Here is a 56,235-nt window from a genome sequence, read left to right as displayed (position 1 = left end):
CCTCGGTATCGGAGCGGTGGTACGGGACGGGGACCGTGGTCCAGCGCTGCACATCAGGGTCCTGACAGCACTCGACGATGCGGTCGATATCGGCCCCGGTCGGGCGGGTGAGCCAGACGGTTCCGTCGGTGAGCGTGTGCTCGTACATCCGGCCATCCTGACAGTCGACGCCGAAATTCTCGCCGGATTTTCACGGCCTGCCCGCACCGGGCGCGGGCGCGGGAAAGACGACGACCTGTCCGGTGGGGCCGGTCGCTTCGGCATCACCCCAGCTCTGCCCGACGACGTACAACCGAGGATCCACGTCCCGGCTCAGCGTGCACGAGAACGCACCACGGTCGAGCCGGACCCGCGCCGACACCTCGCCACCTTCCCGAACCCGCACGCAGTGCTGGTTGCCCACATCCGCGTACCAGATCTGCCCCTCGGTATCGAGGCAGATCCCGTCGGGGTGGTCACCCGGAGTCGCCGCCCACACCCGGCGATCGCTCAGCCCACCGTCGGCCGCGATGGCGTAAGCGGTGAGCTGATTCGCGTACGACTCGGCCACGATCAGCGTCGCGCCGTCCGGGGTGATCGCCATGCCGTTGGGAAAGGCGAGCCCGTCGGCGACCCGCCGCACCTCACCGGCAGGCGTGACGCGCGCGATGAAGCCGGGCACGAACTCCCCGCCGGGGAAGTCGAAGCCGATGTTGTCGACGTAGGCGTTGCCCCGATCGTCGATGACGATGTCGTTCCACGGCTTGTCCGACACCGGTGAGAGATCGGCGTAGGCCACCAGCGATCCGCCGGGGTCGCGGCGCAGAAGTCTGCGGGCCGCGGAGTCGACGATCACCAATCGCCCGTCGGGGAGAAAATCGATGCACATCGGAAACGACGGGATCTGGGCGACGACCTCGGGTCGGCGATTCTCGTCGAGGACGATCACCTGGTTCGCGCCCCAGTCCGAGAACCACAGTCGACCGTCGTGCCAGCGCGGTGACTCGCCGAACACGATTCCCTCCAGCACAACCTCGGGTGTAGTCACGCAGCGCCGTCCTTCGCGTAGGCAGTAGTAGTTGTACAGACGAGATGACGTGTGCGAAATCACCGGTGCCGACCCGTGGGGCGGAGCGCGAGTGGGTACTCCGTAGGATCTGACCCGATGGTTTCCCCGTTTCTCGCCGACCTGTTCGAATCGCATCGAACGCACTTGCTTTCGGTCGCCTACCGGCTCACCGGAAGCGTCGGCGACGCCGAGGACGCGGTGCAGGAGAGCTGGCTGCGGATGGCGGGGGTGCACCAGTCCGAGATCGACGATCTGCGTGCCTGGCTGACGACCGTGGTCAGCCGAATCTGCCTCGACCACTTGCGAAGCGCCGCCGTGCGCCGCGAAACCTATGTGGGGCAGTGGCTTCCGGAACCGATCGTCTCGGCGGCCTCGTCTTCGCGCACACCCGATCCCCTGGACGTGGTGGTGCGCGATCAGGACAGCCGGATGGCGGCGATGGTGGTGCTCGACGCGTTGACGCCGCAGCAGCGGGTGGCGCTGGTGCTCCACGAGGGATTGGGTGTGCCCTTCGGCGAGATCGCCGAGGTCCTCGGCGTCTCCGCCGATGCCGCAAGACAATTGGCGGTCCGCGCGCGCCGGGCGGTGGCCAAGGCGCCGGAACCGGTCGCCGACGACGTGCACGATCGGGCGGTGCAGCGGTTCCTCGCCGCACTGGCCACCGGTGATGTCGCCGCGGTAGCCGCGACGCTGCATCCGGACACGACATTCACCGCCGACGCGGGCGGCACCACCAAGACCGCACTGAATATTGTTGCCGGACAGGAGAAGGTCGCCCGATTGGCGCTCGACCTCTGGCGCAAGCATCAGGAAGAACCCGGCCTGGAATTGGGCGCGGCCACGGTGAACGGGCAATCAGGGCTGGTGCTCACCGATCCCAACTCCCCGTTCGGGCGACCGGTGCGGGTGCTCGCCTTCTCGGTTCGAGACGGAAAGATCTGGGCGGCTTACGATTTCGCCAACGTGACGAAACTTTCCGGCGCCCGCCTCCGCTGACCCCGCAGCACCGTCGAGGCGTGCGAGGTCAGCGGTTCACTTCACAGCGCTGAGCTGATCGGCGTAGCGATGCGGACCAGCGTGCATCGCGGACTTTCTACGGGTAAGTGGAGCCCCAGTTGTGATCGCCGGTCGACGACCCGAGGTCGAAGTCCCCCGTCGAGGAACCCATGTTGTTGTCCGGCGTCGCCGAACCGGTGAACCAGTCGACGATCGGACTGGCGACGTGATCGTGGATGAATCGCAGGGCCGAACCGGCTACCTCCGACGCAGCCGGTTGCAGGATGAAGTCGAGCAGAGGTGAGGCCATGTGAGCCCCTTTCGATATACCACCACGCAGTGGTGTGTGAGGTAGAACACGGCGAGGCTAGCTGAGGTTGGGGAAACGCACAATAGCGCAGGTCAAAGCAGGAAAACGTTTGTGAAACATGCGTGTTCGCTATCGCTGGGCAACGTCGGCGAATAGTGGGATACGCTGCGGAGATGCCGCCTGTGCCGCCCACCGTCGCCCGCCTGCGCCCCTTCGGATCGACCATCTTCGCCGAGATGACCGAACTGGCCGTCCGCCACGACGCGGTGAATCTGGGCCAGGGCTTTCCCGATACCGACGGACCCGCGCGCATGCTCGAGGTGGCCCGCGCGGCCATCGCCGACGGGCTCAACCAGTACCCGCCCGGCCGCGGGATGCCGGTGCTGCGTCGAGCGATCGCCGATGACCGCGCCCGCCGCTACGGCACCGCCTACGACCCGGCCACCGAAATTCTGGTGACCGTCGGCGCGACCGAGGCGATCAGCGCCGCCGTACTCGGTCTGGTGGAGCCCGACCAGGAAGTGGTGCTGATCGAGCCGTATTACGACTCCTACGCCGCCGCGATCGCCCTCGCCGGGGCGCGGCGACGAACGGCTCGCCTGGTGCCCGACGGCGACCGGTTCGTGCTCGACCTGGACAGTTTGCGTGCCGCGATCACACCGAAAACCCGCATGCTGATGGTCAATTCGCCGCACAATCCCACCGGAGCCGTACTCGACCGCGCCGACCTCACCGCGATCGCCGAGCTGGCTGTCGAACATGATCTGCTCGTGCTGACCGACGAGGTGTACGAGCATCTCGTCTACGACGGCGCCGAGCACATCAGCATCTCCACGCTGCCCGGGATGCGTGAGCGCACTGTCGTGGTGTCCAGCGCGGCGAAGACGTTCAATGTCACCGGGTGGAAGATCGGGTGGGCCTGTGCGCCCGCGCCGCTGCTCGACGGTGTGCTCGCGGCCAAGCAGTTCCTCACGTTTGTCGGCGGCGGGCCGTTCCAGCCTGCTGTCGCCCAGGCGATCGATGAGGAACTGGACTGGGTGCATGCCCAGCGGGACGGTCTGGCGGACAAGCGAACACGGCTCTCGGCGGCGTTGCGCGACACCGGTTTCACGGTCTCGGCCAGCGATGGCGGCTACTTCGTCTGCGCCGACATCCGGCCGCTCGGCGCGCAGGACGGGCTGACGTTCTGCCGTGAACTACCGGCGCGACTCGGCGTTGCCGCGGTACCGGTCAGCGTCTTCGCCGATCACCCCGCTGACTGGAAACACCTGGTGCGCTTCACCTTCAGCAAGCGCGACGAGACGATCGACGAAGGGGTACGGCGGCTTCGGGCCGGAATGATGGTGCGCTGACAGCTGGCGCTGGGGCGCCGGTGCCGGTCAGCCGCGGGCGTGGCGGGCCAGCGGCGCGTGCCACTGGTAATGGCGGGCGAGCAGGCGAAAACCCACCGCGCCCGCGGCGGCGAGAAGTCCCGTCCAGGCCTGGTACAGGTCGAACGAGAGCAGTGCGGCGGTCGCGGCCGCGCCGAACAGGGCCGGGATCGCGTAGAGGTCCTGGTCCGGGCGCAGGACGGTGGGCACCTCGCCACTGAGCACATCGCGGATGACGCCGCCACCGATGGCGGTCGTCATGCCGAGCAGGGCGGCCGTGGGTGCGCCGAGCCCGGCCGAGTCGGCGATCACGGTCCCGGTGACGCAGAACAGTCCGAGCCCGATCGCGTCGGCGATTTCGAGCGGTCCCTTGGTGAGCCGGCGCGAAGGCGCGATGAAGTACAGGACCAGTGCGGTGACTATCGACGCGGACAGGTAGGTCAGGTCGGTGAACGCGGCCGGGGGAGTTCGCCCGATCAGCAGGTCACGCACGATGCCGCCGCCGAGCGCGGTCGCACACGCCAGCACCACCATCCCGAACAGATCGAGCCGCTTGCGCACCGCGACCAGCGCACCCGACGCGGCGAAGGAGATGACCCCCATCATCTCGCCGCCCCGATGCACCGCGTTCACGGCCGAGTCCAGCTCGCTGACCGAAGGCCCGGCCAACGCCGCCACCAGCACACCAACGCTCACTGCGCAATCCTTCCGCCTCGCTACTCCGAAGCAGCGTGACACGCAGGCGCGCGGCGACGGCGACCGGCCCACACGCTGGTGGCGATCCGATTCCGCGGGCGACCGCGACGGCGGCACGTTTCTCAGGCGGGGGTGGGGCGGGCCTTGTCGGTGGCGAGCAGGACGGCGATGGTGCCGAGAGCGGTGCCCATGAGGTAGCGCTGGGTGCGCAGCCACAGGGGGCGGGCGGTGAGGAAGGTGGCCAGGCCCGCGGCGCCGAGGACGATCATGGCGTTGACGGTGAGCGCGACCGTGATCTGGATGGCGCCCAGCGACAGGCTCTGCAACCAGAGGGCGCCGCGAGCGGGGTCGACGAACTGGGGGATCAACGCCATGTACATGATCGCGATCTTCGGATTGAGCAGGTTGGTGGCCAACCCCATCGTGAACAGGCGCCGCGCGGGGTCGTGCGGCAGGTCGGCGGGCGCGAACACCGACACCCCACCCGGCCGGATCGCCTGCCAGGCCAGCCACAGCAGATACGCCGCACCCGCCAGCTTCACCGTCAGATACAACCCGGGAACAACAGCGAACACCGCCGTGATCCCCGCCGCGGCCGCCATCAGGTACACACCGAAGCCCGCGGCGACCCCCATCAGCGAGATCATCCCCGCCCGGCGGCCCTGCGCGACGGTGCGCGAGACCAGATACATCATGTTCGGTCCCGGCGTCAGCACCATGCCGAGCGCCGCCGCCGCGACCCCGAGAACCGCCGTTGTCTGAAGCATGCACCGAGTTTGCCCCGGTCAGGAACGCCTTGTCGCGGTCCAGTCGACACCTGCTGGACCGGCCGACCATCGCTGTCGCTGTTTGTCCGCCCAGGTCATGTCGGTCCTGGTCCGTACAATCGACAAAAGCCACGTTTCCTCACCCGGGATCCGGGGTTCCCGCACGAGTGAAACGCCGCACCCGACGAGCCCACCTACGGACTCCCAACTCGCCCACCACGTTTTCGGCCGCCCCGGATCCGCGGGGGCGAGACGTAACGGCGAAGCCGGAGTATCGCCCCTCGGATCCTGGGTTACGAGGCCGAAAACCCGCGGCGCCCGCCGCCGACAATCACAGGAGCAACGTGTGACCGACGGTCCGCTGATCGTGCAAAGTGACAAGACTCTGCTGCTCGAGGTCGACCACGAGCTGGCAGGTAACGCCCGGCAGGCCATTGCCCCGTTCGCGGAGCTGGAACGCGCCCCCGAGCATGTGCACACCTATCGGATCACGCCGCTGGCGCTCTGGAATGCCCGCGCGGCGGGCCACGATGCCGAGCAGGTCGTCGACGCGCTGGTGAACTTCTCGCGGTACGCCGTACCGCAGCCGCTGCTGGTCGACATCGTCGACACGATGGGCCGCTACGGCCGGTTGCAGCTGGTCAAACATCCCGCGCACGGGTTGTGCCTGGTGAGCCTGGATCGCGCGGTCCTCGCGGAAGTGCTGCGGCACAAGAAGATCGCGCCCATGCTCGGCGCCCGCATCGACGACGACACCGTGATCGTGCACCCGTCCGAGCGCGGCCACATCAAGCAGATGCTGTTGAAGATCGGCTGGCCCGCGGAGGACCTGGCCGGTTATGTCGACGGCGAGGCGCACGACATCGGCCTCGACTACACCGAGGGCAAGTGGCACCTGCGCGACTACCAGGAGATGGCCGCCGATTCGTTCTGGGCGGGCGGTTCCGGTGTGGTCGTGCTGCCGTGTGGCGCGGGCAAGACGATGGTCGGCGCGGCCGCGATGGCCAAGGCCAAGGCGACGACGTTGATCCTGGTCACCAATACCGTGGCGGGCAGGCAGTGGCGGCGCGAGCTGCTGGCGCGGACCACCCTCACCGAGGAGGAGATCGGTGAGTACTCCGGCGAGCGCAAGGAGATCCGCCCGGTCACCATCGCCACCTATCAGGTCATCACGCGCAAGTCGAAGGGCGAGTACAAGCACCTCGAGCTGTTCGACAGCCGCGACTGGGGCCTGGTGATCTACGACGAGGTGCACCTGCTGCCCGCGCCGGTCTTCCGGATGACCGCCGACCTCCAGTCGCGCCGCAGGCTCGGTCTCACCGCCACGCTCGTGCGTGAGGACGGTCGCGAGGGCGATGTGTTCTCGCTGATCGGCCCGAAGCGCTACGACGCGCCGTGGAAGGACATCGAGGCGCAGGGCTGGATCGCGCCTGCCGACTGCGTCGAGGTGCGGGTGACGCTCACCGACGCGGAGCGGATGGCCTACGCCACCGCCGAGCCGGAGGAACGCTACAAGCTGTGTTCCACCGCGCGCACCAAGATCCCGGTGGTCGAGTCCATCCTGGCCCGGCACCCGGGTGCGCCGACCCTGGTGATCGGGGCCTACCTGGATCAGCTCGACGAGCTCGGTGTCGACCTGAACGCCCCGGTCATCACCGGCGCCACCAAGAACCGGGAACGCGAGGCGCTGTTCGACGCCTTCCGCTCCGGTGAGATCCCCGTGCTGGTGGTGAGCAAGGTCGCCAACTTCTCCATCGATCTGCCGGAAGCCTCGGTGGCGGTGCAGGTTTCGGGCACCTTCGGTTCCCGGCAGGAAGAGGCCCAGCGCCTCGGCCGGCTGTTGCGGCCGAAACAGGATGGGGGACAGGCGCATTTCTATTCGGTGGTCGCGCGCGACACGCTCGACGCCGAATACGCCGCGCACCGGCAGCGCTTCCTGGCCGAGCAGGGCTATGCCTACCGCATCGTCGATGCCGACGACCTGCTCGGTCCGCCGATCGGGGACGGCGTGTAGCACTGTTCGCCAGGTCAAAGGGGGGTAGCGTGCGGTGTGTGAACCCCTCGGCAGATAAGTGGAGGCAATTCCTCCGCAACTTGTGCTAGGAAGGAAGGCGTGCGCCGCTTCGAATTCGTGGTCGACCGTGAACACGCTCATGCGGTGAACGAGACGTTCACCGGATTACGCAGGTTGCGCCTGGTGGCCCTGCTGGTCGCCGGTCTCGCCATCGCGGCCACGGTGGCGCTGGTGTGGAGCGGGCAGGCGTGGGGATTTCTGCTCGCGGTGGTGTGCGTGCTCATCGCGGGCATCGCGCTGTGGGTGGCGTTGTGGACGCCGCATCGCTCCAGCATCGAAAAGCTCTACCACGACGGGGTGCTCGTCCCCGCCGTCGTCAGCGATGCCGAGCCGGGCGCGATCGTCTTGCTAGCCCTGGTCGATATCGCCGAACCCGCTGCGCCGGAGCGCAGTTGGGCTCTGATCACCCGCAAGGTGCGCACGCTGCCCGGACACACGCCGCAGCGCGGTGAGCGGGTGCCCGCCGTCGCGGTGCGCACCGACCGTGCTCCGCGTCAGGTCGGCGAACGCTGGCAGCTGGTCACCGCGATGCCGATCGCCTGGGGCACGCGCGACGACGCGGTGATCGAGCGCGCGTGCGACGCCATCAACGAGGTCGAATGGCGGCTGCTCGCACAGAACCTGGCGCTGGCATCGCGGGTGAAACGCACCGCGACCAAGCGCCTGCTGCTCGACCCACAGCACCTGCCCTCCGACCTGGGCTAGGGGCGCACCTGCGACGATGGTTCGGTTCGTGCGATCCGGTCGACGAAAGGTGTCCTCGACATGCGCTGGTCGGCCGGGTTGTGCGTGGTGTTCGCGCTGGTGGCGCTGGGAGTTCCTCCGGTAGCGGCGGATTCGGCCTTGATCGGGGCTCCGGGGCTGGGTGATCCGTACTATCCGCTGGACGGGAACGGCGGCTACGACGTCACCCACTACGACGTGTCGATCGACTACGAACCCGGTGCTCACCACCTGCGCGGCACGGCCCGCATCGACGGCCGCGTCACCCAGCCGCTGGCACAGTTCAACCTCGACTACAGCGGACCCGAGGTGCTGATGGTGACCGTCAACGGTCAGCCCGCGGGGTTCGCCCACGACGGTGAGCACGAGCTCGTGGTCACGCCACTGCTACCGCTGCCGCCGGGGCTGTCGATGCGGGTCATCGTCGACTACGCCGGCGCGGCCGCCGACACCGAGGGCGAAGGCTGGACGCACGCGCCCAACGGTGGTGCGTTCGCCGTCGGCGAGCCGCACAGCGCGAGCACCTGGTACCCGCTCAACGACACCCCCTTGGACAAGGCGACTTTCACGCTGCACGCCACGGTGCCCGCCGACTGGGAGATCATGTCGATCGGCGACCGCACCGAGCACGTGGTGCGCGACGGCCGGTTGCACACCACGTGGGAGACCCGACAGCCCACGATCGGCTATCTGACCACGGTCGCGGTGGACCACTTCACCTTCCTCGAACAGCGGCGCGCGAACGGCACCGCGGTGCTGAGCGCATTCGCGCCGGAATCCGGCGACAATCGCGAAGACGAGCAGCGGCTGCCCGAGATCCTCGACTTCCTCGAAAGTCTGTACGGTCCTTACCCGTTCGATGTGGCCGGTGGGATCTATGTGGATACCGAGCTGCCGTTCTCGCTGGAGACCCAGACCCGGCCGACCTACGCGCCGTGGACCGATCTGAACACCGTGGTGCACGAGCTGGCCCATCAATGGTGGGGCGACACCATGTCGGTGCGGCAATGGTCCGACATCTGTCTCAACGAATGCTTCGCCAGCTATACCGCCGATTACCTGTGGCCGGAGCGGATCGACCAGGCCGACGTGGACACCGAGTATCGCGAGACCATCGCGAAATACCTGGACGATCCCAAGTTCTGGAAGATCGCGCTGGCCGCGCCGGGCGCGGGCGACGAGTTCACGTCCGTCTACTATCGCGGGCCGCTGTTCCTGCACGCCCTTCGCAAGTTGCTCGGTGAGGACGTGTTCTTCGCCGCGGTCAAGGATTTCGTGAACGCGCATCGCGACGGTCACGCCTCGATGCCGGAGTTCCGGGAATTCCTGCAGAGCAGGACCTCGATGCCGCTGGGCGAGTTCCTGGCCGAATGGCTGGACGGGACGAGACCACCGCGCGACGCGTTCCTCTACCCGGGCACCCTGCATCCCTAGTCGTCGGTGAGCCGAGCGCGGGCGCGCTCGACCCAGCGCTGCATGCGATCGAATTGACTGCGCGCAGCCGTGAATTCGCCGCGCGCTCGATGTTCGGCGGTGTGGGCGAAGTGGCGTTGCTGCTCCGCGTGCTCGAGTTCGGCGCGGAGGTCGGCGATGCGGGTTTCGACCTCGTCGAGGTCGGACTTCGCCCGCGCGGCAGCGGCTTCGGCCTCATCGCGATCGGTGCGGGCGGCTGCCAGACCGGATTCGGCGTCGTCGAGTTCCTGCTGGGCCTGCGCGCGACGCTCGGCTTCGGTGTCCTTCGGTGCGGTGCGGGGTGTGCTCGCGCGCTTGGGGGTGGCCTTGTCACCGGTGATCGCGACCAGACCGGCCGGGCCGAAGCCGTCGTAGGTGACCGTGGTGGGCAGCACTCCGGCGCGAACCAGATCGGCGACATCGGGGTCGGCCAGCGCCGCGGTGAGGGTTTGACCGACCTCGCGCAGCACCTGCTCACTCGCCGGGCGATCGTGCTCGGCGGCCAGTTCGGCGGCGCGCTTGGTCATCGTGTTCACGACCTGTTGACGCTGGGTGCCCAGCGCGCGCAGCTTGTCGCCGGAGAGCTGACGCTGGGCCGACCGCAGGGCGTCGCCCAGATCGAGCAGGGCGGCGATCTCCTGCGGTGCGTGCCGGGCCAGCAGGTTGACCGTCCAGGCCGCGACCGTGGGTTTGCGCAGGGCGGTGATGGCCTTGGCCAGGTCGCGGTCACCGTCGGCGCGGGCCTGGGCGGCGCGTTCGGCGCGGGTGGACACGAAGTCGCCGGGGTCGAGGGTGTACAGCTCGCCTGCGACGTCGTCGAGGGTCATCTTTGTGATGGTAGACAGGTTGCGCTAGGGGGGAGCGCGGGCGCGGGGCACTTGGGTATCGTCACCGGCGGTTGTGTTCACCCTGAACCGTTCGGTGAGTGAGGTTTTCAGTGATTTTCCCGGAGAAGCGGCTGTTGGCGCGGATCGTGCTCGGGCCGGTGGCCGCGATGGCCCTGGTCGGAGCGGTGGTTTCGTGCTCCTCCGATGATTCGTCGTCGGCCGGTGCTGTCGCGGTGGGGTCGTGCGTGGAGGTCAGTGACAACGCTGCCGACGCGATGAAGGCGACGGTCGGTGACTGCTCGTCGGCGAAGTCGAACTACCGGATCGTGAAGGTCGGGGCGGACTGCGCCGCCGACAACGCCGCGTTCAACGGCACGGTCGGGGACGCGAAGAGCACGCTGTGCTTGGCGCCGAATTTCGCCGAGGGCAGCTGCTACGCGGAGGCGGGGAAGCGCCCTGCGGAGTCGGTCGACTGTACGGCGGCCGAGGCTTCGTTCAAGGTGGTCAAGCGGATCGACGGGCAGACCGACGAACTGCTGTGTGGCGCGGACGCCACGCAGTTCCGGACGGTTCCCGACCCGAAGACGACCTTCTGCATGGCCAAGCCCTAATCGAGCAGGGCCACCGACGCGATGCGGTGGAGGGTGAAATGGCGGGTTGCCCCGCTCACCGGGTCCACCGCGTCCAGTTGGCCGTTGCCTACCCGCAGCGGCTCGACCACCCGCTGGGTGGCCACGCCCTGGGCGTCCACGTAGCCGATGTTCACCGGGCGGCCGACTCTCGCCGCCAGCTGGAGCAGCGCGAGGGTGGCCGCGGTGCCGGTGCGGGTGCCGTCGGTGCGCACCGAGCGACCGGTGCGGGCACCCGCGGCGCGTTCGCCCGCGCGGAGCTCGGTGACCAGCTGGGAGAGCTGGTCGTCGTTCGGCGGGGTGGGGCGGTAGGGCCTGCGGGCCAGCGGGCGGACCGAAATCCGCGCGCCGCGAGGACGCAGGTCGACGATGGCGCCGCCGGAATCCTCGCCCGCGGGGGCGAAGCCCGCTTTGCGGAGCTGGTCGAGCATCTCGGCCAGGGGCGCCAGCGCAATCGCCACGGTGGGGGCGATTGCGCGCAGCGCCAGGGTTTCGGCCACGGGAGCGGCGAGGACCTGGGCCAGCAGCGCCGGGTCGTCGCTGCGCAGGAACGACTGGGCCATGCCGACCCGGAGCTGGCCGTGGCGGCGGGCCACGTCGTCGATGAGGTAGGTCAGCGACTGTGGCACGGGGGTGCGGGAGTGGGTGGCGAACAACGCGTGCAGTTCGGCGGCGGTGAGGCCGGCGTCGAGCGCGCGGCGGACCGTGGCGTCGCTGACCCGGTACACCGTTGCCGCGCCCGCTGATTCGACATCGGCGACCAGGCCGATCTTGGCGCGCAGTTCCGGTACCAGCGGGCCGGGGGCGATCACCGTGAGATCGGCTTGGACCAGGACGTGGTCGACCGGTTTCGGCAGCGCCGCGGCCATTTCCGATTCGGCGTCGGCGACAGAACCGTGCAGCAGGGCCCGGCCCGCCGAGTCGAGGGCACCACGGCCGAGCAGGCCGACGACCGCCGCCTCGGCGAGGGTCGCGGTGACGGCATCGAGGCGGAAGTGCCTGCGCCGGCGCGGCATTCGCCAAGCCAGCAGTTTGCCGATATCGGCGGGAGTCACCGCGGTGCCGGTCGGATACTCGGCGAGCAGGCCGAGGATCGCCGCACGATCGCGCACCGCATGGGGCACGCGCAGCTCCGCGGACAAGGCCGCGATCGGCTTGTCCGCGGCGTCGCGCAGGCCGATCATCCACGGCATCCGATCCAGCTCCAGCCACGCCTGTGCGAGTGTCACCCAGCGGGTCGCGGGCGGGGCGTCGAGCCAGGAATCCGCGGCGGGCGTCGGGGCCCAGAAGTCGTCGGTGGAGTCGAGGTCGGGGGTCGGTTCTGGCAGGCCCTTCTCGACCAGTTTCGCGGCGGCCAGCAATTCGAGGAGCAGGCCGGTGCGTTGTTCGTCGATGCCGGTCTGCTTGGCCAGCCTGCGCAGTTCGCGCACGCCGAGTCCGCCCGCGCGCAGGGCCGGGGCGGGCAGCGCGCCGAGCGCGTCGATCAGGTCGCCCGCGTCGCGCAGCAGTTCGCCGACCTCACCCGCGCCGACGGCGTTCACCTCGGTGGCGGCGTTCTTGCCGAGGGCGGGTTTGGGTGGGGCGAGCGCGTGCGGGTCGGTGACGGGTTCGCCGCGCAGGATCTGGCCCACGGTGACGGGCAACTCCACGGTCTCGTCGTCGATCCGGTGCAGCAGCCGGGCGGCGAGCAGGCGCGGCACGGGCCGGTCGGGATCGGTGCCGGGGGCGGCGTCCCTGGTACGGCCTCGGGGCCCGGTGGTGGCGAGTTTGTCCAGCAGCGCGCGTTCGGGCGGGCTCACCCTGGCCAGCGCGGCCGATACCTCGGGCTCGGTGAGCGCGTCGGGGAGCGCTGTCGTCGCGCCCAGCGGCCAGGGCAGGGCTTCGGCGGCGCTGGGTGTCAGGTCGAGGTGGTCGCCGACCTGCCACACGAGGGCGCGGTCGAGCAGGCGGGTCAGCGCGGCGGTGAACGCGGTCTTGGTGACGCGATCCTTGAGCTGCGCGTGCAGGGTGGTGCGAGTCAGCGGCGTGAGTTCGGCGCCGATCGTGCGGGCGTCCTCATTGGCCGTCAGCGCCTCGATGATCGCGAACTCGAGGGTGTCCAGATCGTCGGCGGCACGCAACACCGATGCGCGCTGCTGAGCGCGCACGGCGAGCACCGACATCGACGCGGGCAGCGGTACCGCCAGGTCCGGCCGCAACTGCAGCAATTTCACCAGCTGGGCATCGGTGCGCGCACCGAGCCAATCGGCGAGAGAGTCTGTCGCGATCACCGATCGAGCCTACGTGGTTGGGTATGCCAGAATGAGCCGGTGGTGAACAAATCGAAGAAACCCTACGTCGACAACGGCTGGCCCGAGGTGGCCGACGGCGAGCACGCCGTGACCGAACTGTCGTCGACCCGCGCCGGTAATCTCTCGCCTTTCGGTGAGGACACCGAGTTTCCCGTCCCGGCCGCGACGCTGCCGTACGTACACCCTCAGACCACCATCAACCGGGTGTAATTCGGACGAGAAAAACAAGAGCCCGCATCCTCGAGGATGCGGGCTCTTGTTGTGTATACGGGCGATCAGGAGGGCAGCAGACCCTTGTTCGCCTGGAAGAAGTCGATCACGGCCGGGTCCAGCTGAGAACCCTTGGCGGAGTTGACGAAGTCGAGAGCCTGCTGCGGCACGGCGATGCCCTGCTGCTGCACGACGGTGAGTGCGCGGTCGACGGCCGAGAACACTTCCTGGCTCGGATCCTGGACCTGCGGCACGTTGACCTGCGGAGCCCAGCTCGGCGCCGAGGGAGCGACACGCTCGGACGGTCCGCTGCTCAGACCCAGCTGCGAGGAGCAGGACGGCCAAGCGCCCCAGCCCTGGGAAGCGAGAACCTTTTCGGCGACCACGATCTGCTGTTCGCGGGTGGCCTGGTTGGCGGAGGCGGCGTACTCGCCACCGCCGTGTGCGGTCCAGGTGGAGGGCGAGAACTGCAGCCCACCCTGAAAACCGTTGCCGGTGTTGATGCCCCAGTTGCCGCCGGCTTCACACTGTGCGAGGCGATCCCAGTCGGAGTCAGGGGCCGCGCTGGCGTTTCCTGCGAGGGCAGCGGCTGCGGTGCCGAAGATCGCGCCGGTGACGGCGACCTTGGCAGCAGTGCGCCCGGTGGAAGTCGGCTTGCGGTGGCGTCCACTCATATCGGGTTTCTTCCTCTCGTTCGCACCTGCATGTGGCCCGGACTGAGAGGTCTCCCGGTCCGCCCTCATCCCTTGTTTCCAATCGGGGTCCGGTACCCGCGGGGTGAGGTTCGGTGCGGCGGGCCGGTGGTTCCGGGGGTTACCCCGGCTGAGAGAAACGGTACGACGGTCAGCGGCGAATGTCACTATTTGGTAACCGGCGGGTCCCGGTGGGTCTCGGGGTCGTCTCAGGGTGATCCCTGATGTGTCCGCGCAGGTAGTCGCGGTGCCGAATGTGCGCGACAGCTGTGCGCTCACTTCGTGACCGCGCCGTTATGTGACGAAGGTCACATGTTTGGCTGGATGATATTCGGTGGGGTATTCGGTTGACGCGTCAACGCGCGCGTCGGCCCGACCACAACGCGAAAACCAGCGCGAGCAGGAAGCCGACGGGTGCGAGCATCGCCAGGCCGTAGAGCCACAGCCCCGGATCGCTGTCGGACACGATCGGCGTCACGAAGATCGCGACCACCGCCAGAATTCCGATACCGAACAGGACGAGGGCCACGTGCAGCAGGCGATCGCCGGAGCGTCGCGGACCGGGCGAGGCCGGATCTGGTGAGTTCGTCACCGATGAACCGTAAAACTGATGTGCTCGCGATATAGCCACCGGGGTAGACTCGCAGCACATCGCGTCCCGCCTTGTTGGGGGGCGCGTTCTTTTCGCGACAAGCAAGATTGTGTAACCCGGGCCACAAGGGTTCGGGTGCCGAATGATGAACGGGTGAGCGCAGTGCCGACCGGCCGGGTGAAGTGGTACGACGTCGAGAAGGGCTTCGGCTTCCTGTCTCAAGACGAGGGCGAGGACGTCTATGTCCGCTCGTCCGCGCTGCCCGAGGGCGTCGAGGGACTCAAGCCCGGACAGCGTGTCGAATTCGGCATGGCCGCCGGTCGCCGTGGGCCGCAGGCGCTCAGCGTGACGGTGCTCGAGGCGCCGCCGACCGTCGCCCGCGATCGTGACCGTGGGCAGGCGCCCGCGCGCAAGGACGCCGGGCCGCGCAAGTCGCCCGACGAACTGCACGGCCTGGTCGAGGACATGATCACGCTGCTGGAGAGCACTGTGCAGCCGGATCTGCGGCGGGGCAAGTACCCGGATCGCAAGATGTCCCAGCGTATTTCCGAGGTCGTGCGGGCCGTGGCTCGCGAACTCGATCACTGAGGTTTTCGCGCGACCGGCCCCGAACGAATGTCGTTCGGGGCCGGTCGCGTTTCTGGCTCAGGACTCGCGAGGTTCGGGCTCGGGCGTGACGATCGACCAGGCGGCGTGCGGGATGTAGCTTTCCTGCCCGGTGGCGATGTCACGGGCCAAAATCGGCAGCTGCACCTCGATGCCGATCAGGCGCAGGTCCGGTTCCGGCTTCGACTCGATGGTGAGAGCCCTGGCGCGGTCCGGGTAGTCGGCGAAGCTGAGCACCCGGTCCAGCTGCTCGCCGCTGGGGCGCTGGTAGATCAGCTGGATGAGCCAGGGAGATTCGGCGACCGCGTCGGGCAGCGAGAGCTGTACGGGGTCACCGGCGGGGACCTCCAGCGGCGTGGTCTCGCCGTACCGGCAATTCTCCATCCGCACCGTGCAGTACATGAACGGGTCGACCGTGATGGTCGTGCCGTGCGCGTACGCGGTGAGTTGCGGGGTGTGCGCGGGCGCCTTCGATACCGCCACCCCCACCCACACCGCGGTCACCGCGACGACCGCGAACAGTCCGGCCGCGACCAGCGCGACGATCGTTCGAGCGTTGAGCTTGCTCACCAGGTGGGGTCTCCTGTCCCTCTCGGATGGGTGTTGGGCACTTCCTGCTCGACGTGCTGGGGGCGATTGCCGCCAAGGCCCGGCAGCAGCGAGTGCCCGGTATAGCTGACGAACGTCTGGAGCAGTCCGGCCAGCAGGATCACGCTGATCAAGGCGAAACCCTTCCAGTATTCGATCGGCATCAGCACACCGGCCGCCCCGCCGACGACCCAGCTCAGTTGCAGCACGGTCTCCGAGCGGCCGAACCCGGACGCGATCGATTCCGGTGGGAGGTCGTCCTGGATGGCGGCATCGAGGGAGACCTTCGCGAGCGCGCTGGCCGCGGAGGCCACCAGTGCGGCTACGGCGGCGCCGAACAGATTCCCGGTGAACGCGGCGAACAACGCGACCACCGCGCACGCGCCGGTGCAGCCGAGGACCACCGGCGACGGCCTGCCCAATTGCAGCCGGGCACCGGTCGCGTTACCGCCGAAGTTGCCGATGGCCGCCGCGGCGCCGACCAGGCCGAGCATCGCCGCCTGTTCGCTGGGACTGCCGCCCGAACCCTTGGCGACGAAGGCGATGTAGAAGGTGAGGAAGCCGGTGAGCACGCGAATCGAACTGTTGCCCCACAGGCCGGTCACCACGGCGCGGCCCAGCGGCTGACGCCGTTTGCGCGGCGGCACCGCGGACTGCTCGCCGCGGTGGATGACCTCGGTGTGCGCGTCGGGGCCGTGGTAGGTCAGCGTCGCGGGGACCTCTCCCTCGGTCACCTCGACCCAGCGCGGAATCCGCAAGCTGAGGAACACACCCGCGACGGCGATGCCGGTGGCGAAGATCAACGCGCCGGTGGAACCCGCGATCAGGGCGGTGAGCGCGGCCAGGGCGCCCGCGCCGATGGTGCCGCCGACCAGACCGAACACGGTCAGCCGGGAATTGGTGCGCACCAGGTCGATATCCGGTGGGAGCACGCGTGGCGTCACCGCGCTCTTGAGCACGGCGAAGGATTTCGAACCGACCATCATGCACAGCGCCAGCGGATACAGGCCCCAGGTGTCGATGTTGAAGATCAACAGCAGCGCGAAGCCCGCGCGCAGGCCGAAGGTCGTCGCCAGCGCGAGCCTGCGACCGCGTTGCAGCCGGTCGAGCAGCGGGCCGATCAGCGGCGCGATCAGCGCGAACGGCGCGATGGTGATCAGCAGGTACAGAGCGACCTTGGTTTTGGATTCGGCGGTGGCGCTGGCGAAGAACAGGGTGTTGGCCAGGGCGACCGCGATCGCGGCGTCGAGCGCGAAGTTCGCCATGGTGGCGTAGGTGAGCGCGGTCAGGCCGGACTGGTCGGCGCCGTCGGCCTTGGCGGCGCGCTGGAAGGTGGCGATGCCGCGTTCGGTGAGTTCGCGGCTGCGCATGGCGGCTACGCGGGTGACGGTGAGTTTCCGGGGGACGCGCTGGTCGACCTGGTCGTCGACGCCTTCGTCGCGAGGAAAGGGACGGGTACCCGCCGGGCCGGAGTCGTCCCCGGGGTGGTCGGCGCGCCATTGCTCGTCGCGGGGCGCGGGGGGTCGGCCCCGATCGTCGACCGGCGGCCGGTCGTGCGGATGCTCGGCGCGTGGTGCGGCCGGTCGGCCCCGGTCGTCGAAGGGTGGCCGGCGCTTCGGATAGTCGTCCGGTGTGCGCCCGGCGGGTGCCGCGTTCGGCACGGGCGTGGTCGGGGCGGCCGGGTCGACGGGGCGGTGGCGCCGGAACAGGCTTTTCGACCGGACCGTCGGCGGCTCGGCGGGCAGCGGCCGTTCGGGCCGGGGGAAGACCTTGCGCGGTGCGCGCGGCGGGTACTGCCCGTAGCCGGGGTGTGGGTCGGCGGCAGTACCGTCCCGGCGACCACGGTCAGGACCGGATGGATCGCGGGGCGTAGTCACAAGTCCAATTCTGTCGCACTCGGGCGGCGCGTGTTCACTCGCGCCGCGGCAATGTCGGCCACATCGGGGTTATTTCCCGACGAAACGCACTTCGAACATGCGCGGCCAGTACTTGCCGGTCAGCAGGAACCGATCGGTGCCGGGCAGGTGAGCGATGCCGTTGAGCACATCGGTGCCCGCCCGTTCGGCGGGGGTGAGCAGTCCGCCCGCCTCGATGACGGCGAGAATCCGGCCGGTCTCGGGATCGATGCGCAGAATCTCGTCCGTCGGGTAGTTGTTCGCGTAGACCGTGCCGTCGTCCGCGCAGTCCAATTCGTTCGGCTTCGGATCGCGGTAGCCAGACAGCGTCACCGAACCGGTCTGCGCGAAGGTCACCGGGTCGCGGAAGGTGAGCGTGCCGGTGCCGTCGCTCATAACCAGCCGCTGTGGCTGTGCGCACAATCCCCAGCCCTCACCCTGATAGTCGGCGCGACCGGTCTCGGCCAGGGTGACCGGGTCGCGGGCGATGGCGAAACCGTCCTGCCAGGTCAGCTGCCACACGATCGCGCCCGCCCTGGTGATGCCCTCGCCGAACACGCGACCGGGCAGCTCGACGCGCGCTGTTTCGGCGCCCGTGCGCTGGTCGGCGGCCCGCGCGGACGACACGCCCCACATTCCGGTGCTCTCGTAGCGGACGCCGTCGACCACTTCCAGGCCCTGGGTGAAGGCCTGCGGATCGTGCGGTGACGAGCCGATCACCTCGACTCGCAACCGCGTCGGTCCGGGCTCCTCGGGACCGCTACAGGCCCCCGCGCCGAGCACACTGACCAGCACTGCGACGGCCAACGAACTGCGATTGCACTTCATACGGCAAAATGTATGCCGTGAGCGCAGTATCTGTTTCGGAGTCCGGCGTGCGTCCCGTTCTGGCCGACGCGGCCGAGGTCGCACGTCGTGCGCTCGTCGCGTTGGAACCCGACGGGGTAGGAGTCCATCTGGGGGTGAGCGCCGAGGACGACACCGCGGCTACCCACCGGTTCGAGGCGACCCTGCCCGGCTACCGCGGCTGGCAGTGGGCCGTCGTGGTCGCCGCGCCTCCCGGCGCCGACCACGCGACGGTGAGCGAGTCGGCGTTGCTGCCTGCCCTCGACGCCCTGATCGCCCCCGATTTCGTCCCGTGGGAGCAGCGGGTCCGCCCCGGCGACCTCGGCCCCGGCGACCTGCTCGCCGCCCCCGCCGACGACCCCCGTCTCGTTCCCGGCTACGTCGCCACCGGCGATCCGGTGATCGACGAGGTGGCCCGCGAGGTCGGCCTCGGCCGTGTCCAGGTGCTCAGCCTCGAAGGCCGCGCCGACGCCGCCCAGCGCTGGTTCACCGAGTTCGGCCCCGACACCGAGATGGCGAAGGCCGCCCCCGGCACCTGCGGCATGTGCGGCTTCTACCTGCCGCTGGCCGGCGCCCTGCGCGAGTCCTTCGGTGTCTGCGGCAACGCGATGGGTGCCGACGGCCACGTCGTCCACATCGAATACGGCTGCGGCGCCCACTCCGACGTGGTGGCCCCCAGCGGCAACGGATCCCCGCTGTACGAGGCATTCGACGACCACGCGGTGGATTTCGTCGAGATCGTCCGCCCGGCTGTCGAGGACGCGATCGACAAGGCCACGTCCCAGACCGCTACCGCGGACTCGGCAACAGAGGCCGCGACCGAGCCTGCTGACGCCGACTCCACGACGGCGGTCGTGGAGGTTGTCGCCGAGACGTCCGCCGACCCGGCGATCGAGGTCGTGGAGGTAGCGGCCGAAACGGTCGCCACTGTCCCGCCGACCTCGGACACCGAGACCGAGCCGAGTTCCGCGGACTCGTTGACCGAGGTCGGCGAGGCCGCGGCGGAGCGGGCAGGCGACCGGCAGGAAACCGCCGAGGCCGAAGCCGTCGCCGCCGCGGACGCTGAGCGTTCCGCGCTCGCCGAGGGCGCCCTGCCGGAGTCGGCCGATGAGGTCGTCACCGCCGAAATCGCCTCGGATACCGGGGTTCCCGCCGAGACTGTTTCGGCCGAACCCGCTGTCGAGGCCGAACTCACCGTCGGCGACGAATCGGCCACCACTGAGACCTCGGCCGCTGCGGATGCCGAGGGCTCTTCGGGCGCGTCAGACGAGGTGGCGACTGCTGCCGACGCGGTCGCGGGCGCGGAGGCTGCACCTGCCGCCGAGGTTGTGTCGGGCGCTGAGGGTTCCGTCGAGGGCGAGGCCGCGGTGTCGGGCCCGGAGGCTCCCGCTGAAGGCGAGGCCGCGGTGTCGGGCGATGCGGGTTCCGGTGAAGCGGCGGAGTCGGCTGATCTGAGCGAGCACGGATCGTCGGTGTCGCGCTGAACGGAGCGGGTGACCCGTTCGGTACCGCGGAGCTGCGGGCCGGAGTGCTTGCCGCGTGGCGGGATTCGCCGACGCGGTTACGCGAGGACAGTGCCAGCGAGGCGGATCTGGTGGCCGCGGGCTACCGGGATCGGCTGCTCACCGAGCTCGCGCAGAACGCGGCCGACGCCGCGGCGAAGGCCGGTGTCGCGGGCGAGCTGATCGTGCGGGTACTGGACGGTCGGCTCCACGTCGCGAATACCGGTGCGCCGCTGAGTGTTTCCGGTGTGCACGCGCTGACGGCACTGCGTGCCTCCGGAAAGGCGGGTGCCGCCCAGGTCGGTCGTTTCGGTGTCGGCTTCACCGCGGTGCGGTCCGTCGGTGACGAGATCGAGGTCCGATCGACGACCGGGTCGCTGCGCTTCTCCCGTGTCGCCACGCTGAACGCCTTGCACGACACCGGCATCGGCATCCCCGACGACCTCACTACGATCGCGCCCCCGGTCCTGCGCCTGGCCTGGCCGGTGCCGACCACCCCACTCGCAGGCACCGACACCGAAATCGTCGTACACCTGCGCGACGACATCGACCCCGAAGCCCTCCTCGACGCCATGCGAGCCGAGGCTCCCGACCTCCTCCTGGAACTACCGGCCCTCCAGCGCATCCGAATCGATACCGACCAATTCACCAGCGCGGTACAGATTCTCGCCAACACTCGAGCCACCGACGCCGTTCGTCCCGATGCCGCCCGGGCCGCTGTTCCCGCCACCGTCGGCACAGCCGCAGCCGACGGACCGGACGCCGCGGACGAGCTCGACGCGAACCTGTCCGCCGCCGACCACCCCGGCACGCTCTCCCAGCTGACGATCACCCTCCCGTCCGGCGCACGCCGAGCGTGGTGGCAGTACCGCACTCCCAGAGCCCGCTGGCTACTCCCACTCCGCCACGGCCGCCCCGTCGCGGCTGCCCCGGATGTCCTGCGCGCCCCCACTCGATCCGACGAGGAACTCTCGCTCCCCGCGATCCTGGTCGCCGATATCCCGATGCAGCCCGACCGCCGCCGCCTCCTTCCCGGCGCCCGCATCACCGAATTGGCCTCCGGATACGCGGATTTCGCCCGCGCGCTGCCGCCCCAGGACCGCCTCGTCCTGGTCCCCACGCCCGGCTTCGCCCGCAGCGAAGCGGACGCGATCCTGCGCGAAGCCGTCATCGCCGAGCTTCGTACCAACTCCTGGCTCCCGGTGTGCGCCACGCGCGACCACACCACAGCCGATCCCTCGGACTTCACGGGGCCCGACTCACCGACTTCGTCCGAGAATCTGCACCTGCCGGGACAATTCGGCACCGATGACGCCGCACAGAATAGTGCTCCCGACCTCGGGGACCTCTTCGCATCGGAGGAGCCCGGCACATCCGGCCACAGCGTCGCGCCGCGATCAGGGCCCGGCACGTCGGCCTCGAACGACCTCCCGGATCTAGCGGCTCTCTTCGCATCCGAGGATGCCGAAGCGACCGGCGACGACGGATCCCATCTCACCTCGGGCGAATCCGCACCGCACAGCGATCCTTTCGCGCCGGAGGAGTCCACCTACGAACCGGTCGCAGCGGACTCGCCGTGCAGCACGCCGACCCGCGCGAGCGTATTTCCCGACCTCACGCCGGAATTGGCCGCGTTCCTCGCCGAGATCACCGGACCGCTGGTGATTCCGGAGCTGTCCGGCCGTGCCGGTCAGGACAAGCTGGCGGTCCTCGATGTCCATCGGCTCGGCCCGGCCGCGGTGGCCGAGCGGTCGAGCGGACTGGAACGTGAACCACGCTGGTGGCGGCGGTTCTACGCCGCCCTGGAACCGTTCGTCGTAGATACCCGAACCGCCGAGGAATTCGGCGCGCTGGCCGTGCCGCTGACCGACGGGCGGCTGGTCACCGGGCCACGGACCGTAGTGCTCGACGATCAGCTCACGGTGGCCGTACCGGTGCACTGGGCGCGCCTGGTGCACCCGGACGCCACGCACCCGCTCCTCGGTCGGCTGGGGGCCCGCAGCGCGAGTTCGGATGACCTGCTCACCGATCCGGCCCTGCGCGACCTGCTCGAGCACGATCCGGCCGACCCGGACACGGTCGCCGCGGTGCTCCAGCTGGCTCCCTTCGCCTCCCATGGCTCGCTGCCCGACTGGCTCGGCCTGCTCGAATTGCCCGACGAAACAGGTGAGCTGAGCCCCGCCGACGAACTGCTGCTGCCCGGCGCCCCGCTCGCCGAAGTGCTGGCATCCGACGCCCCCTTCGGCACCATCGCCGACGCTGCCGTCGCCGAGTACGGCGAGCAAGCCTTGCGCGCGATCGGTGTCGGCTGGGGTTTCGCGGTGCTCACCGATCCGGAACCGATCGGTCCCGACCACGACCTCGACGACGAACAGTCCTGGTGGGACAGCCTTTCCGAAGATCCCCGCGAGCTCGTCGCGGTCCGCGACCTCGACCTGGTCGACGAAGACCGCTGGCCGGAAGCGCTGCGCCACTTGCTGTCCGAGCCGCGCACCCGCGCCCTGCTCGCCGATCGCGACGGCTACACCACCTGGTGGTTGCACCGCCACGCCCATATCGATGGCATTCCGCTGGGTCGGCTCCACCACCCCGACGACAACGAATTCGACGGACTCCTGCCGGTATTCGCGGCCGTCGGCATCGAAGGCCCCGACCTCGATGCGCTGCGCCCCGCTCTCGTGCGCCCGGACATCATGTCCGCCGCGCTGGCCGAGGAACTCCTCGACGCACTGGCCGATCCGTCGAAATCCCCTGCCCCCGAGGTGATCGCCCGAACCAATGCCCGTCTGGCCGCCGCGGTCGCCTCCGGCGCCCTCGATCCGCGCGAACTGGATCTCCCCGAGCGGATCCGCGCACTGTCCGGCGACGTCGTCGACGCGAGTACCGCCATGGTTCTCGACCAGCCGTGCTTCGGATTGGTGGTTCCGCCGCAACGCCTCGTCGTCGGCGACACCGCGCACGCGGGGGCGTTGGCCACCCTGCTCGACCTTCCGCTGGTCTCGGAGGAGGTCAGCGCCGAGGTGCTCGGCACCGGGCGCCGAAGTACCTGGGCGGCGGAGCCTTTGGGCGTGGTGCTGCGTCAGCTGTGGTCGCCGCAGGATGTCACCGGCGAGCTGGTGCTGCACGAAACCCTCGAAGTGCATCTGCGCGGGGCGATCTCGGGCACTGTCCACGTCCCCTGGTGGTGCGAGGGCGACGTGACCCACGCGCAGGCGCCGCGCGGCTGATCTATTCCGCGTGCGTGGCGACCATCTCGGCGAGCAGATCGAGCTGAACCTGCACGGACTCGCTGTCGTCGTCGACCAGCCACCGCAGCACGATCCCGTCGATCACATTGAGGATGAACCGGCTCAGCGTCGCCACCGGCGTGTGCCACCGCGTCTCGGTCGCCTCGCTGCAATGGTTGATCACATCGGCGACGGTGCTGTCGTTGAACCCGTACTGCTCGCGGGCGATCGCCAGCTTGGCCGGCGTCGATTCGCCTTCGCGCAGCGCGTAGGTGGTGGTCTCGTAGGTCAGCAACTGCCGTTCGGGAGTGGCTTCGATGTTGCGCCACATCAGTTCCAAACCGCGGCGCACCAATTTCTGAAGTGCTTCTTTTCCTGTTCCGGCGTCTTCCCATACCGTTTCATCGGCATCGACGGAATCGCGCAATTCCATCGAGAGCGCTTTGACCAGCTCGGTCATCAGCGCGTCCTTGTTTTCGAAACAGTAATGCACCACACCTAGCGAGACGCCTGCCGCTTGGGCGACATCGCGCGTGGTCACGCCCGCCACGCCCTTTTTCTCGGCGAGACCGATCGCTGCCTCGATCAGGTGGGCTCGTCGTTCTTCGACGCTCAATCGGGAGGACACTGTGCGAGTTAAGCGCTCACGCCACGAACAGTCAATTCGCCGGTCCGCCAGAAAATCCTGGACATTTGACCAGTTGATGTGGTTGTCTCCGAAATGGAAGTTGCGAAGGAGTCGCCCGATGTCCCTGTCCCGCCGCACCATGCTCGCTGCCTCGGCACTGGGTGCCACGGCACTGCCCATCATCTCGAAGAGGGGAATGCCGGTCGCGCACGCGAATCCCGAGGGATTCGAATTCGGGCTCGGCAGTGCCGATCTCACGGGCCCGGCCGCGGAATGCGGCATGATGGGCTACTCCCAACTCGAACAGACAACAGCGGGAATTCATCTGCGCCCACGCGCGCGTGCGTTCGTGATCGGTGCGCGCGGATTTCGGATCGCGTTCGTCGCGGTGGAGAACGGCGCGGTGTTCGCCTCGGTACACGGCGCGGTTCTGCTCGCGCTCGCCCGCCGTTTCGGTGACCGGTATTCCGAGCGGAATGTCGTTCTCACCTCCACGCACACCCACGCCAGTTGTGGCGGTTCCGCGCACGACTACGCCTACACGCTGGCGACGCTGGGATTTCAGCAGCAGGTCTTCGACGCCGAGGTCGACGGAATCGTCGAGGCGATCGTGGCGGCCGACGCGGACTTCGGGCCGGGCGCCATCAGCCTGGGGCGCGCAGAACTCCACGACGCCAGCGTCAACCGCTCGCGCGTGGCCTTCGAGCGCAATCCGGCCGCCGATCGCGCGGTCTTCCCCGACGCGATCGATCCCGCGGTGACCACGTTGGTGTTCGCCAGACAGGGTCGTCAGGTCGGCGCGCTCACCTGGTTCGCCACCCACAACACCTCGATGACCAACGCGAACCGCCTGATCAGCTCCGATAACAAGGGCTACGCGAGCTACGCCGCCGAGCACCTCGAGCACGGGGTCCGCCACCTCGACGGCGCCGGCTTCCTCGCCGCGTTCGCACAGACCAATGCCGGTGACATGTCGCCCAATCTCGGCCTCACGCCCGGCAACGGCCCGACCACCGACGAGTTCGACAACACCAGGATTCTGGGCGAACGCCAGCATCACGCGGCGAAGGAGGCGGCGGCGCGGGCCGCCGCACAGCAGGCCGAGGTCGCCTCGATGCTGTGCTACATCGATCTCGCCGCACTCACGATCGACGGCCGCTTCACCCCCGACGGCGCCCCGCGACGCACCTCCCCGGCCGCGGCGGGTGTCTCCCTGGCGGCGGGCAGCGTCGAGGACGGCCCGGGCCTGCCCGGCGGCCCGATCCCCGAAGGGGTGCGCAATCCGATGGTCGACTTCCTCGGCGGCATCGACCACCCGCACCCCGCCTGGCTCGCCGATGCCCAGGCCCCCAAGGCGATCTTCGCCCCGCTCGGGCTGATGCCGCCCGTACCGTGGGTCCCGAATGTGGTGCCGATCCAGCTGATCCGCATCGGCGACCTGTATCTGGCCGCCGCGGGCGCGGAATTCACGATCGTCGCCGGGCTGCGCGTGCGCCGCGCGGTGGCGGCGGCGCTGGGCGTCGAGCTGGAACAGGTGCTGCTACAGGGCTATTCGAACAGCTACCACGAGTACGTCACCACCCCCGAGGAGTACGACTCGCAACAGTACGAGGGCGCTTCGACGCTGTTCGGCCGCTACACGCTGTGCGGGTATGTGCAGGAATTCACCAGACTGGCAGCGGCGTTCGCCGCGGGTCAGCCGGTCGGGCGCGGGCCGGCGCCACGCGATGTCTCCGCGCTGCAACCGAACTTCGCCGCCGCGCCAGGGCCCGACGCGACCCCGCCCGGCCGTAATTTCGGTGACGTCCTGATCCAGCCGTCAGCCTGCCGACGCGGCGAACAGGCGGCTGTCGAGTTCGTCTCGGCCCACCCGAAACACAATCCGCGCCGCGGTGACACCTTCCTGCACGTGCAGCGAAAGACCGCGGCGGGCTGGGAGCGGGTGGCCAACGAAGGTGAATGGGACGTCCGTTTCCACTGGCGCGTAGCGGGCGCCTCGGTCTCGATCGCCCGCTTCACCTGGGACATCCCCGCGACGGCCGAACCCGGTGCGCACCGATTCGTGCACTACGCCGACGCGCTGGGCGCGGACGGCACGCTTCGCCCGGTTGTCGGGACCAGCGACGAATTCGCGGTGAGCTAGTCGGTGTCGAGGCCCACCTGGGCGCCCTTGTCACCGCGCCGCGCGGAACGCCGCTGCAACAGGAAGATCGACGACCCCAGCACGCCCACCACGAGCCCCATCAGGCACACCGGGCGGGCATCTGCCCAGCTCGCGTTCATCCACACGACCGCGGTCGCGATGACCCACAGGGCGAAGCCACCCAGCACCACGGGGCGTGGGTCGACCAGGATTCTGGGCAGTTGAGGTATCTCGGGACTGACAGGTCCGGCGTCCATACCCAAACAGTAGCCGTGTGAAACCCGTCAGCCCAGCCGGATTTACCGTAGAGTTCTGCACTGTGACAACGCCATCGGACGTCCGTGCCCTGGCCGGTGACCTATCACTGGCCGTCGTGCGGCTCACGAGACACCTGCGCGGACGCCGTTCCGATGCGCAGATCTCGCTTACTCAGCTGTCGGCTCTGGCGACGCTGGCTCGTGATGGCGCGATGACGCCCGGCGCGCTGGCAGGCAAAGAACGCGTTCAACCGCCGTCGATGACCCGTGTCATCGCCTCGCTCGCCGACCTCGCCCTGGTCCAGCGCCGCCCGCACCCGACCGACGGCAGGCAGATCATCGTCTCGCTCTCGCCCGCCGGTCGCGCGCTGATCGCCGACGAGACCACTGCGCGCGAGGTATGGATGACCGGTCAGCTCGCCGGACTGCGCCCCGAGCAGATCGCAGTGCTCGGGGAAGCCGTCGGCATCATGAACCAGATCGTCGCCGAATCGGAGTGATCAGCTCGATTGGCGCGCCGCGTCGGCCGACACCACGTCATGGCCGAGCGGGAACAGTGACAGCGGCACCAGCTTGAGATTCGCCCAGGCGAACGGCAGACCGATGATCGTCACCGCCAGCGCGATGCTGGTGAACACATGGCCCAGCGCCAGCCACCAGCCCGCGAAGACGAACCAGATCACATTGCCGATCAGCGAGCCCGCGCCCGCACCGGGTTTGTCGACGACGGTGCGGCCGAACGGCCACAGCACGTACCCGGCCAGGCGTAGCGAGGCGATCCCGAACGGGATGGTGACGATCAGGATGAAACAGATCAGTGCCGCGAGCAGGTACCCCAGCGCCATCCAGAACCCGCACAGCACCACCCAGAGCACGTTCAAGATCAACTGGACAATCTTCATGCTTCCAGCATGCCAGGATTAGCCGGTGGCCGAAGTGATCGATATCGACGACCCCACCGACCCGCGCGTCGACGACTTCCGTGACCTGTCCAATGCCGACCGCAGGCCGGACCTGCCGGGCCGGAAAGGCCTGGTCATCGCCGAGGGCGTCGTGGTCGTGCAGCGGATGCTCGACTCGCGTTTCACGCCCAGCGCCCTGCTCGGCGTCGGGAAGCGTTTCGAGACCCTCGCGGGCGATCTGGCCGATCGCGATCTGCCGTACTACCGTGCGAGCGCGGAGGTGATGGCCGAGGTGGTCGGCTTCCATCTCAATCGCGGCGTACTCGCCGTGGCGCCGCGTCCGGCGGAGCTCACCGTCGACGAGGTGCTCGACGGCGCCCGCACGGTGGCGGTCCTGGAGGGCGTCAACGACCACGAGAACCTGGGTTCGATGTTCCGCAACGCCGCCGGGCTCGGCGCGGACGCGGTGCTGTTCGGCGACCGGTGCGCCGATCCGCTCTATCGGCGAGCGGTACGGGTGTCGATGGGGCATGTCCTGCGGGTGCCCTTCGCGCAACTGCCGCAGTGGCCGGCGAGTCTGGACCTCGTACGGAACAAGGGTTTCCAGATCATCGCGTTGACGCCGAACCCCGCGGCGGCGAATCTGGCGACGGCGATGACGGGGGAGAAGGTGGCGCTGCTGCTCGGCGCCGAAGGGCCCGGTCTGACCGAAGAAGCCATGCGCGCCACCGATGTTCGCGCGCGCATCCCGATGTCACCCGGAACCGATTCGCTCAACGTCGCGACCGCGGCGGCGATGGCGTTCTACGAACGAGTGCGCACGTCATGAGCAAGGAATGTGAGGGACCGTATCGCGCGCAAGCGGATTCGGTGCCATGGGCGGCAGGCGGCACCGTTGTCGTACTGGTCGCGCTGCTCGGCGGGGTCGCGGTCTACGCCTTCGGATGCGCGCTGGCCGCGGTCAATCCGCTGCTGGCGATCGGGGTGAACGTGGTGGCGGCGGTCGGGGTGGCGCCGACCGCATGGCGGTGGCGGTTCACACCGGTGGTGCGGTGGGTGCTGGCCGGTGCGGCCGCGGCGGTGGTGCTCGGCTGGATCGCCGTGATCGTCTACCAGCTCAGCTGACGCTCACAGCACCCGATCGGCACCGCGCAACCACCCGAAGAGTCCGCGCTTGCGGCGCGTCGCCGCACCGGGACGACCGACCGGCACGCGCTTGTGCTCCGGTGCCTGGCCTTTCGGATACAGCGTGAAACCGCAGACCGGCAGATCGCCGGGAGCGAGCCGGCCGGAAGCGGCCGGGGTCAGGTAGCGGAAACCGAGCCATTCGTCATTGGCGGCGTCGGCGAAATCCGGTGGATCGAACGGCAGTGACTGCGGTTCGGGACGGTCCGGCACCGGACGCTCACCCGCCCAGAAGGTGCGCTCCCACACCATCGGGAGCCCTTCGTTCTCGAGAATGTCCACCCGGGTGGAACTGAACGACCGCCGGAATTCGCCACGCTCCCAATGCGCGAACGCACCCCAGTGCAGTGTCGTGTCGTAGGACACGAGATAGGTGTGTTCGGAAGCGAGCGGGCGCACCAGCAGATCGGGCAGCTTCGTCGGATGTACCAGCGCGGCCTCGGCCGTACACACGACGGTCAGCCCGGGATAGCAGCCGATATAGACCTCGTCCCGATCCGGTGCGGCGCACCCGGCGAGCGTCCCGACCATGTGCGGCCGAACGTCGTGTTCGCTGTACAACTGCCCGGCCAGCGCCGCCGCCGCGACAGGATCGGATTCGACGGTTCCGGTCAGCACCGCCACCGGATCAGGCGTGTCGACATACCAGAGCGTAGAAGCCACTGTCCCGCCTCTCTGTCCCGCCTCTCCGGGTATTCGAGCCAGACTCAGGTGGGTGGCTCGACGGCGTCGGCGGCTGGCGGACGTGGTACGTCAGTTCGTTCCCGACGAGTTACCCATGTACTTGCGCGATATGGCGACCGGGCCCCGGACCGTCCGCATGCTTTCAGTTGCCGGAGCTGCGGACGCCGAGCAGAACGTCTTCCCATGACGGCATGGGCGCCTTGCCGCGCTTGGTCCGCGCGGGCTTCGGTGCGGGCTTCTCGGCTACCGGCTCCTCGGCGGGCTTCTCCGCTTGCGCCGCGGGCTGGCTCGGCGTGGCGGGAACAGCGGGCTTCGGGGCGGCGGGCTTGGGCGCGGCGGGGATCGGTGCCGCGGGGATGGGCGCGGCCGGAATCGCCGCCGTGCCACCGCCTGCCGCGACCTGACGCTGCTCGTAGTACTCGTCCACGTTCGGCGCCGGCCGGCTCTGCGGGCGCGCGGCGGGTGCGGCGATCTGCTCGCGCGGACGCGGCTCCACCGGGGTCGGCGGTTCGAGCGCCGGCGAGGCGGCCGGAACCGGCGTGGGCAGGATCGTCGCCAGCCCACGCAGCGCGCGGCCGAAGTCGGGATCGATCAGGTCGTTGGCCGGGTCGTCGAGCGGGGACACCGAGCCGCCGTGCGCGTCGGGCTGGTAGCGCCAGTGCGCGGCGATCTCGGAGTGACCGTGGCGCCACTGCAATTGGGCGACCCAGAAACCCTTTTCGTCTTTCCAGGCATCCCACTCGGCCTGCTCGATGGTGTGGCCGCGCTCGGTGAAGGCCGCCGTGACGATCTCGTGCAGCGTTTCCACCGAGGGGCCGTCGGGACGCACCGGGTGCGCCTTCTGCGCCAATTCGGCGGCGCGCGCACGCTCGAGCAATACGGGGTAGGCGAATCGTTCGACTTTGGATTCCGGCATACCGGACTCTGCCGTGACCTGCTCGACGGACGCTCCAGCGCGAATACGGGCCTGGATATCGCGAGGACGCATAGTCGCCTCCGTTTCGATCTCGATCTGGCCGAATCGTGCGAGGTCGCCGCGCGCCGCCGCGCGGAGCTTGTCGTCGGCGGGCAACCGGAACTTGGTACCGGACTCGGTGTCGCTGCACACGATGTGCGTGGAGTCGGGCGTCACCCCGATCACTCGAAGTTCACGCACCGTTACCTCCCTATCGCGTCGGCTACGACACCGCCCACTTTCCTAGACAGTAGTGCACATTACTTGGCCGCGGCAGCAGACACGCACGACTTAAATCGCGCACCAGCCGTGCCCAGGGGGCTAATCTGAGCGGCTCACCACCCGAATTCGGCTTGTGTGCAGGGGTTTTGGTGATAGATCAACATCAAATATCGATACCGAGATCTGTCGAAACTCGGCGAATATTGCGAATGTGTGCAGTCCGAACAAGAAGGGCCGGTGCGCGGCGAACCGAATGGGTTCACCGGGCGCCGGCCCTATCGCGGTCTTATCTCAGAGCTGACCGACGACCCAGTCGATCGAACGGGTCAGCTGCGAAACATCTTCCGGGTCGATCGCCGGGAACATGCCGACGCGCAGCTGGTTACGGCCCAGCTTGCGGTAGGGCTCGGTGTCGACGATGCCGTTGGCGCGCAGGATCTTGGCCACCTGGGCCGCGTCGACCGCGTCGTCGAAGTCGATGGTGCCCACGACCTGCGAGCGGTGCGCCGGGTCCGACACGTACGGGGTGGCGAAGGAGCTCGACTCGGCCCACGAGTACAGCCGCGAGGACGAATCCAGGGTGCGCTTCACGGTCCAGTCGAGGCCACCGTTGGCGTTCATCCACTCGATCTGGTCGGCGAACAGCAGCAGGGTGGCCAGCGCCGGGGTGTTGTAGGTCTGGTCCTTGGAGGAGTTGTCGACCGCGATCGGCAGCGACAGGAACTCCGGGGTCCAGCGACCCGATTCCTTGATCTCGGCGACGCGGGCCAGCGCGGCCGGGCTCATGATCGCGATCCACAGGCCACCGTCGGCGGCGAAGCACTTCTGCGGGGCGAAGTAGTAGACGTCGGAGTCGGCGATGTTCACCGGCAGACCGCCCGCGCCCGAGGTGGCGTCGATGGCGATGAGGGCGTTCTCCGAACCGACCGGACGCGACACGGGGATCGACACACCGGTGGAGGTCTCGTTGTGGGCCCAGCCGATGAGGTCGACCGAGGGGTCCGACACGGGCTCGGGCGCGCTGCCCGGCTCGGCCTTGACGACGATCGGGTCGCCGATGAAGGGGTTGCCCTTGGCCACCGAGGCGAACTTCGAGGAGAACTCGCCGTTGGTCAGGTGCAGCGAACGCTCGCGGATCAGGCCGAAGGCGGCGGCATCCCAGAACGCGGTGGTACCACCGTTGCCGAGCACGACCTCGTAACCGTCGGGCAGGGAGAACAGCTCACGCAGGCCGTTGCGCACGCGCGCGACGACGTCCTTGACCGGCTTCTGGCGGTGCGAGGTACCGAACACCGAGGCGCCGACAGTCACCAGGGACTGCAGCTGCTCCGGGCGGACCTTGGACGGGCCGCAGCCGAACCGTCCGTCGGCGGGCTTGAGGTCGGCGGGAATGGTCGGGAACGCACTGGTCATGGGGGCGAGTTTAGTGGTCGGCCGAAGCCCGTACGCGCACGGGGGCGGGTCGGGAACCGGCTGTGAGACGGCCCACTCGCGTTCGCCGGAGGATCTTCAGGACACGCCGGTCATGAAGTCGACCAGCCCGAACGGCGCGCTGTCGCCGATGCACAGGTCGAGGATGCGGTGCGCGTCCGAGGCCGCCCTCGCGCTGCGGGGGAACAGTGCCGCTTCGTAGGCGGCGAGTGCCGCTTCGCTGTCGCCGGGGTGCGCGGCGATCGCCGCGGCGAGTTCGGCACCGGTGATTCCCGTTCGACTTCTGGAACGGTGTTCCACCGACCTAGTTTGGAACGATGTTCCAGAAGTGTCAAGATGGTGTGCATGGCGACACGTCCCCAACGGACCACCCGACGCGGCGACGCGCTGTCGAAGCAGCGGATCGTGGACGCCGCGATCGAGATCCTCGACGCCGACGGCGAGCGCGCGCTCACGTTCCGTGCCCTGGCTTCGCGCCTGGAGACCGGCAGCGGGGCGATCTACTGGCATGTCGAGAACAAGAGCGATCTGCTCGCCGCCGCGTCCGGCGGCGTCATCGCCCGTGTCCTCGCGAGCTCGGACGACAGCGCGGAACCTTTCGCCGCGATCCGTGCCGTCGCGCTCGGGATGTTCGATGCGATCGACGCCCACCCGTGGGTGGGCGCCCAGCTCGTCCGGGAGCCGTGGCAGCTGGCGATAGTGCAGATCTACGAGCGCATCGGCGCGCAGCTGCGGCTACTCGGCGTCCCCGAGCGGTCGCTGTTCTCTGCCGCGTCCGCGCTGGTGAACTACATCCTCGGCGTCGCCGGGCAGAACGCGGCGAACGCTCGGCTCGATGTGCACGAGGGCGACCGCTCGGCTTTCCTCGGGGCCGTCGCCGCCCGCTGGACACAGCACGACCCGGCGGAATTCCCGTTCGCCCATCAGATCGCCGAGCAGCTGCGCGAGCACGACGACCGCGAACAATTCCTCGCCGGAATCGACTTCGTTCTCGCCGGGATCGCCGCCCTCGGCTGACCGCGTAAATGCGGTGAGTGCGAGGAATTTGCCCTTGTGCGAAGGACGTTCGCATTACCCTTCTGCCATGAGCCTCGTTGTGGCCGACTCGGGTCGGACCCTGCTCGACCGGTGTGTGTGGGCGTTCGGGCGGCGGCCGGGGTTGCTGTCCGAGGGAGCGCGGCGGGAACTGCTGATCAGGGGGCTGCCCGCGATGGCGAGCGTGCTGTCGGTACGGACACGCCGGGGGGAGGGCGGCTATCGGTTCAGCGTGCGGGTGTCGGTGCCGGGGGAGCTGGCCTACGACGCGCGGGTCCGGCAGCGGGTGCGTAGCCAGGACCTGGAGTGGATGCAGACCGGCGACGTGGTCGGCTGCCGGGTGGACCCGGGGGACCGGGAGCGAGTTGTGCTGTTCGTGCCCGAGGTGCCGGAGTCGGGGCGCAAGGCCGCGGCCAAGATTCTGGCCAACGGGCGGCGGGCGGAGGCGATCGTGCTCGCGGTGGCGCCGATCGCGGCGGACTACACCGGACGCGACGATCCGGTGCTCCGGCTCGATCTCGAGATGCGGGCCTGGGACGAGCCGTTGCCGTGGCGGGTGCGGTTGATTCAGCCGGTGCCGCTCTCGGCGGTCGGCCAGATCGAACTCGGAACGCGGTTGGAGGCGGCGTTCTTCACTGTCGACCGAGGGGCGTCGGTCGCGATCGATTTCGCGGCGTTGACGCGCTGAGCGCGCCTGCCGCGCGGGGCGTCCGCTACAAGTGGACGAACGTGAAACCCGCTGTGCGCAGGGCCGGAAGCGCCGCGGCCATTCCGGCCGCGGTCCCCGAACGGGGACGGTGCAGATGCGCCAGCGCGATACCGCCGGGAGTGGCCGCGCTCATCGCCCGCTGCACCTGTGCCGCCGACGCGGTCGCCCCGAAGTCGGCATTGACGGTGAAACCCAGTGGGGTCTCGCCCAATTCGTGCACGATCGCGACCGCCACCTCGTCGTAGTGCGCGGTGCCCGCGCGAAAGAATCGCGGCGCGCGGCCGGTGAGCTCGATGATCCGCTGATGGTTGTCCCAGACCTCGTACGCGGCCTCCTCGGCGGAGGCGGTGCCCGGGACCTTGTAGGCGGACCGGCCCGACACCGAGAGCGGCTTGTGCGCGCCACCGTGATTGGCCAGTTCGAACAGCGGATTCGCCGCCAGGCGCTGTACCCGGGCCGGGTCGGCGTCGACCCAGCGTTTGTTGAGGAACAGCGTGGCCGGGATCTGTTCGGCGATCAGCAGGTCGATCAGGGCCTGGTCGATGTCACTGTTGCCGGGACCGCCGCACGCGTCGAACGTGAGCGCGAACTGCTTGCCGCCCGTGGGGAAGCCGCTGGTGATGCCGGGCAGGTCGACGCCCCACTGACGCGGGACGGAGCCCGCGTGCCGGCCGGCCACCTGGGCGGGAAAGGGGGCCGGCATCGCCCCCGGGGTGGCGATCGGGTGCGCGCTCACCGGCGCGACAGGCTGTCCAGCGGTGCGACCGGTTTCCTCGTGCGGAGCCGAATCACCTTGTGCGACAGCGCATCCTGTGGCAACTGTGGTGGTGAGAGCAGCGCAGGCGCCGAACAGCCGACGCCGCGACAAACCATTGCTGTGCACGATCCACCCCTCACGAACATGTTCGCTGGGATGTTATCGCCGAACCTGTACCGGTGCTCGTCGAACACGTTCTAGCAGGTGAATAGTTAGACACCACAAGTAGCTGAGAATGAACCGGGCGCCGCGATCGCGGCGCCCGGTTCGACGACTCAGTGCTGCGAGATGGTGGACCAGCCCGGGACCTCGTCCGGGGTACGCGGGCCGGGCCCGGTGTAGATCGCGGCGGGGCGGACCAGCTTGCCCAGCTGCTTCTGCTCGAGGATGTGGGCACACCAACCGGCGGTCCGGCCACAGGTGAACATCGCGGGCATCATGTGCGCCGGAACCTCGGCGAAGTCGAGGATGACCGCGGCCCAGAACTCGACATTGGTCTCGATGGCGCGATCCGGGCGACGCTCGCGCAGCTCGGCCAGCGCGGCCTGCTCCAGCGCCGCGGCCACCTCGAAGCGCGGGGCGTCGAGGCGCTGGGCGGTGGCGCGGAGCACGCGGGCGCGCGGGTCCTCGGCACGGTAGACCCGGTGGCCGAAGCCCATCAGCTTCTCTTTGCGGTCCAGGATGCCCTTGACCAGCGCACGCGCGTCACCGGACTTCTCGACGGCCTCGATCATCGGCAGCACGCGAGCCGGGGCGCCGCCGTGCAGCGGGCCGGACATGGCGCCGATCGCGCCGGACAGCGACGCCGCCACATCGGCGCCGGTGGAGGCGATCACGCGGGCGGTGAAGGTGGAGGCGTTCATGCCGTGCTCGGCCGCCGACACCCAGTAGGCGTCGATCGCCTCGGTGTGGCGTGGGTCCGGGTCGCCCTTCCATCGGGTCATGAACCGCTCGGTGACGGTGTCGCACTCGTCGATCTTGCGCTGCGGAACGGCGGGCTGATAGATGCCGCGAGCGGACTGCGCCACATAGGACAGCGCCATCACCGAGGCGCGGGCGAGATTCTCGCGGGCGGTCTCGTCGTCGATGTCGAGCAGCGGCTCGTAGCCCCAGATCGGGGCGAGCATGGCCAGGCCCGCCTGCACGTCGACGCGCACATCACCGGTGTGCACCGGCAGCGGGAAGGGCTCGGCGGGCGGCAGGCCGCGACCGAACTCACCGTCGACCAGCAGGGCCCACACGTCGCCGAACGTCACCTGATCGGTGACCAGATCCTGGATGTCGACGCCGCGATATCGCAGGGCGCCACCGTCCTTGTCCGGCTCGGCGATGTCGGTGGTGAAGGCCACCACGCCTTCCAATCCGCTGACGAAATCCTGTGGTACCGAGCTGGTAGTCATGGTGACTCTCCTTGCAGGGGCATGCCGATATTTCTGAACCCTAGACCCGGACATACCGCGGAGTAATCTCGCCCCTATGCGTGACCTGGACCCCGCCACGACCACCGCGCCCGACCTCGCCGCGATGCGTGTCGACTACGGCAATCCCCTGATCGTCGCTGCCACCGAACCCGATCTCGACGAGACCTGGGTGGCCGGTGGCTGGGAACCGTTGCTGCGCAGCTGGATCGAGCAGGCACGAGGTGCCGGAGTCGCCGAACCCAACGCGATGGTGCTGGCCACGGTCTCGCTGACCGGCCCCGCGCCGCGACCGGTGGCGCGCACGGTCCTGTGCAAGGGACTCTCGCCCGAGGGCGTCACCTTCTATACGAACTACGACTCGGCCAAGGGCGCCCAGCTCGCCGCCGACCCGTACGCGGCGGCGAGTTTCGTCTGGCCCGCGCTCGCCAGGCAGGTGCACGTGCGCGGCGTGACCGAGCGGGTGTCCGCCGCGGTGACCGCGGCTTACTGGGCGGCGCGGCCGCGGGACTCGCGGCTGGGCGCGTGGGCTTCGCAGCAGTCACGGCCGGTGGCCACGCGGGCCGAACTCGATCGCGTGCTGGCCGAGACGACGGCCCGTTTCGCCGATGTCGACGACATTCCCGTGCCCCCGTTCTGGGGCGGTTACCTGCTGCGCCCCGACGAGGTGGAGTTCTGGCAGGGCAGGCGCGGCAGGCTGCACAACCGCATCGTGGTGCGGATCGACGGGCAGACCACAACGGTCGAACGTTTGCAGCCGTAACGAGCGGTGGCCTATGTCACTGCGCCTAAACATGGGATGACCGGGCGGCAGTGGCTAATCTGCGCTGAGTGAAGCTGCTCGCCGACACCGAACCCCTGCGTAATCGCGACTATCGCAGACTGTGGACGACCAATATCGTCACCGTCATCGGCGCTCAGCTCTCGGTGGTCGCGGTACCGCAGCAGATCTTCCAGATCACCGGCAGTTCCGGCTACGTCGGGCTGGCCGGTTTGTTCGGGCTGGTTCCGCTGGTGCTGTTCGGGCTCTGGGGCGGCGCGCTCGCCGATGTGATGGACCGGCGCACCCTGCTCGTCATCACCACGGCGGGCACGGGCCTGACCGCGGTCGCGTTCTGGGTGCAGGCCGCGCTCGGGGTGAACAATGTGTGGCTCGTCCTCGGGCTGTTCGCCACCCAGCAGGCGTTCTTCGCGGTCAACCAGCCCACTCGCAGCGCGCTGATCGCCCGGTTGCTGCCGCCGGAGCAGATGGCCTCGGCCAGTTCGCTGAGCATGACCGTGCAGAACGTCGGCATGATCGCGGGGCCGGTGCTGGCCGGTGTGCTGATCCCCGTGATCGGCCTGTCGATGCTGTATCTGATCGACTCGATCGCCCTGCTCGCGACGCTGTGGGCGGTGTGGCGACTGCCCGCCTTCCCGCCGACCGGCGAGCAGCGTCGCGCCGGGCTGCGCGCCGTACTCGACGGTTTCCGCTATCTCGCGGGCCAGCGCATCCTGCTCGCGTCGTTCGTCGTCGACATCATCGCCATGGTGTTCGGCATGCCGCGCGCGCTGTTCCCGCAGATAGCGCACGAGACGTTCCACGATCCGGCCGAAGGTGGGGTGGCGCTGGGCCTGCTGTTCGCGGCCATCGCGGCGGGTTCGGTGATCGGCGGCGTGTTCTCCGGGTGGATCCCGAGGGTGCGCAGGCAAGGGCTGGCGGTGATCGTGTGCATCGCGCTCTGGGGTGTGGCGATGGTCGGCTTCGGGCTCGCGGTGGGGCTGGCCGGGCACTGGTTCGGGCTGGGCGTGTGGCTGTGGATCGCGGTGGCCTTCCTGGCGTTCGGCGGCGCGGTCGACATGGTCTCGGCGGCGTTCCGCACGGCCATGTTGCTCAACGTGTCCACCGACGAGATGCGGGGCCGGTTGCAGGGCGTGTTCATCGTGGTCGTCGCAGGTGGGCCGCGGATCGGTGACGTTGCCCACGGTTTCGCCGCGGCGAGCATGGGTACTGCTGTAGCGGCTGCCGGTGGCGGCGTACTGGTGGTGATCGGCGTGGTGCTCGCCGCGCTGGCCTTCCCCGCCTTCGTGCGCTACCGGGTCACCCGCGCGCATTCCACCGTGGCCGTGAATTGACTTGTGCGGCAATCGGATTCGGGAATCGGGTCCGCGTGCTGGGCAATCGCCGGGCACCGCCGCGCTGATGGTGTGGAAAACGGGATCGGCGCAGGTCCCCGCCCCTGCGCCGACCTCACCGCGGCACGTGACCGGTGTGAGAACGGGACAGGACAACCCTGATTGCTCGTCCTGACCGAACAACAGCTAGCGTTAGCGCAAGCGCACCTGTGCCGACCGCACCGGTGCCTACGGTTCTAGCCTGAGAGGGATCCTTCCGTGCCCGCTGAGAACATCACCAACGTCACCGAAGACGCCAAGGCGGTACTCCAGTACCCCGGTGGCGAGTTCCCGATCTCGGTCACCAAGGCCGCGGAGGGTAACGACGGGCTCGACTTGGGCAAGCTGCTGGCCAGCACCGGTTACGTCACCTATGACCCCGGTTTCATGAACACCGCGTCGACCAAGTCGGCCATCACCTACATCGACGGTGAAGCGGGCATCCTGCGCTACCGCGGCTACCCGATCGACCAGCTGGCGGGCCGCTCGACCTTCATCGAGGTCAGCTACCTGCTCATCTACGGCGAGCTGCCGACCCAGGCCCAGCTCGACGACTTCACCGATCGCATCCGCCGCCACACCCTGCTGCACGAGGATCTGAAGCGGTTCTTCGACGGCTTCCCGCGCAACGCGCACCCCATGCCGGTGCTGTCGTCCGCGGTGAACGCGCTGTCGGCGTACTACCAGGACTCGCTGGACCCGCGCGATCCCGAGCAGGTCGAGCTGTCGACCATCCGCCTGCTGGCGAAGCTGCCGACCATCGCGGCGTACTCGTACAAGAAGTCGGTCGGTCAGCCGTTCCTCTACCCCGACAACTCGCTGTCGCTGGTCGAGAACTTCCTGCGGATGACCTTCGGCTTCCCGGCCGAGCCCTACGAGGTCGACCCCGAGGTCGCCGCCGCGCTCGACATGCTGCTGATCCTGCACGCCGACCACGAGCAGAACTGCTCCACCTCGACCGTGCGCCTCGTCGGCTCCTCCGACGCCAACCTGTTCACCTCGGTGTCCGGTGGCATCAACGCGCTGTGGGGCCCGCTGCACGGCGGCGCGAACCAGGCCGTGCTCGAGATGCTCGACGAGATCAAGGCCAACGGCGGCGACGTCAAGGAATTCATCCGCAAGGTCAAGAACAAGGAAGACGGCGTGAAGCTCATGGGCTTCGGGCACCGCGTCTACCGCAACTACGACCCGCGCGCCACGCTGGTCAAGCAGGCCGCCGACAAGATCCTGTCGAAGATCGGCGGCGACGACCAGCTGCTCGACATCGCCAAGCAGCTCGAAGAGGCCGCCCTCACCGACGACTACTTCGTGTCGCGTCGCCTGTACCCGAACGTCGACTTCTACACCGGCGTCATCTACCGGGCCATGGGCTTCCCGACCCGCATGTTCACCGTGCTGTTCGCGATGGGTCGTCTGCCCGGCTGGATCGCGCACTGGCGTGAGATGCACTCCGAGCCGCTGAAGATCGGCCGCCCGCGCCAGATCTACACCGGTTACGGTGAACGCGACTACCGCGCGATCGACAACCGCTAGTTTCGATCCGCCGTTGTCGGAAACTTTGTTGGGTACAGCAATCTATCGAAGGGGATAGCCCGCATGACCAAGCCGGAGATCGAATTCCAGGAGGGCCCCGCGCCCACCGAGCTCGTCATTACCGACCTCATCGAGGGCGAAGGCAAAGAAGCGGTGGCCGGTGGCACCGTCGAGGTGCACTACGTCGGCGTCGAGTTCGACAACGGTGAGCAGTTCGACTCCTCCTGGGATCGCGGCGAGTCCCTCACCTTCCCGCTGCGCGGCCTGATCCAGGGCTGGCAGGACGGCATCCCCGGCATGAAGGTCGGCGGCCGTCGTCAGCTGGTCATCCCGCCGGACCTCGCCTACGGTGCCGCGGGCTCGGGCCACGCGCTCTCCGGCAAGACCCTGGTCTTCGTGATCGACCTGCTCAACGCGAACTGATCGCACCGCATTTCGGCCCGTGCCTCCGCAGGGAGGCACGGGCCGTTGCTGTTTCAGGGGTAAGGCTCCCGCCTCGCGAGCCGCGGGGTAATGTGCCCCGCGTATGACGGAGCCCTACGGCTCCCGTGTGATTCGTTTCCAATGCGTTGTCCATGACAGTGACTTGTTCGATTCGCCCGGGGCCGGGTTCTTCGGGAGTTTCGGGAGGGAGATTCTCGATCATGTTCCAACACAAGGTTGTTCGCCGTGCGCTGGCCGTGGCACTGCCCATCGCCGTGGCGGTGAGCGTGGCCGGGGTCGCGTCTGCGGAGGTCGACCAGCAGACGCAGTACGCGGCGGGATTGTCGAGTGCGGGGCAGGGCTACCGCACCACGGTCGCGCCGGACCTGCGCACCGTAGCCGCCTCGGTGGAGGAGGGCCGGTTCCTGCTCGCACCCGACCGGGCCCGGGTCATCGTCGAGTCCGCGACCGGCGATCCGATCGGGGAGGTCCCCACCTCGTTCACCACGGTCAGCGGCAACGTGATCGCCCTGGCGACCGAGATCGCGTCCGACGGGCGAAGCATGACGGTGACACCGCGGCCCACCGCGGAGGCGAGCGACGAACTGAAGACCATCGCGACCACCCCCACCGCGCAATTCCCCGACCCGGTCCAGAATGCCGCCGCCATCGGCGCCGGCATCGGCGCGCTCGTCGCCGCGGTCGTGTGCATCCCGATGATCACCACGATGATCCTCTACCTGCCGTGCGTCGGCCTGGTAGGTCTCCCGAACGCGTTGATCGGCGCGCTGATCGGCGCCGTGGTCGGCGTGGCCGCACCGCACATCATCCCGCAGGTCCTGCCCTGACCCTGAAAACCCCTGCGGCCCGGTCGAAATCGACCGGGCCGCAGTGCTGTCACTCCCGGACGACTTCGACGGGGTCGGTGAGGGCGAGGGCGAGGGCGGATTGCTGGGACTGGCCTCGTGGGGGGAGGGCTTCGAGGGCCTTGCCGGTTTGGGTGTTGAGATTGCCGACGATGTTCTGCAGGGCGCCGACGCCGCCGGTGAGCTGTTCGACGGCCGAGAGGAGTTGGGCGCCGCCCTGTTCGGCGAGGGTGGGCAGGCCCTTGGCGAGTTCGGCGCCCTGGGTGAGCTGGTCGCGGGCGCCGTTGAGGCGGGCCACGACGGTGCGCAGAAGGGTGCCGAGATCGGTGTTGGGATCCACTGCGGCGCCGGTCAATTCGCTGAGGCCGTCGAGTTGGGTGCCTGCCTGGGTCGACACTGCGCGCAGCGCTTCGAGTTTGGTGATGATGTCGGCGAGCTGCGGGTCGCCCGCGAAGGGGAGGGCTTCGAGCAGGGGCAGGATCTGGTCGAGACCGGAGCCCATGGCGGCCGCGCTGGATTGGACGCCGGCGATGGTGACGCCGGTGGCGCCGAGGGCATCGGCCAGCTGATTCGCCTGCTTCGCCGCGCCGTCGACGGTTTGGTTCAGCAGCTCGATCGCCGAAGTGAGTTGGCCCGCACCCTCTTTCGCGTAGTCGAGGAAGCCGAGCATCTGCTCCGCGCCGCCGCTGAACTGGCTCGCACCGTCGGCGGCGGCGTTCACGCCCGCGCTGAGTAGCTGGGCGGTGAACTGGACCGAGGTCATCTGGTTGCGTGCCTGCGAGACCGCGGCCAGCGCCGCGTCGACGCCGGACGCGCCGATCCGATGCGTCACCACATCGACCGCGCCGTTCACCGTGTTCGTGTCGGCGCCGTCGTGGGTGGTGACGGTCACCTTGGCGCGCTTGGGTTCCGGGGTGGCGAGGGTGGCCATCGACGCGGTGAGGTCGGCGGGCAGGGTGATCACGGCGGCGTAGTCGCCCGCGTCGATCTCGCCGGGCTTCGCGACGGTCCATTCGTAGCCGCCCGCATCCTGCACAGCCTTGGCCACGCGCTCGCCGGTCGGCCCGGAATCGGCGTTGACGAGCGCGATCCCGGTCGGTGCGGCATCCTTGCCGGTACAGGCGACAGCACCGCCCGCCAGCACGAGGGCGGTGGCGAAGCAGAGCAGACGAGCGCGTTTGTCGATCACATCGGCGACGGTATCCCGGAGTTCGGTGCCGGACGTGGGAGATGTCTGAGAGTTCGTTGAGGAAGGGCGGATCGAGGGTAGCTGCCGGTATGCCGTTCGGGTACCACGAGCGATCGCCGATCGATAGCTACCTGGTCAAACTATGCCTTGTGTCACAACATATTCCGCAAACCCCTGGTGATTCGGTACAACTCTCGAGTCAATCGACATCGAGATTTTTTCGATTCGTCCGGGGGGTTCGGGGATTCTTCGGAAGCATCGGGAGGGAGAACCGAACATGTTCAGCCACAACATCACTCGCGCGGGTCGCCGTGCGGTCTTCGCCGCACTGCCGCTGGTCGTCGCGGCGTCGCTCGTCACCACGGGCACCGCGGCCGCTGACGTCACCGTCGCGCGTCAGGCCGAGATCGCCGCCGGGCTGGCAGGCGAAGGTGCCGCCGACGGTGTCGGCTACAAGACCACCGTCTCGCCGGACCTGCGCACCGTCTCCGCGACCGTCGACAACGGCCGCTTCGTGCTCTCGCCCGACTCCACCAACGTCGCCGTCATCTCGGCCACCGGAGACAAGGTCAGCGAGCTGCCGCTGACGTTGACCACCGTCGGTGGCAACAACATCGCGCTGGCTTCGGTCGTCTCCGAGGACGGCCGCACGCTGCAGATCGCCCCGCAGCTGTCCGCCGCCACCACCGACGAGCTGAAGAGCATCGCCACCAACCCCGAGGCCGGTAACCACGACCCCGTCCAGAACGGTGCGGCCGCCGGCGCCACCATCGGCTTCCTGACCGCGGCGATCCTGTGCATCCCGGGCCTGGCCGCGTTCATCATCGGCTACTTCCTGTGCGCGTTCACCTCGGGCGTCTCCTTCGCGATCACCGGCGCGGTGCTCGGCGCGGTGATCGGCCTGGTCATCCCGGAGTCGATCCCGCAGGTTCTCCCCTGATTTCCGCTTCAGTCGCTGCGCGTTAACTGTGCGGTATTCTCGCGAGTGTCTTCACCCCGTGCCGATCAGGCGCGGAACTCACGAGAGTGGAGGTTCGATGTCCGACACCGACGATGTCAAAGCCAAAGCCAAGGCCAAGGCCGAGGGCGAGAAGATCGAGGCGGAAGCGAAGAAGGCAGCGGCCAACGTGAAGGAAGCTGCCGAGCGCGCGGCGGGCAGAGTGAAGGGCGCTTTCAAGAGCGACAAGTAGTAGCGAGCTCGGCCCCGCACCCACATCACCGTGGGTGCGGGGCTTTCGTGTTTCTACCGGGCCGGTCGCACGGGCAGGTCGATGACGAGGCGGGCGCCGCCGAGTGGACTGTCCTCGAAGTACGTCAGCCCGCCGTGCAGCTGGGCCTGCTGGGCCACCAGCGCGAGGCCGAGGCCCGAACCGCCCTTGGTGGCGTTGGCGCCGCGGGCGAACCGCGCGAAGACCGCCGCACGTTCGCCGGGCGCGACACCGGTGCCGTTGTCGTCGACGGCGATGACGATCCGGCCGTGCGCGGTGCGATGTGCCGACACGACAGCGGTGGTGGCGCCGCCGTGCTTCACCGAATTGGTGAGCGCGTTGTCGACGGCCAGCCGCAGGCCCGCGGGCAGGCCCCGGGTCACCAGCTCGGCGTCGGTGTCGATGCGCACCGACAGGCCGGGGTTGTGGCGCATGGCGTCGTGGGCGGCCTGGTCGCACAGGTCGGCGACATCGGTGGGGACGTGGTCGGTCTCGGCGGTGAGATCGCCGCGGGCGAGCCGTTCCAGCGCGGACAGGGTGGTTTCCACCCTGGTCTCGTTGCGGGCGAGGTCGTCGAGGATCTCGCGACGCTGGTCGTCGGTGAGGTCGAGGGTGCGCAGGACCTCGAGGTCGGTGCGGATCGCGGTGAGCGGGGTGCGCAGTTCGTGGGCGGAGACGGCGGCGAAGTCGCGGGCGGTTTCCAGCGCGGCGGCGGTCTCGGCCTGGGCCTGGTCGACGCGGGCCAGCATGGTGTTCACCGCGTCGGCCAGCTTCACCGCTTCGTCGACACCGGAACCGTCGACCGGGCGGTCGTGTTCGTCCGGCTCGCCGCCCGCGCTGCGGGCCGACACCTGCCTGGTCAGCTTCACGATCGGGCCGACCGCACGCCCGGCGAGCAGCCAGCCCAGCGCCGCCGCGGCCGCCACCGCGATCGCCGCGCCCGCGAGGACCCAGCGTTGCTGGTCGTCGGTGGCCTTGGTGGCCTCGGTGGTCGGAATGGCCAGGGAGACAGTGCGGCCCGCGGGCTGGTTCTCGGTGGTGGTGAGCACCCGGTAGGGCTGGTCGTTCAGCTCGACGGTCTGCGAGCCGGGGGGCAGATCCGGCAGCTGGGTCGAGCTCGACGCGGTCACCTGGCCGTCGTCGCGCACCGTGAGCGCCATGGTGTTCTGCAATCCGGTCAGGTTGACGAACCCGGTTGCCAGCACCGGCTCGATCAGCACGATGCGCGAAGCGATTTCCAGTTGTTGATCGGTTTGGGTGACATTATTGCGTTCGATTGCTTGAAAACCCACGAAAGCGGCGATCGTGACGATGATGACAGCACCCGCCGCGGCTGCTCCCGCGACTCTTGTCCGGAGCGAAAACGATTGTCTGCGACGACGTTTCAGCGGTCGTTCGGAGATCATTTCGATTCCCGGAGTACGAAACCCACCCCGCGAATCGTATGCAAAATCCTTGGCGTGTCATCTATTTCGAGTTTCCTGCGCAGGTATCCGACGAACACGTCCACCACATTCGTATCGGCTATGAAATCGTAACCCCACACCAATTCCAGCAGTCGTTCTCGCGTCAACACCACACCGGCATTCCGGGCGAGCGTCGACAGCAATTCGAATTCCCTTTTGGTGAGCTCGATTTCGCGCCCGTGCAGTAGCGCGCGATACCCCGCCACATCGACCAGCAGCGGCCCGACCGTCAGCGCGCCGGGCGCCACGGGTTCGGGTGTGTCGGTGCGGCGGCGCAGCAGGGCCTTGATCCTGGCCACCAGCTCGGCCAGCTCGAACGGTTTCACCAGGTAGTCGTCGGCGCCCGACTCGAGGCCCGCGATCCGGTCGTCCACCGAAGCACGGGCGCTGAGCACGCAGATGGGCACGTCATTGCCCATCGCCCGCAAGGCCGTGACCACCCCGGCACCGTCGAGGACCGGCATGTTCATGTCGAGGACCACCGCGTCGGGCGCCTGCTCGGCGACGGCCCGCAGCGCGGCACCACCGTCGCGCGCGACCAGCACCCGGAACCCGGACAGCCGCAGGCCGCGTTCGACCGAGGCGAGAACGTCCTCGTCGTCATCGACGACGAGAACGGTAGAGGAAGTCACGTGGTGAGCTTATATTTCTGGCGGCGCGGGCGCCGCGGGGTCTCGGCCTGGTGGCCTCGATCTTCCCTCCCGGCGGGCACTCCTTCGTCGCACCCTCTGGTCAGTCCAGATCGAGGCGGCCGAGACGCCCCTGCGGGGCTGCGAAGACCTCGGAGGTCTACGGGGCAGGGGAGACCGGGTCGTTGTCCTGTTCGGGGGTGGCGGCCGGCGTGATGCTGCCCAGTGGTGGGTTGGCGAGGATGCGGTCCGCCAAGGCGGTGAGGACGTGGGGATCCTCGATGGTGGCGGGGGTTTCGACGTGTTCACCGGCGGTGAGCTGGCGGATCGTCTTGCGCAGGATCTTGCCGGAACGGGTCTTGGGCAGGCCGGTGACGATGATCGAGTCGTGCAGGGTGGCGATCGCGCCGATCTGGGCACGTACCCGGTCGTCGAGTTCGGCGCGCAACTGCTGCTGGTCGATCTCGACACCCTGCTTGAGCACCACATATGCCAGCGGGAGGCTGCCCTTGAGCTCGTCGGGCATGCCGATCACCGCGCATTCGGCGACGGCCTCGTGCCCGGCGATGGCGGCCTCGATGCTGCCCGCTGACAGGCGATGCCCGGCGATGTTGATCACGTCGTCGCTGCGGCCGAGGACGTAGAGATAGCCGTCCTCGTCGAAGTAGCCGGAGTCGCCGGTGAGGTAGTGGCCGGGGAAGGCCGACAGATACGAGCGGATGAAGCGATCCCGGTCGCGCCACAAGCCGGTCAGGCAGCCGGGGGGCAGCGGCAGCCCGATCACGATGTTGCCCTCGGTCCCGGCGGGCACCGCGTTGCCGTTCGCGTCGAGCACACGCAGCCGGTAGCCGGGCACCGGCACACTCGCCGAACCAGGCTTGACCGGCAGTTCCTGCAGGCCGAGCGGGTCGGCGCAGATCGGCCAGCCGGTCTCGGTCTGCCACCAGTGATCGACCACCGGGGTGTCGGGGTGATCGGCCAGCAGGGTGTTCGTCGCCCAGTCGAAGGTGGCCGGATCCAGGCGCTCGCCCGCGCAGAACAGCGCGCGCAGCCGGGACAGGTCGTGGCGGTGGGCCGCGGTGGCGTCGGGGTCGGCGCGGCGGATCGCGCGCAACGCGGTCGGCGCGGTGAACAGCACCCGCACGTCGTGCTCGTCGACGATTCGCCAGAACGCGCCCGCGTCGGGGGTGCCGACCGGTTTGCCCTCGTAGAGCACCGTCGTCGCGCCGACCAGCAGGGGTGCGTAGACGATGTAGGAGTGGCCGACGACCCAGCCCACATCGGAGGCGGCCCAGAACACCTGACCAGGGCCGACGTCGTAGATATTGCGCATCGACCAGGCCAGCGCCACCGCGTGCCCGCCGTTGTCGCGCACCACGCCCTTCGGCTTACCGGTGGTGCCGGAGGTGTAGAGGATGTAGAGCGGATCGGTGGCGGCCACCGAGACCGGATCGGCGGGCGCCACCCCGTCGACGCAGTCGTCCCAATCGACCCAGCGGGCGGCGACGGTCTGCTCCGAGGACGGCAGCACGTCGGTGGCGGGCAGGGCGGCGGGGAACTCGATCGTCGTGAACTGGGGCCGCTGCTTCACGATCACGGTGCGCACCGACGCGGTCTCGGCGAGATCGAGCGCGGCCATCACGATCGGCGGGTAGTCGATGCGGCGGTTGGGTTCCAGGCCGCCCGAGGCGGTGATGATCAGGACCGGCTCGGCGTCGTCGATGCGGGCGGCCAGCTCGGGTGCGGCGAACCCGCCGAACACCACCGAGTGCACCGCGCCGATGCGGGCACAGGCCAGCATCGCGATCACCGCTTCGGGGATCATCGGCAGATAGATCACCACCCGATCACCGGCCACCACACCGAGATCGCGCATGGCTCCCGCGAACTCGGCCACCGCGTCGAGCAATTCGGCGTAGGTGTAAATCGTGGTGGTGTCCGTCATAGCGGAGGCATATATGAGGGCGGGTTGATCGGCGTGTCCACCCTGGTCGACAGTGCCCGCCCTGACGTGGCGGTCGAGGGCGTTCACACAGGTATTCAGGCGGGCATCGGGGAACCACCGGGCCGACCGCTTATCGGCGGCATCGACGATCTGCTGCGGTTCGACATCCCACTCGATGCCCTGAGCTGCGGCGGACCAGAAGTCGGCTGGGTCGACCAGGCTGGTCTGATAGACCGGCCGGTACTCGTGTTCGGTGTCCAACCCCGTGACTCCCTAGCCTCGCTTCGATGCCCGCTCGATAGATCCAGATGATTGTGGCAGACTTCACGCGACACCCGAGGGGGTGCCGCGACCTTTGGTTTTGCCTACAACGGGCTGGTCATGGAGCGGACCTCTACCGGGAGTCAGCCAAGAAGTTATTGATCCGTTAGAATCCGATGTCACTTATTCGGGCAGTCGTAGACGCAATTTCTCGGCCAGCCGTAGTTCTCGGCCAGCAGCCACTGGCGAGCCACCCTCGCGCCTGTGGAGGTTCGCCTCAGGCGCACGGTACGAGGCCAGTTTGGAAAGTGAGTGGGAGATGCGTGACGCCGCTAGGTCCGGCAGCAAACGCTGGGCGCTCGGCAACTGGGACCTGCGTTGGAAGGTTACGGCCGTACTTGCCGTGCCACTCGCGGTCGCGGTCGGGCTCGGCGTGTCGAGAATTACCTCCGAGTTCTCGGAGGCCAACCGGCTCTCCAGTATCAACGAGCAGGTAGACACGATTCCGACGGTCACCGCGCTGAGTGCAGGCACGGCGAAGGTGGCCGGCAGCCAGTTGGTGCCGGCCGGTCCGGGGGTCACCCTGGTCACCGACAAGGACCTCGCCGATCTCGACGCCGCGGTCGCCGCGGCCGAGACCTCGCTCGGTCGGCTGACCGATCTGCCTGCCGCGCACGGCGCGCTCGAGCGGATGGTCAAGCAGGCCAAGAACGTGCGCGCGCAGGGTAAGGCGCTGTCGACGTCCGCCGAGCCGGTGCTCTCCGGGGTCGAGCAGATGACCCAGGACAGCGTCAGCATCGTGGAGACCACCATCGCTCAGGTGAGCGATCCGGTGATGGACACGGCCAAGCTGCGTCTGGTCGACTCGCTCAACACGCGTTCGGTGCTCGTCGACGAGCTCGCCGGTCTGGCCGGGATGCTGCGTGGGCAGGACACGGGGGCCCAGACCTTCCTCACCGGTGTCGCGACCGAGAGCCATCTGCTCGACGTGCTGTCCAACCGCTTCCCCGACGGCGATCGGGTGATCGCCGACCTCAAGGCTCAGGCCGATATCCGGGCGAACCTGATCAGCAGTCCCGAGGTGTCCGCGGGCAAGCTGCCCGTCGGCGACTTGCGTACCTCGCTCTACTCGAGCTTGCAGGCCTACGAAGGCGTCGTGAACGAGGCCACCAAGGCCATCGAGGTCTCGATGGACGAGCTCACCGATGCGGCCGCCACCGGTGCCTGGACCTATACCGCTGTCGTCATCGCGACGATCCTGGCCGCGCTGCTGCTCGCCGTGTTCGTCGCCCGCTCGATGATCGTGCCGCTGCACCGCCTCCGCCTGGCCGCGCTGCGCGTCGCCGAGTCCGATCTGCCGCACGAGGTCGCCCAGCTCCGTAACGGTGCCGCGCCCGAGGACGTGCCGCTCGAGCCGATGCCGGTGCGCTCCGACGAGGAGATCGGCCAGCTCGCCCGCGCCGTCGACGATATCCACGGTCAGGCGCTGCGCTTGGCCAGCGACCAGGCGCAGATGCGTTCGCAGGTCAACGACATGTTCGAGACGCTGGCCCGCCGGTCCAAGTCGCTCGTCGACCATCAGCTCACCCTCATCGAGGCGATGGAGTACGACGAGAAGGACCCGCGCCTGCTCGAGAACCTCTTCCGGCTCGACCACCTCGCCGCGCGCATGCGCCGTAACGGTGACAACCTGCTGATTCTCGCGGGCACCAAGCAGCGCCGTACCAAGTCGGCCCCGGTCGAGATCGCCGACGTGCTGCGTGCCGCGATCTCCGAGGTCGAGGACTACGAGCGGGTCAAGCTCGGCGCCACGCCGCGCGGCTCGCTGGTGGAACCGGCCGCCTCCGATATGGCGCACCTGTTCGCCGAGCTGCTCGACAACGCGCTGCGGGCCTCCCCGCCGGAGACCGACGTCAAGTTCACCTTCGCCCAGGCGCACGACCAGGGCCTGCTGATCGAGGTCGCCGACCGCGGTATCGGTATGCCGCCCGCGGAGATGTCGGAGATCAACCACCGGCTCGGGCAGACCGCCGAGCCCGGTCCCGACACCGCCCGTCACATGGGTCTGTTCGTGGTCGGCCGGCTGGCCGAGCGCCACGGGCTCACCGTGCGCCTTCGCCCGACCTTCGATACCGCGCGCGATCCCGGCGTCACCGTCACCGTGCACGTGCCGGTCGGCCTCATCGTCGCCGGTGCCGGTGGCCCGGTGGTGGCGCCGCAGACTTTGCAGCAGCAGCAGAACGCGCCCGCACCGCAGCAGCAGCGGCCGAACCCGCAGCAGCAGCCGAGCAGCACCATGCAGACCCGCGCGATCACCCGCACCCCGGGTGGCAACGTGATGGTCACCGTCGATCCCGGCACCAGTGGGCCCCCGGCGGGTGCCGGTGGTGGCTTGCCGCAACGTCAACCGGGCAACTCGATGGCGTCGGGCGCGGCCCAGGACGCGAACGAGCAGTCGTCGCCGTCGCTGCGTCCGCCCACCCCGGGGCAGGGCAACGTGCCCCAGCGCGGCAAGCTCGCCGCGGCGAGCCTGCCCAAGCGCACCCTGGCACCGGGTGGACCGCAGCGTCCGCCCGCCGGGCCGGGTCAGCAGGGTCCGGGTGAGCAGAAGCCCGGTGGGCCGCCGCAGGCCGGTGGTGGGCTGCCGCAACGTCAGCCGGGTGCGAACGGCGCGCCGTCGCGGGAGTCCGCGCAGCCGCCCGTGCAGTCGCCGCGTGACTCGGCGCCGCCTCAGCGCGATTCGGCACAGACGCAGCGGGGGAGCACCCCCGGTGGGTTGCCGCAGCGTTCGCCGGGCGCCAATGGCGCCCCGCAGCGTGATCCTTCGGTCGGTCTGCCCCAGCGCGATCCGTCGCCGCGGCTACCGCAGCGGGAGCAGACCGGCGGTCTGCCGCAGCGTGACCCGGCAACGGGTCTGCCGCAGCGCGATCCGTCGACCGGCCTCCCGCAGCGTGAACAGACCGGTGGCCTGCCGCAGCGTGATCCGGCAACGGGTCTGCCGCAGCGCGATGCCGCGAACGCCCAGCGTGATCCGGCGCAGTCGACCGGGTTGCCGCAGCGTGGTCAGGGAAGCGCTGCGCCGCAGCGTGATTCCGAGCCCGTGCAGCGTGACCCGTCGAACGGCCTCCCGCAGCGGGGCAGCGCCTCCGGCGGTCTGCCGCAGCGCGATCCCGCGCCGCGGCTGCCGCATCGGGATCAGTCCGGTGGTTTGCCGAGGCTCGATCAGACCGGTGGTCTCCCGCAGCGTGAGCAGACCGGTGGTCTGCCGCAGCGTGATCCGTCCAACGGCCTACCGCAGCGGGACCAGACGGGCGGTCTGCCGCAGCGCGACCCGTCCAACGGCCTCCCGCCGCGCGATCGGTCCACTGGACTGCCGCAGCCTGAGCAGACCGGTGGTCTGCCACAGCGTGATCCGGCCAGCGGACTTCCGCAGCGTGCCCAGCCCGCCCGTCCGGCCAATGGTCTGCCGCAGCGCGCTACCCCTGCGCCGCAGCAGGATTCGGCCGCCAACGGTCTGCCCCAGCGCGCTCCGGCAGCGGGTCAACCGCAGCGGGACGCGCCCAACGGCCTGCCCCAACGTGCGGCTGCGCCGAATGGGCTGCCGCAGCGTGATCCCGGGGCTAGTGTTGTACCGCAGGCGAACGCCGGGCCAGGAGTGGCTCTGCCGCAACGGGATCGGGACCCTGCGGGGCCGGATAACGCTGCGTCGGCAGGGCGTGATCCGGGTCGGCACAGCTTCCGGTCCAATCCGGTCAAGGCTGCGTCGTTCTTCCAGACCAGGTTGCAGCCGGCACCGGAAGGTGATTCCGTGATGGGCGGAACGCCGATCTTCGCCGAGATGATGTCGGCGTGGCTCACGGACGAGAATTCCGACCGGAACCAGATGGCTGCCGCTTTCGAATCACCGGGTGACGAGGGTTGGCAGGCCGCACGTGCGGCCAGCGAAGCTCAGTCCGAGGTGCGTACCGCCGCCGGCTTGCCTCAGCGCAGTCCGGGCGGAAGGCTTGTGCCGGGTGGTGTGAGCGGCACCGCTGATCGCACCCCGCAGCAACGCGATCCCGCCACGATCCGGAACAGCCTGAGTCGTCACCAGCAGGGTGTCCGGGATGGCCGCGCAATGAAGGCAATGAACCTAACCGGAGATAAAGGAGACCGATGAACCCCGATCTAGGTGGTACGAACCGTCAGCTGGATTGGCTGGTTTCGAACTTCGCCAACGAGGTTCCTGGCGTAGCCCATGCCGTCCTGGTCTCGGCTGACGGACTGTTGATGGCCGCGAGCGCTCAGCTCCCGGTCGACCGCGCGGAGCAGCTCTCCGCGGTGACCGCCGGACTGGCAAGCCTTTCCGTCGGCGTGTCGAATCTGTTCGAAGGCGGTACGGTACTCCAGTCCGTCGTCGAGATGGAGCACGGATACCTGCTGCTCATGGCAGTCGGCGACGGCTCCTACCTAGCGGTCCTGACCAACACCTCGTGTGACATCGGTCAGGTCGGCTACGAAATGGCACTTCTGGTCGAGCGCGTTGGCCAGACGGTCCAGGCCACGCCGCGCGTCACGATGGGTTCCTGATGGTGGGATGGACATAGACGATCACCGCATGGGGAGCGCCGAGCCCAGCCTCGTCCGCCCGTACTCCTTGACTGCCGGCCGCACCAGGCCGGCGGTCGAGTTGGCGCTGGAGGCACTCGTCGCATCGCATCCGGTCGCCATGGAGCGGCAGTACGAACTGAACAACCTCGAAACGTCCATCGTGGAGTTGTGCAGGCAATCGCCGTCCGTTGCCGAGATAGCTGCCCAGCTGTACATCCCGATCGGGGTGGCCCGGGTACTCGTAGCCGATCTGATCGAGGCCGGCCACGTCCGGGTTTCGGCAACTTTGAAAGACGATTCCAGCGACGATGAACGTCGCGAGCTGATCGAAAGGGTTCTCAGTGGACTCCGGCGTATTTGATTCGACGGCGCAGGTCGATACCCGCACGGCCAAGCCGACTTCGGCGAAGATTGTGGTCGCCGGCGGCTTCGGTGTGGGTAAGACCACGATGGTCGGCGCGGTGTCGGAGATCGTTCCGCTGCGCACCGAGGCGTTGGTCACCAACGCCAGTACCGGAATCGACAACCTGACCGGTATTCCGCAGAAGTCCACCACCACGGTGGCGATGGACTTCGGCCGTATCAGCCTCGCCGACGACCTGGTCCTGTACCTGTTCGGTACGCCGGGCCAGTACCGGTTCTGGTTCATGTGGGACGACCTGATCCGCGGCGCCATCGGCGCCGTGGTGCTGGTCGACACCCGCAGGCTCGAAGACAGCTTCGCCGCTGTCGACTACTTCGAGGCCCGCGGGCTGCCGTTCCTGGTGGCGCTCAACGAGTTCGACGACGCGCCGAAGTACCCGCTCGAGGACATCCGCCAGGCCCTGGCGGTTCCCGCCGACGTGCCGATCATGTCGATCGACGCCCGTCGCCGGGAACCGGCCAAGCAGGCCCTGGTCGCCTTGACCGAGTACGCGCTGCGCAAGGTCATGCAGGGTTACTGAGCTGAGTCTCTGCGCTGATGGACGGGGCTGCTGCGATGAAGGCCGCAGCCCCGCTCTTCGTTCAGGACCAGTTCAGGACTCCGGTTCGGGATCGGGCCGGGTCCAGCCGAGGATCATCGCCGGCGCACAGCCGCCGGCCATGATCGTGGCCAGCATCATCAATCCGCCCGCGTAGGCGATGCGATAGGCGTCGGCCTCCGGTGAGAACGCGCTGCCGAAGATCAGGTACGCCAACGGTGCCATGGTCAGCGACTGGGTGAGCGCTAGTCCCGCCGAGCGGGCCTTGTTGCGCTCGGAGATCTCCAGTTCGTCGAGCATCTGGTCGGGCGCGTGATCCTGGCCGCCCGAAGCGATCCGCAGCATCGTCCAGCTCGGCAGGAACACCAGTGCCGAGACGATCGCGACTCCTGGCGCCCCGAACAGGTCGAGCGCGCGCATCACTCCGGCGACTGCGATCCCGAGCAGCGCGATCGTCACGATCACCACGAGAATCCGCCGTCGGTGCAGCGACCGCCAGCTCTTCAGCATCCCCGCTGTCCGTTGTTCCTGCACGAGCCAGCGCCGGACCCGATAGTTCTGGTAGCGGTCGATGAGCGTACTGGTCATGGCGTCTCGCCTTTCGTGCGTGGGTAGAGCTCGGCCGACAGCGGCCCGAATTCCTTGCGGGAGAACACGACTTCGATCGGTAGCGCGAACACATCGCAGATGCGCATCGCCAGATCGAGGCTCGGATAGTGATCGCCACGCTCGAGCGCGCCGATCGTCTGGACGTTCACGTTGACGGCCTCGGCAAGCGCCGCGCGGCTCATCCGATGCTCCGCACGCAACACGGCGATGCGATTGAAGATCGGCAGGGTTTCCCCTCTTCTGACTGGGCTCACCTAATGAAGTGTTGTAAAAACACAACATATTGTCAAGATATCCCAATGTTCCGCTGTGATCTCGTGACCGTGGCCGAACCTGTCCGGCTACGCTCGGAGCGTGCGGATGTCGGCGGATGACTTACTCGGCCAGTTGCTCGACGCGGGCTCTTTCGTGAGCTGGGACCGGGCGCCGATCGAGCCTGCCGTGTCACCGCGGTATCGCCAGGACCTCATCGCGGCGGCCGATCGGGCAGGGACCGATGAGGCGGTGCTGACGGGGGAGGGGTTGTTGCGCGGGCGGCGAGTCGCCGTGATCGCCTGCGAGTTCGCGTTTCTGGCCGGATCGATCGGGGTGGCAGCGGCCGAGCGGATCGTGTGTGCCGTCGAGCGCGCCACCGAACTCGGGCTGCCGCTGATCGCCTCGCCGACCTCCGGCGGCACTCGGATGCAGGAGGGGACAGTCGCTTTCGTGCAGATGGTGAAGATCGCGGGTGCGGTGGCCGTGCACAAGTCGGCGGGGCATCCGTATCTGGTGTATCTGCGCGATCCGACGATGGGTGGAGTGTTCGCGTCGTGGGGGTCGCTGGGACACATCACCTTCGCCGCGCCCGGCGCGCTCATCGGGTTTCTGGGCCCTCGCGTGTACGAAGCCTTGTACGGCAAGCCGTTTCCGCCCGGCGTGCAGACGGCGGAGAACCTCTATCGCAACGGTGTGATCGACGGTGTGGTGACGGTGGAGGTGTTCCGGCGGATCGCACACCGGGCGATGAGCGTCGCCGCCGGCGCTGTCGTCCCGATGACGACCGAGCCGGGTTGGGCTGCGCCGGTGCGTAGTCCGTCGACCCCGGCGAATCCGACTGCCGGCGCCTGGGATTCGGTGCTCAGTTCGCGGCGGCCCGGCCGTCCGGGCATTCGGGACCTGCTTCGCCATACGACACAACGGGTTCCGCTCAGCGGGACCGGTCGTGGTGAGTCCGATCGCACTGTCCTGCTCGCCCTGGCCCGGTTCGCCGGTCAACCGTGTGTCGTGTTCGGGCACGACCGATCCGGTCAGGAGGGCGAGCACACCATGGGCCCGGCCGCCCTGCGCGAGGCGCGGCGCGCGATGGTCCTGGCGCGAGAACTGCGGCTGCCGCTGGTGCTGGTCATCGACACCGTCGGCGCAGCCCTGTCCAAGGAGGCCGAGGAACGCGGGCTCGCCCCCGAAATAGCGCGCTGCCTGGCCGATCTCGTCACCCTCGATACCCCGACCGTCTCCGTGCTGCTCGGCCAGGGCACCGGCGGTGGCGCGCTCGCGCTGTTGCCCGCCGACCGGGTGCTCGCCGCCAGGCACGGCTGGCTGGCCCCGCTGCCGCCGGAAGGGGCGAGCGCCATCGTCTTCCGCGATATCGCGCACGCACCGGAAATGGCTGCCGCACAAGGCATCAGATCGGCTGACCTGCTCGAAGACGGGGTGGTGGACCGGATCGTCGAGGAGTACCCCGATGCCGCCGACGAACCGGTGGCCTTCGCCCGTCGCACGGTCCTGGCGATCGCCGCCGAACTGGCGGCGCTGCGCACCTACGAGCCCGCCGAACTGCGCACGCTGAGGCAGCGCCGATACCGGCGAATCGGACTGGCCGGAGCTGTGTACTGAATCGCGGGCAATCCCCTGACCAGCGCCCCGCTTCTCGGTACGGGGAAACACGCGACGCGCCGTCGTTGACGCCACACCCAACCACTTCTACCTTCGAGAGGGTGACCTTCCGCAGCGAGAGCAGCCCTGTCCCCACCATCGTGCTCAATGACGGGAACGTGATCCCACAGCTCGGCTTCGGTGTGTTCCAGGTGCCCGCGGAAGACGTCACCGGGGTGGTGGCCGAGGCGTTGAAGGTCGGCTACCGCAGTATCGACACGGCCGCGGTCTACGGCAACGAGGAAGGCGTAGGCCGCGCCATCCGTGAATCGGGGATCCCCCGCGACGAACTCTTCATCACCACCAAGCTGTGGAACGCCGACCAGGGCTACGACAGCACCCTGCGCGCCTTCGACACCAGCATGCGGCGCCTCGGCCTGGACTATCTGGACCTGTATCTGATCCACTGGCCGGTGCCCTCGGCCGGCCGCTACGTCGACACGTTCCGCGCGTTCCAGGCGCTGAAGTCGCAGGGCCGGATCGGCTCGATCGGTGTCTCCAACTTCCGGGTGATCGATCTGGAGACCCTGATCGCCGACGCGGGCGAGATCCCGACGGTGAACCAGATCGAACTACATCCCACGCTGTCCCAGCGTGACCTGCGGCAATACGACGCCAATCACGCGATCGCCACCGAAGCGTGGAGCCCGCTGGGACAGGGCACGCTGCTGGGCAACCCCACCATCGTCGACATCGCGAAGCAGCTCGACCGCACCCCCGCGCAGGTCATCATCCGGTGGCACCTGCAGCTGGGCAACATCGTCATTCCGAAGTCGGTCACGCCGTCGCGGATCGCCGAGAATTTCGACGTGTTCACCTTCG

Annotated in this window: 55 protein-coding genes and 1 pseudogene (2 of these 56 only partly in view); 29 read left to right on the top strand and 27 right to left on the bottom strand. The window is 68.7% G+C overall.

Annotation, left to right across the window (positions count from 1 at the left end; translation table 11 throughout):
* Nucleotides 1–148, bottom strand: partial view of a GNAT family N-acetyltransferase gene (locus tag ACWF99_RS15035; RefSeq protein WP_378631931.1) — the 5' end (the start) only. It extends 437 nt beyond the left edge of the window; only the first 148 of its 585 coding nucleotides appear in the window; its start codon is at nucleotides 146–148; its stop codon lies off the left edge, out of view.
* A 42-nt stretch (nucleotides 149–190) separates the two neighbouring features.
* A complete protein-coding gene (locus tag ACWF99_RS15030; protein WP_452536329.1) occupies nucleotides 191–1,027 on the bottom strand; it encodes an SMP-30/gluconolactonase/LRE family protein in 837 nt (278 codons plus the stop codon).
* Between the two features lie 117 nt (nucleotides 1,028–1,144).
* On the opposite strand from ACWF99_RS15030, the gene sigJ reads away from it, so the two are divergent.
* Nucleotides 1,145–2,044 carry an RNA polymerase sigma factor SigJ gene (gene sigJ / locus ACWF99_RS15025; protein WP_452536327.1) on the top strand — a complete coding sequence of 300 codons (900 nt, stop codon included), beginning with the start codon at nucleotides 1,145–1,147 and terminating at the stop codon, nucleotides 2,042–2,044.
* A gap of 97 nt (nucleotides 2,045–2,141) precedes the next feature.
* Here sigJ and ACWF99_RS15020 read toward each other — a convergent pair whose 3' ends face one another.
* Nucleotides 2,142–2,354: a hypothetical protein gene (locus ACWF99_RS15020; protein ID WP_452536325.1), complete on the bottom strand. Its 213-nt coding sequence runs from the start codon at nucleotides 2,352–2,354 to the stop codon at nucleotides 2,142–2,144.
* A 173-nt stretch (nucleotides 2,355–2,527) separates the two neighbouring features.
* Here ACWF99_RS15020 and ACWF99_RS15015 point away from each other — a divergent pair, with 173 nt between their 5' ends.
* Nucleotides 2,528–3,706, top strand: a complete 1,179-nt coding sequence (locus ACWF99_RS15015) for a pyridoxal phosphate-dependent aminotransferase (RefSeq protein WP_452536323.1) — start codon at nucleotides 2,528–2,530, stop codon at nucleotides 3,704–3,706.
* A gap of 27 nt (nucleotides 3,707–3,733) precedes the next feature.
* On the opposite strand, the gene ACWF99_RS15010 is transcribed toward ACWF99_RS15015, so the two are convergent.
* Nucleotides 3,734–4,330, bottom strand: coding sequence for a trimeric intracellular cation channel family protein (locus tag ACWF99_RS15010; RefSeq protein ID WP_452536619.1), 597 nt, complete (start codon nucleotides 4,328–4,330; stop codon nucleotides 3,734–3,736).
* Between the two features lie 212 nt (nucleotides 4,331–4,542).
* Entirely contained in the window at nucleotides 4,543–5,187 is a 645-nt protein-coding gene (locus tag ACWF99_RS15005) for a LysE family translocator (RefSeq protein ID WP_378631941.1), read from the bottom strand.
* Nucleotides 5,188–5,533: 346 nt separating this feature from the next.
* Here ACWF99_RS15005 and ACWF99_RS15000 point away from each other — a divergent pair, with 346 nt between their 5' ends.
* The 3 genes from ACWF99_RS15000 to ACWF99_RS14990 all read left to right on the top strand — a co-directional run bounded on the left by ACWF99_RS15000 (nucleotide 5,534) and on the right by ACWF99_RS14990 (nucleotide 9,418).
* Entirely contained in the window at nucleotides 5,534–7,201 is a 1,668-nt protein-coding gene (locus ACWF99_RS15000; protein ID WP_101464529.1) for a DNA repair helicase XPB, read from the top strand.
* Between the two features lie 99 nt (nucleotides 7,202–7,300).
* Nucleotides 7,301–7,966, top strand: a complete 666-nt coding sequence (locus ACWF99_RS14995; protein WP_452536320.1) for a DUF3239 domain-containing protein — start codon at nucleotides 7,301–7,303, stop codon at nucleotides 7,964–7,966.
* Nucleotides 7,967–8,026: 60 nt separating this feature from the next.
* Nucleotides 8,027–9,418: a M1 family metallopeptidase gene (locus ACWF99_RS14990; protein ID WP_452536318.1), complete on the top strand. Its 1,392-nt coding sequence runs from the start codon at nucleotides 8,027–8,029 to the stop codon at nucleotides 9,416–9,418.
* On the opposite strand, the gene ACWF99_RS14985 is transcribed toward ACWF99_RS14990, so the two are convergent.
* Nucleotides 9,415–10,263 carry a hypothetical protein gene (locus tag ACWF99_RS14985; protein WP_452536316.1) on the bottom strand — a complete coding sequence of 283 codons (849 nt, stop codon included), beginning with the start codon at nucleotides 10,261–10,263 and terminating at the stop codon, nucleotides 9,415–9,417. The two genes, ACWF99_RS14990 and ACWF99_RS14985, sit on opposite strands and share 4 nt — an antisense overlap.
* A 98-nt stretch (nucleotides 10,264–10,361) precedes the next feature.
* On the opposite strand from ACWF99_RS14985, the gene ACWF99_RS14980 reads away from it, so the two are divergent.
* Entirely contained in the window at nucleotides 10,362–10,874 is a 513-nt protein-coding gene (locus tag ACWF99_RS14980; protein WP_378657923.1) for an LppU/SCO3897 family protein, read from the top strand.
* Here the strand turns inward: ACWF99_RS14980 and ACWF99_RS14975 are convergent.
* Nucleotides 10,871–13,162 (bottom strand): helicase-associated domain-containing protein, encoded by a 2,292-nt coding sequence (locus ACWF99_RS14975; RefSeq protein WP_452536314.1) that lies wholly within the window; start codon nucleotides 13,160–13,162, stop codon nucleotides 10,871–10,873. The two genes, ACWF99_RS14980 and ACWF99_RS14975, sit on opposite strands and share 4 nt — an antisense overlap.
* 39 nt (nucleotides 13,163–13,201) lie before the next feature.
* Between ACWF99_RS14975 and ACWF99_RS14970 the strand changes: the two genes are divergently transcribed.
* Nucleotides 13,202–13,393 (top strand): hypothetical protein, encoded by a 192-nt coding sequence (locus ACWF99_RS14970; RefSeq protein ID WP_056818634.1) that lies wholly within the window; start codon nucleotides 13,202–13,204, stop codon nucleotides 13,391–13,393.
* Between the two features lie 65 nt (nucleotides 13,394–13,458).
* On the opposite strand, the gene ACWF99_RS14965 is transcribed toward ACWF99_RS14970, so the two are convergent.
* Together ACWF99_RS14965 and ACWF99_RS14960 are read right to left on the bottom strand one after the other, a co-directional pair.
* Nucleotides 13,459–14,067 (bottom strand): transglycosylase family protein, encoded by a 609-nt coding sequence (locus tag ACWF99_RS14965; protein WP_378631954.1) that lies wholly within the window; start codon nucleotides 14,065–14,067, stop codon nucleotides 13,459–13,461.
* A 373-nt stretch (nucleotides 14,068–14,440) separates the two neighbouring features.
* The gene (locus ACWF99_RS14960; RefSeq protein WP_378657918.1) at nucleotides 14,441–14,677 is read right to left on the bottom strand and encodes a hypothetical protein; all 237 of its coding nucleotides are present in this window, start codon (nucleotides 14,675–14,677) and stop codon (nucleotides 14,441–14,443) included.
* Nucleotides 14,678–14,839: 162 nt separating this feature from the next.
* On the opposite strand from ACWF99_RS14960, the gene ACWF99_RS14955 reads away from it, so the two are divergent.
* Nucleotides 14,840–15,265: a cold-shock protein gene (locus tag ACWF99_RS14955; RefSeq protein WP_358071059.1), complete on the top strand. Its 426-nt coding sequence runs from the start codon at nucleotides 14,840–14,842 to the stop codon at nucleotides 15,263–15,265.
* 57 nt (nucleotides 15,266–15,322) lie between these two features.
* On the opposite strand, the gene ACWF99_RS14950 is transcribed toward ACWF99_RS14955, so the two are convergent.
* From ACWF99_RS14950 to ACWF99_RS14940, 3 genes are all read right to left on the bottom strand, one after another.
* Nucleotides 15,323–15,853, bottom strand: a complete 531-nt coding sequence (locus tag ACWF99_RS14950) for a DUF2771 domain-containing protein (RefSeq protein ID WP_378656411.1) — start codon at nucleotides 15,851–15,853, stop codon at nucleotides 15,323–15,325.
* On the bottom strand, nucleotides 15,850–17,748 hold the full coding sequence (locus ACWF99_RS14945; RefSeq protein WP_452536311.1) for an MFS transporter: 1,899 nt from the start codon (nucleotides 17,746–17,748) through the stop codon (nucleotides 15,850–15,852). The genes ACWF99_RS14950 and ACWF99_RS14945 overlap by 4 nt, the downstream gene beginning before the upstream one ends.
* A gap of 69 nt (nucleotides 17,749–17,817) precedes the next feature.
* Nucleotides 17,818–18,594 (bottom strand): glutaminyl-peptide cyclotransferase, encoded by a 777-nt coding sequence (locus ACWF99_RS14940; protein ID WP_378631964.1) that lies wholly within the window; start codon nucleotides 18,592–18,594, stop codon nucleotides 17,818–17,820.
* Nucleotides 18,595–18,602: 8 nt separating this feature from the next.
* Here ACWF99_RS14940 and ACWF99_RS14935 point away from each other — a divergent pair.
* Nucleotides 18,603–19,350, top strand: a pseudogene (locus ACWF99_RS14935) (DUF3027 domain-containing protein); the annotation flags it as partial.
* Between the two features lie 790 nt (nucleotides 19,351–20,140).
* Nucleotides 20,141–23,341, top strand: a complete 3,201-nt coding sequence (locus ACWF99_RS14930; protein WP_452536308.1) for a sacsin N-terminal ATP-binding-like domain-containing protein — start codon at nucleotides 20,141–20,143, stop codon at nucleotides 23,339–23,341.
* Nucleotide 23,342: 1 nt separating this feature from the next.
* Here the strand turns inward: ACWF99_RS14930 and ACWF99_RS14925 are convergent, their stop codons facing one another.
* Nucleotides 23,343–24,110 (bottom strand): TetR/AcrR family transcriptional regulator, encoded by a 768-nt coding sequence (locus ACWF99_RS14925; protein ID WP_378631972.1) that lies wholly within the window; start codon nucleotides 24,108–24,110, stop codon nucleotides 23,343–23,345.
* Here ACWF99_RS14925 and ACWF99_RS14920 point away from each other — a divergent pair.
* Nucleotides 24,088–26,112: a neutral/alkaline non-lysosomal ceramidase N-terminal domain-containing protein gene (locus tag ACWF99_RS14920; protein WP_452536306.1), complete on the top strand. Its 2,025-nt coding sequence runs from the start codon at nucleotides 24,088–24,090 to the stop codon at nucleotides 26,110–26,112. The two genes, ACWF99_RS14925 and ACWF99_RS14920, sit on opposite strands and share 23 nt — an antisense overlap.
* Here ACWF99_RS14920 and ACWF99_RS14915 read toward each other — a convergent pair.
* Entirely contained in the window at nucleotides 26,109–26,369 is a 261-nt protein-coding gene (locus ACWF99_RS14915; protein WP_452536304.1) for a DUF2530 domain-containing protein, read from the bottom strand. The two genes, ACWF99_RS14920 and ACWF99_RS14915, sit on opposite strands and share 4 nt — an antisense overlap.
* A gap of 62 nt (nucleotides 26,370–26,431) precedes the next feature.
* On the opposite strand from ACWF99_RS14915, the gene ACWF99_RS14910 reads away from it, so the two are divergent.
* Complete coding sequence (locus tag ACWF99_RS14910; RefSeq protein ID WP_378631979.1) at nucleotides 26,432–26,869, top strand: MarR family winged helix-turn-helix transcriptional regulator; 438 nt, start codon at nucleotides 26,432–26,434, stop codon at nucleotides 26,867–26,869.
* Here ACWF99_RS14910 and ACWF99_RS14905 read toward each other — a convergent pair whose 3' ends face one another.
* A complete protein-coding gene (locus tag ACWF99_RS14905; RefSeq protein ID WP_378631982.1) occupies nucleotides 26,870–27,271 on the bottom strand; it encodes a YccF domain-containing protein in 402 nt (133 codons plus the stop codon). It abuts the gene before it with no gap.
* A gap of 25 nt (nucleotides 27,272–27,296) precedes the next feature.
* Between ACWF99_RS14905 and ACWF99_RS14900 the strand changes: the two genes are divergently transcribed.
* A complete protein-coding gene (locus ACWF99_RS14900) occupies nucleotides 27,297–28,100 on the top strand; it encodes a TrmH family RNA methyltransferase (protein WP_378631984.1) in 804 nt (267 codons plus the stop codon).
* Entirely contained in the window at nucleotides 28,097–28,396 is a 300-nt protein-coding gene (locus ACWF99_RS14895; protein WP_378631985.1) for a DUF2537 domain-containing protein, read from the top strand. Before ACWF99_RS14900 ends, ACWF99_RS14895 begins: the two co-directional genes overlap by 4 nt.
* Nucleotides 28,397–28,399: 3 nt before the next feature.
* Here ACWF99_RS14895 and ACWF99_RS14890 read toward each other — a convergent pair whose 3' ends face one another.
* The 4 genes from ACWF99_RS14890 to ACWF99_RS14875 form a co-directional block, all read right to left on the bottom strand.
* Nucleotides 28,400–29,119 carry a DUF6928 family protein gene (locus ACWF99_RS14890; RefSeq protein ID WP_452536301.1) on the bottom strand — a complete coding sequence of 240 codons (720 nt, stop codon included), beginning with the start codon at nucleotides 29,117–29,119 and terminating at the stop codon, nucleotides 28,400–28,402.
* Between the two features lie 163 nt (nucleotides 29,120–29,282).
* Nucleotides 29,283–30,296: a septation protein SepH gene (sepH, locus tag ACWF99_RS14885; protein ID WP_378631990.1), complete on the bottom strand. Its 1,014-nt coding sequence runs from the start codon at nucleotides 30,294–30,296 to the stop codon at nucleotides 29,283–29,285.
* Between the two features lie 312 nt (nucleotides 30,297–30,608).
* The gene (gene serC / locus ACWF99_RS14880; RefSeq protein WP_378656444.1) at nucleotides 30,609–31,730 is read right to left on the bottom strand and encodes a phosphoserine transaminase; all 1,122 of its coding nucleotides are present in this window, start codon (nucleotides 31,728–31,730) and stop codon (nucleotides 30,609–30,611) included.
* 96 nt (nucleotides 31,731–31,826) lie between these two features.
* The gene (locus tag ACWF99_RS14875; protein ID WP_452536298.1) at nucleotides 31,827–32,048 is read right to left on the bottom strand and encodes a hypothetical protein; all 222 of its coding nucleotides are present in this window, start codon (nucleotides 32,046–32,048) and stop codon (nucleotides 31,827–31,829) included.
* Between the two features lie 45 nt (nucleotides 32,049–32,093).
* Here ACWF99_RS14875 and ACWF99_RS14870 point away from each other — a divergent pair, with 45 nt between their 5' ends.
* A complete protein-coding gene (locus ACWF99_RS14870) occupies nucleotides 32,094–32,765 on the top strand; it encodes a TetR/AcrR family transcriptional regulator (RefSeq protein WP_452536296.1) in 672 nt (223 codons plus the stop codon).
* Between the two features lie 67 nt (nucleotides 32,766–32,832).
* Entirely contained in the window at nucleotides 32,833–33,471 is a 639-nt protein-coding gene (locus ACWF99_RS14865; protein WP_452536294.1) for a hypothetical protein, read from the top strand.
* A 25-nt stretch (nucleotides 33,472–33,496) separates the two neighbouring features.
* On the opposite strand, the gene ACWF99_RS14860 is transcribed toward ACWF99_RS14865, so the two are convergent.
* Entirely contained in the window at nucleotides 33,497–34,228 is a 732-nt protein-coding gene (locus ACWF99_RS14860; RefSeq protein WP_452536292.1) for a polysaccharide deacetylase family protein, read from the bottom strand.
* Between the two features lie 296 nt (nucleotides 34,229–34,524).
* Complete coding sequence (locus ACWF99_RS14855; protein ID WP_101464507.1) at nucleotides 34,525–35,649, bottom strand: citrate synthase 2; 1,125 nt, start codon at nucleotides 35,647–35,649, stop codon at nucleotides 34,525–34,527.
* A 76-nt stretch (nucleotides 35,650–35,725) separates the two neighbouring features.
* Here ACWF99_RS14855 and pdxH point away from each other — a divergent pair, with 76 nt between their 5' ends.
* The 5 genes from pdxH to ACWF99_RS14830 all read left to right on the top strand — a co-directional run bounded on the left by pdxH (nucleotide 35,726) and on the right by ACWF99_RS14830 (nucleotide 40,625).
* A complete protein-coding gene (gene pdxH, locus ACWF99_RS14850; RefSeq protein ID WP_378632006.1) occupies nucleotides 35,726–36,430 on the top strand; it encodes a pyridoxamine 5'-phosphate oxidase in 705 nt (234 codons plus the stop codon).
* 68 nt (nucleotides 36,431–36,498) lie between these two features.
* Entirely contained in the window at nucleotides 36,499–37,782 is a 1,284-nt protein-coding gene (locus tag ACWF99_RS14845) for an MFS transporter (RefSeq protein ID WP_452536289.1), read from the top strand.
* 258 nt (nucleotides 37,783–38,040) lie between these two features.
* Nucleotides 38,041–39,354, top strand: a complete 1,314-nt coding sequence (locus ACWF99_RS14840) for a citrate synthase (RefSeq protein WP_101464504.1) — start codon at nucleotides 38,041–38,043, stop codon at nucleotides 39,352–39,354.
* Between the two features lie 63 nt (nucleotides 39,355–39,417).
* Complete coding sequence (locus ACWF99_RS14835; RefSeq protein WP_378632011.1) at nucleotides 39,418–39,777, top strand: FKBP-type peptidyl-prolyl cis-trans isomerase; 360 nt, start codon at nucleotides 39,418–39,420, stop codon at nucleotides 39,775–39,777.
* 221 nt (nucleotides 39,778–39,998) lie between these two features.
* Complete coding sequence (locus ACWF99_RS14830; protein ID WP_378632013.1) at nucleotides 39,999–40,625, top strand: hypothetical protein; 627 nt, start codon at nucleotides 39,999–40,001, stop codon at nucleotides 40,623–40,625.
* A gap of 49 nt (nucleotides 40,626–40,674) precedes the next feature.
* On the opposite strand, the gene ACWF99_RS14825 is transcribed toward ACWF99_RS14830, so the two are convergent.
* Nucleotides 40,675–41,832 (bottom strand): YhgE/Pip domain-containing protein, encoded by a 1,158-nt coding sequence (locus tag ACWF99_RS14825; RefSeq protein ID WP_378656466.1) that lies wholly within the window; start codon nucleotides 41,830–41,832, stop codon nucleotides 40,675–40,677.
* Nucleotides 41,833–42,109: 277 nt separating this feature from the next.
* Between ACWF99_RS14825 and ACWF99_RS14820 the strand changes: the two genes are divergently transcribed.
* Together ACWF99_RS14820 and ACWF99_RS14815 are read left to right on the top strand one after the other, a co-directional pair.
* Nucleotides 42,110–42,772 carry a hypothetical protein gene (locus ACWF99_RS14820; protein WP_378632017.1) on the top strand — a complete coding sequence of 221 codons (663 nt, stop codon included), beginning with the start codon at nucleotides 42,110–42,112 and terminating at the stop codon, nucleotides 42,770–42,772.
* Nucleotides 42,773–42,869: 97 nt separating this feature from the next.
* On the top strand, nucleotides 42,870–43,022 hold the full coding sequence (locus ACWF99_RS14815; protein WP_452536286.1) for a hypothetical protein: 153 nt from the start codon (nucleotides 42,870–42,872) through the stop codon (nucleotides 43,020–43,022).
* 53 nt (nucleotides 43,023–43,075) lie between these two features.
* On the opposite strand, the gene ACWF99_RS14810 is transcribed toward ACWF99_RS14815, so the two are convergent.
* The 3 genes from ACWF99_RS14810 to ACWF99_RS14800 form a co-directional block, all read right to left on the bottom strand.
* On the bottom strand, nucleotides 43,076–44,332 hold the full coding sequence (locus ACWF99_RS14810; RefSeq protein ID WP_378632022.1) for a sensor histidine kinase: 1,257 nt from the start codon (nucleotides 44,330–44,332) through the stop codon (nucleotides 43,076–43,078).
* 110 nt (nucleotides 44,333–44,442) lie between these two features.
* Nucleotides 44,443–45,138, bottom strand: a complete 696-nt coding sequence (locus ACWF99_RS14805) for a response regulator transcription factor (protein ID WP_101464499.1) — start codon at nucleotides 45,136–45,138, stop codon at nucleotides 44,443–44,445.
* Nucleotides 45,139–45,295: 157 nt separating this feature from the next.
* Nucleotides 45,296–47,341, bottom strand: a complete 2,046-nt coding sequence (locus ACWF99_RS14800; RefSeq protein ID WP_378632025.1) for an AMP-binding protein — start codon at nucleotides 47,339–47,341, stop codon at nucleotides 45,296–45,298.
* A 319-nt stretch (nucleotides 47,342–47,660) separates the two neighbouring features.
* Between ACWF99_RS14800 and ACWF99_RS14795 the strand changes: the two genes are divergently transcribed.
* Genes ACWF99_RS14795 through ACWF99_RS14780 form a run of 4 tightly spaced genes read left to right on the top strand, consistent with a single transcriptional unit; the run spans nucleotide 47,661 to nucleotide 52,875 of the window.
* Nucleotides 47,661–51,500 carry an ATP-binding protein gene (locus ACWF99_RS14795; protein WP_452536283.1) on the top strand — a complete coding sequence of 1,280 codons (3,840 nt, stop codon included), beginning with the start codon at nucleotides 47,661–47,663 and terminating at the stop codon, nucleotides 51,498–51,500.
* Nucleotides 51,497–51,910 (top strand): roadblock/LC7 domain-containing protein, encoded by a 414-nt coding sequence (locus ACWF99_RS14790; RefSeq protein ID WP_011207200.1) that lies wholly within the window; start codon nucleotides 51,497–51,499, stop codon nucleotides 51,908–51,910. Before ACWF99_RS14795 ends, ACWF99_RS14790 begins: the two co-directional genes overlap by 4 nt.
* Before the next feature lie 7 nt (nucleotides 51,911–51,917).
* Nucleotides 51,918–52,292 carry a DUF742 domain-containing protein gene (locus ACWF99_RS14785; RefSeq protein WP_056818578.1) on the top strand — a complete coding sequence of 125 codons (375 nt, stop codon included), beginning with the start codon at nucleotides 51,918–51,920 and terminating at the stop codon, nucleotides 52,290–52,292.
* On the top strand, nucleotides 52,273–52,875 hold the full coding sequence (locus ACWF99_RS14780) for a GTP-binding protein (RefSeq protein ID WP_174551063.1): 603 nt from the start codon (nucleotides 52,273–52,275) through the stop codon (nucleotides 52,873–52,875). Before ACWF99_RS14785 ends, ACWF99_RS14780 begins: the two co-directional genes overlap by 20 nt.
* A 72-nt stretch (nucleotides 52,876–52,947) precedes the next feature.
* Here ACWF99_RS14780 and ACWF99_RS14775 read toward each other — a convergent pair whose 3' ends face one another.
* Nucleotides 52,948–53,481, bottom strand: coding sequence for a hypothetical protein (locus ACWF99_RS14775; RefSeq protein WP_378632030.1), 534 nt, complete (start codon nucleotides 53,479–53,481; stop codon nucleotides 52,948–52,950).
* A complete protein-coding gene (locus ACWF99_RS14770; RefSeq protein WP_364578900.1) occupies nucleotides 53,478–53,756 on the bottom strand; it encodes a helix-turn-helix transcriptional regulator in 279 nt (92 codons plus the stop codon). Before ACWF99_RS14770 ends, ACWF99_RS14775 begins: the two co-directional genes overlap by 4 nt.
* A 106-nt stretch (nucleotides 53,757–53,862) precedes the next feature.
* Between ACWF99_RS14770 and ACWF99_RS14765 the strand changes: the two genes are divergently transcribed.
* A complete protein-coding gene (locus ACWF99_RS14765; protein ID WP_452536281.1) occupies nucleotides 53,863–55,374 on the top strand; it encodes a carboxyl transferase domain-containing protein in 1,512 nt (503 codons plus the stop codon).
* Between the two features lie 101 nt (nucleotides 55,375–55,475).
* Nucleotides 55,476–56,235 carry the 5' portion of an aldo/keto reductase gene (locus ACWF99_RS14760; RefSeq protein ID WP_452536279.1) on the top strand. 95 nt of this gene lie beyond the right edge of the window, so 760 of the gene's 855 nt are visible here — the first part of the coding sequence; its start codon is at nucleotides 55,476–55,478; its stop codon lies beyond the right edge, outside the window.

The sequence above is a fragment of the Nocardia sp. NPDC055002 genome, from assembly GCF_053608825.1.
This window is presented reverse-complemented; position numbering and strand designations above follow the sequence as displayed.

Excerpts from the sequence above, each read along its gene's own strand:
- ACWF99_RS14785 (WP_056818578.1), top strand. The coding sequence starts at position 51,918 with ATGGACATAGACGATCACCGCATGGGGAGCGCCGAGCCCAGCCTCGTC.
- ACWF99_RS14815 (WP_452536286.1), top strand. The coding sequence starts at position 42,870 with ATGTCCGACACCGACGATGTCAAAGCCAAAGCCAAGGCCAAGGCCGAG.
- ACWF99_RS14915 (WP_452536304.1), bottom strand. The coding sequence starts at position 26,369 with ATGGACGCCGGACCTGTCAGTCCCGAGATACCTCAACTGCCCAGAATC.
- ACWF99_RS15015 (WP_452536323.1), top strand. The coding sequence starts at position 2,528 with ATGCCGCCTGTGCCGCCCACCGTCGCCCGCCTGCGCCCCTTCGGATCG.
- ACWF99_RS14765 (WP_452536281.1), top strand. The coding sequence starts at position 53,863 with ATGTCGGCGGATGACTTACTCGGCCAGTTGCTCGACGCGGGCTCTTTC.
- ACWF99_RS14990 (WP_452536318.1), top strand. The coding sequence starts at position 8,027 with ATGCGCTGGTCGGCCGGGTTGTGCGTGGTGTTCGCGCTGGTGGCGCTG.
- ACWF99_RS14795 (WP_452536283.1), top strand. The coding sequence starts at position 47,661 with ATGCGTGACGCCGCTAGGTCCGGCAGCAAACGCTGGGCGCTCGGCAAC.
- ACWF99_RS14855 (WP_101464507.1), bottom strand. The coding sequence starts at position 35,649 with ATGACTACCAGCTCGGTACCACAGGATTTCGTCAGCGGATTGGAAGGC.
- serC (WP_378656444.1), bottom strand. The coding sequence starts at position 31,730 with ATGACCAGTGCGTTCCCGACCATTCCCGCCGACCTCAAGCCCGCCGAC.
- pdxH (WP_378632006.1), top strand. The coding sequence starts at position 35,726 with ATGCGTGACCTGGACCCCGCCACGACCACCGCGCCCGACCTCGCCGCG.
- ACWF99_RS15020 (WP_452536325.1), bottom strand. The coding sequence starts at position 2,354 with ATGGCCTCACCTCTGCTCGACTTCATCCTGCAACCGGCTGCGTCGGAG.
- ACWF99_RS14940 (WP_378631964.1), bottom strand. The coding sequence starts at position 18,594 with ATGAAGTGCAATCGCAGTTCGTTGGCCGTCGCAGTGCTGGTCAGTGTG.
- ACWF99_RS14925 (WP_378631972.1), bottom strand. The coding sequence starts at position 24,110 with ATGGTGCGGCGGGACAGGGACATCGGGCGACTCCTTCGCAACTTCCAT.
- ACWF99_RS15005 (WP_378631941.1), bottom strand. The coding sequence starts at position 5,187 with ATGCTTCAGACAACGGCGGTTCTCGGGGTCGCGGCGGCGGCGCTCGGC.
- ACWF99_RS14870 (WP_452536296.1), top strand. The coding sequence starts at position 32,094 with ATGGCGACACGTCCCCAACGGACCACCCGACGCGGCGACGCGCTGTCG.
- ACWF99_RS14905 (WP_378631982.1), bottom strand. The coding sequence starts at position 27,271 with ATGAAGATTGTCCAGTTGATCTTGAACGTGCTCTGGGTGGTGCTGTGC.
- ACWF99_RS14865 (WP_452536294.1), top strand. The coding sequence starts at position 32,833 with ATGAGCCTCGTTGTGGCCGACTCGGGTCGGACCCTGCTCGACCGGTGT.
- ACWF99_RS14775 (WP_378632030.1), bottom strand. The coding sequence starts at position 53,481 with ATGACCAGTACGCTCATCGACCGCTACCAGAACTATCGGGTCCGGCGC.
- ACWF99_RS14920 (WP_452536306.1), top strand. The coding sequence starts at position 24,088 with ATGTCCCTGTCCCGCCGCACCATGCTCGCTGCCTCGGCACTGGGTGCC.
- ACWF99_RS14835 (WP_378632011.1), top strand. The coding sequence starts at position 39,418 with ATGACCAAGCCGGAGATCGAATTCCAGGAGGGCCCCGCGCCCACCGAG.
- ACWF99_RS14790 (WP_011207200.1), top strand. The coding sequence starts at position 51,497 with ATGAACCCCGATCTAGGTGGTACGAACCGTCAGCTGGATTGGCTGGTT.
- ACWF99_RS14830 (WP_378632013.1), top strand. The coding sequence starts at position 39,999 with ATGTTCCAACACAAGGTTGTTCGCCGTGCGCTGGCCGTGGCACTGCCC.
- ACWF99_RS14895 (WP_378631985.1), top strand. The coding sequence starts at position 28,097 with ATGAGCAAGGAATGTGAGGGACCGTATCGCGCGCAAGCGGATTCGGTG.
- ACWF99_RS14965 (WP_378631954.1), bottom strand. The coding sequence starts at position 14,067 with ATGAGTGGACGCCACCGCAAGCCGACTTCCACCGGGCGCACTGCTGCC.
- ACWF99_RS14820 (WP_378632017.1), top strand. The coding sequence starts at position 42,110 with ATGTTCAGCCACAACATCACTCGCGCGGGTCGCCGTGCGGTCTTCGCC.
- sigJ (WP_452536327.1), top strand. The coding sequence starts at position 1,145 with ATGGTTTCCCCGTTTCTCGCCGACCTGTTCGAATCGCATCGAACGCAC.
- ACWF99_RS15010 (WP_452536619.1), bottom strand. The coding sequence starts at position 4,330 with ATGATGGGGGTCATCTCCTTCGCCGCGTCGGGTGCGCTGGTCGCGGTG.
- ACWF99_RS14985 (WP_452536316.1), bottom strand. The coding sequence starts at position 10,263 with ATGACCCTCGACGACGTCGCAGGCGAGCTGTACACCCTCGACCCCGGC.